The organism is Paenibacillus sp. ov031 (assembly GCF_900143165.1).
Classification (GTDB): domain Bacteria; phylum Bacillota; class Bacilli; order Paenibacillales; family Paenibacillaceae; genus Paenibacillus; species Paenibacillus marchantiae.
This window is the reverse complement of the sequence record NZ_FRDO01000009.1, coordinates 173,015-230,685: the sequence shown is the minus strand read 5'-3', so window position 1 is coordinate 230,685 and position 57,671 is coordinate 173,015. Positions and strand designations below refer to the sequence as shown.

The 57,671-nt window shown below is 46.4% G+C and carries 39 protein-coding genes (2 of these 39 running past the window's edge); 25 read left to right on the top strand and 14 right to left on the bottom strand.

All coding sequences use genetic code 11. The features are described from left to right. From BUA17_RS27875 to BUA17_RS31395, 15 genes are all read left to right on the top strand, one after another. Positions 1–662, top strand: partial view of an argininosuccinate lyase gene (locus BUA17_RS27875; protein ID WP_072735627.1) — the final stretch only. Its footprint begins 814 nt before the window's first position; only the last 662 of its 1,476 coding nucleotides appear in the window; its start codon lies beyond the left edge, outside the window; its stop codon occupies positions 660–662. Between the two features lie 16 nt (positions 663–678). Beyond that, positions 679–1,578: a GHMP family kinase ATP-binding protein gene (locus BUA17_RS27870; RefSeq protein WP_072735626.1), complete on the top strand. Its 900-nt coding sequence runs from the start codon at positions 679–681 to the stop codon at positions 1,576–1,578. 40 nt (positions 1,579–1,618) lie between these two features. Continuing rightward, positions 1,619–8,146 carry a non-ribosomal peptide synthetase gene (locus BUA17_RS27865; RefSeq protein ID WP_072735625.1) on the top strand — a complete coding sequence of 2,176 codons (6,528 nt, stop codon included), beginning with the start codon at positions 1,619–1,621 and terminating at the stop codon, positions 8,144–8,146. 33 nt (positions 8,147–8,179) lie between these two features. Beyond that, entirely contained in the window at positions 8,180–15,334 is a 7,155-nt protein-coding gene (locus tag BUA17_RS27860) for an amino acid adenylation domain-containing protein (protein WP_072735624.1), read from the top strand. Beyond that, positions 15,334–17,397: an amino acid adenylation domain-containing protein gene (locus BUA17_RS27850; RefSeq protein WP_083584891.1), complete on the top strand. Its 2,064-nt coding sequence runs from the start codon at positions 15,334–15,336 to the stop codon at positions 17,395–17,397. Before BUA17_RS27860 ends, BUA17_RS27850 begins: the two co-directional genes overlap by 1 nt. An 18-nt stretch (positions 17,398–17,415) precedes the next feature. Continuing rightward, the gene (locus tag BUA17_RS27845; protein WP_072735623.1) at positions 17,416–18,657 is read left to right on the top strand and encodes a cytochrome P450; all 1,242 of its coding nucleotides are present in this window, start codon (positions 17,416–17,418) and stop codon (positions 18,655–18,657) included. A gap of 13 nt (positions 18,658–18,670) precedes the next feature. Continuing rightward, a complete protein-coding gene (locus BUA17_RS27840) occupies positions 18,671–19,423 on the top strand; it encodes a thioesterase II family protein (protein ID WP_244552240.1) in 753 nt (250 codons plus the stop codon). A 43-nt stretch (positions 19,424–19,466) separates the two neighbouring features. Beyond that, on the top strand, positions 19,467–20,516 hold the full coding sequence (ltaE, locus tag BUA17_RS27835) for a low-specificity L-threonine aldolase (protein ID WP_072735621.1): 1,050 nt from the start codon (positions 19,467–19,469) through the stop codon (positions 20,514–20,516). Positions 20,517–20,538: 22 nt separating this feature from the next. After that, positions 20,539–25,584 carry a non-ribosomal peptide synthetase gene (locus tag BUA17_RS27830; RefSeq protein ID WP_072735620.1) on the top strand — a complete coding sequence of 1,682 codons (5,046 nt, stop codon included), beginning with the start codon at positions 20,539–20,541 and terminating at the stop codon, positions 25,582–25,584. A gap of 59 nt (positions 25,585–25,643) precedes the next feature. Then, positions 25,644–26,663: a PLP-dependent cysteine synthase family protein gene (locus tag BUA17_RS27825; protein ID WP_072735619.1), complete on the top strand. Its 1,020-nt coding sequence runs from the start codon at positions 25,644–25,646 to the stop codon at positions 26,661–26,663. Next, complete coding sequence (locus BUA17_RS27820) at positions 26,656–27,879, top strand: ATP-grasp domain-containing protein (RefSeq protein WP_083584890.1); 1,224 nt, start codon at positions 26,656–26,658, stop codon at positions 27,877–27,879. Before BUA17_RS27825 ends, BUA17_RS27820 begins: the two co-directional genes overlap by 8 nt. Positions 27,880–27,900: 21 nt before the next feature. After that, positions 27,901–29,172 carry an MFS transporter gene (locus tag BUA17_RS27815; RefSeq protein ID WP_072735618.1) on the top strand — a complete coding sequence of 424 codons (1,272 nt, stop codon included), beginning with the start codon at positions 27,901–27,903 and terminating at the stop codon, positions 29,170–29,172. Between the two features lie 94 nt (positions 29,173–29,266). Then, complete coding sequence (gene blsG, locus BUA17_RS27810) at positions 29,267–30,379, top strand: arginine 2,3-aminomutase (RefSeq protein WP_072735617.1); 1,113 nt, start codon at positions 29,267–29,269, stop codon at positions 30,377–30,379. A gap of 104 nt (positions 30,380–30,483) precedes the next feature. Next, on the top strand, positions 30,484–31,323 hold the full coding sequence (locus BUA17_RS27805; protein ID WP_072735616.1) for a phytanoyl-CoA dioxygenase family protein: 840 nt from the start codon (positions 30,484–30,486) through the stop codon (positions 31,321–31,323). Between the two features lie 135 nt (positions 31,324–31,458). Further along, entirely contained in the window at positions 31,459–31,611 is a 153-nt protein-coding gene (locus tag BUA17_RS31395; protein WP_170867959.1) for a hypothetical protein, read from the top strand. Positions 31,612–31,629: 18 nt separating this feature from the next. Here the strand turns inward: BUA17_RS31395 and BUA17_RS27800 are convergent, their stop codons facing one another. Next, the gene (locus BUA17_RS27800; protein ID WP_072735615.1) at positions 31,630–31,983 is read right to left on the bottom strand and encodes a winged helix-turn-helix transcriptional regulator; all 354 of its coding nucleotides are present in this window, start codon (positions 31,981–31,983) and stop codon (positions 31,630–31,632) included. A 286-nt stretch (positions 31,984–32,269) separates the two neighbouring features. Between BUA17_RS27800 and BUA17_RS27795 the strand changes: the two genes are divergently transcribed. Further along, the gene (locus tag BUA17_RS27795; protein ID WP_072735641.1) at positions 32,270–33,187 is read left to right on the top strand and encodes a DsbA family oxidoreductase; all 918 of its coding nucleotides are present in this window, start codon (positions 32,270–32,272) and stop codon (positions 33,185–33,187) included. Positions 33,188–33,205: 18 nt separating this feature from the next. Beyond that, on the top strand, positions 33,206–33,508 hold the full coding sequence (locus tag BUA17_RS27790) for a monooxygenase (RefSeq protein ID WP_072735614.1): 303 nt from the start codon (positions 33,206–33,208) through the stop codon (positions 33,506–33,508). 119 nt (positions 33,509–33,627) lie between these two features. On the opposite strand, the gene BUA17_RS27785 is transcribed toward BUA17_RS27790, so the two are convergent. Next, positions 33,628–34,302, bottom strand: coding sequence for a VOC family protein (locus tag BUA17_RS27785; protein ID WP_072735613.1), 675 nt, complete (start codon positions 34,300–34,302; stop codon positions 33,628–33,630). A gap of 22 nt (positions 34,303–34,324) precedes the next feature. After that, positions 34,325–35,206 (bottom strand): LysR family transcriptional regulator, encoded by an 882-nt coding sequence (locus tag BUA17_RS27780; RefSeq protein WP_083584888.1) that lies wholly within the window; start codon positions 35,204–35,206, stop codon positions 34,325–34,327. 160 nt (positions 35,207–35,366) lie between these two features. On the opposite strand from BUA17_RS27780, the gene BUA17_RS27775 reads away from it, so the two are divergent. After that, on the top strand, positions 35,367–36,560 hold the full coding sequence (locus tag BUA17_RS27775; RefSeq protein WP_072735611.1) for an MFS transporter: 1,194 nt from the start codon (positions 35,367–35,369) through the stop codon (positions 36,558–36,560). A 64-nt stretch (positions 36,561–36,624) separates the two neighbouring features. Here BUA17_RS27775 and BUA17_RS27770 read toward each other — a convergent pair whose 3' ends face one another. After that, on the bottom strand, positions 36,625–37,629 hold the full coding sequence (locus BUA17_RS27770; RefSeq protein ID WP_072735610.1) for a helix-turn-helix transcriptional regulator: 1,005 nt from the start codon (positions 37,627–37,629) through the stop codon (positions 36,625–36,627). 88 nt (positions 37,630–37,717) lie between these two features. Between BUA17_RS27770 and BUA17_RS27765 the strand changes: the two genes are divergently transcribed. Beyond that, entirely contained in the window at positions 37,718–38,161 is a 444-nt protein-coding gene (locus tag BUA17_RS27765) for a VOC family protein (RefSeq protein ID WP_063567055.1), read from the top strand. Positions 38,162–38,250: 89 nt separating this feature from the next. On the opposite strand, the gene BUA17_RS27760 is transcribed toward BUA17_RS27765, so the two are convergent. The 4 genes from BUA17_RS27760 to BUA17_RS27745 form a co-directional block, all read right to left on the bottom strand. Next, positions 38,251–39,030, bottom strand: a complete 780-nt coding sequence (locus BUA17_RS27760; protein WP_072735609.1) for a PHP domain-containing protein — start codon at positions 39,028–39,030, stop codon at positions 38,251–38,253. Between the two features lie 64 nt (positions 39,031–39,094). Next, positions 39,095–39,922 carry an energy-coupling factor transporter transmembrane component T family protein gene (locus BUA17_RS27755; RefSeq protein WP_072735608.1) on the bottom strand — a complete coding sequence of 276 codons (828 nt, stop codon included), beginning with the start codon at positions 39,920–39,922 and terminating at the stop codon, positions 39,095–39,097. After that, complete coding sequence (locus BUA17_RS27750; RefSeq protein ID WP_083584887.1) at positions 39,897–41,783, bottom strand: ABC transporter ATP-binding protein; 1,887 nt, start codon at positions 41,781–41,783, stop codon at positions 39,897–39,899. The genes BUA17_RS27755 and BUA17_RS27750 overlap by 26 nt, the downstream gene beginning before the upstream one ends. Then, on the bottom strand, positions 41,776–42,663 hold the full coding sequence (locus BUA17_RS27745) for a DUF8171 family membrane protein (protein ID WP_072735607.1): 888 nt from the start codon (positions 42,661–42,663) through the stop codon (positions 41,776–41,778). The genes BUA17_RS27750 and BUA17_RS27745 overlap by 8 nt, the downstream gene beginning before the upstream one ends. Positions 42,664–42,867: 204 nt before the next feature. Between BUA17_RS27745 and BUA17_RS27740 the strand changes: the two genes are divergently transcribed. The 5 genes from BUA17_RS27740 to BUA17_RS27720 all read left to right on the top strand — a co-directional run bounded on the left by BUA17_RS27740 (position 42,868) and on the right by BUA17_RS27720 (position 49,183). Further along, positions 42,868–43,701: a MurR/RpiR family transcriptional regulator gene (locus BUA17_RS27740; protein WP_064640668.1), complete on the top strand. Its 834-nt coding sequence runs from the start codon at positions 42,868–42,870 to the stop codon at positions 43,699–43,701. Positions 43,702–44,005: 304 nt separating this feature from the next. After that, on the top strand, positions 44,006–44,956 hold the full coding sequence (locus tag BUA17_RS27735) for a methyl-accepting chemotaxis protein (RefSeq protein WP_063567060.1): 951 nt from the start codon (positions 44,006–44,008) through the stop codon (positions 44,954–44,956). A gap of 158 nt (positions 44,957–45,114) precedes the next feature. After that, a complete protein-coding gene (locus tag BUA17_RS27730; RefSeq protein WP_072735606.1) occupies positions 45,115–46,833 on the top strand; it encodes a spore germination protein in 1,719 nt (572 codons plus the stop codon). Between the two features lie 53 nt (positions 46,834–46,886). Then, positions 46,887–47,987 carry a GerAB/ArcD/ProY family transporter gene (locus BUA17_RS27725; protein WP_072735605.1) on the top strand — a complete coding sequence of 367 codons (1,101 nt, stop codon included), beginning with the start codon at positions 46,887–46,889 and terminating at the stop codon, positions 47,985–47,987. Continuing rightward, positions 47,984–49,183 (top strand): Ger(x)C family spore germination protein, encoded by a 1,200-nt coding sequence (locus BUA17_RS27720; protein ID WP_072735604.1) that lies wholly within the window; start codon positions 47,984–47,986, stop codon positions 49,181–49,183. Before BUA17_RS27725 ends, BUA17_RS27720 begins: the two co-directional genes overlap by 4 nt. Before the next feature lie 270 nt (positions 49,184–49,453). Here BUA17_RS27720 and BUA17_RS27715 read toward each other — a convergent pair whose 3' ends face one another. The 6 genes from BUA17_RS27715 to BUA17_RS27690 form a co-directional block, all read right to left on the bottom strand. After that, the gene (locus tag BUA17_RS27715; RefSeq protein WP_072735603.1) at positions 49,454–50,311 is read right to left on the bottom strand and encodes a DUF4097 family beta strand repeat-containing protein; all 858 of its coding nucleotides are present in this window, start codon (positions 50,309–50,311) and stop codon (positions 49,454–49,456) included. A 35-nt stretch (positions 50,312–50,346) separates the two neighbouring features. Continuing rightward, entirely contained in the window at positions 50,347–52,749 is a 2,403-nt protein-coding gene (locus BUA17_RS27710; RefSeq protein ID WP_072735602.1) for an ABC transporter permease, read from the bottom strand. A gap of 3 nt (positions 52,750–52,752) precedes the next feature. After that, positions 52,753–53,511: an ABC transporter ATP-binding protein gene (locus BUA17_RS27705; RefSeq protein WP_072735601.1), complete on the bottom strand. Its 759-nt coding sequence runs from the start codon at positions 53,509–53,511 to the stop codon at positions 52,753–52,755. A gap of 121 nt (positions 53,512–53,632) precedes the next feature. Further along, positions 53,633–55,075, bottom strand: a complete 1,443-nt coding sequence (locus BUA17_RS27700; protein ID WP_072735600.1) for a sensor histidine kinase — start codon at positions 55,073–55,075, stop codon at positions 53,633–53,635. A 21-nt stretch (positions 55,076–55,096) separates the two neighbouring features. Then, entirely contained in the window at positions 55,097–55,801 is a 705-nt protein-coding gene (locus tag BUA17_RS27695; RefSeq protein ID WP_072735599.1) for a response regulator transcription factor, read from the bottom strand. Positions 55,802–56,000: 199 nt separating this feature from the next. Continuing rightward, on the bottom strand, positions 56,001–56,819 hold the full coding sequence (locus tag BUA17_RS27690; protein WP_072735598.1) for a helix-turn-helix domain-containing protein: 819 nt from the start codon (positions 56,817–56,819) through the stop codon (positions 56,001–56,003). A gap of 144 nt (positions 56,820–56,963) precedes the next feature. Here BUA17_RS27690 and BUA17_RS27685 point away from each other — a divergent pair, with 144 nt between their 5' ends. Continuing rightward, on the top strand, positions 56,964–57,671 hold the 5' portion of the coding sequence (locus tag BUA17_RS27685) for a sugar phosphate isomerase/epimerase family protein (RefSeq protein ID WP_063567070.1). Its footprint extends 69 nt past the window's final position; the window shows 708 of its 777 coding nt (coding positions 1–708); it begins with the start codon at positions 56,964–56,966; its stop codon lies off the right edge, out of view.

The following is a 57,671-nucleotide window of genomic DNA, read 5'->3' as shown; positions in this document are numbered from 1 at the left end:
TTTTGCAATTGCCCGATCATTTGTGCGGCATTTCTTCAGCGATGCCTCAAAAGAAAAATTTTACTATTTTAGAACGAATTAGAGGGAAATTGGCTCATATTCCTGCATATTATCTCGATCTTGTGATGGGGCAACAACGAACTCCATATACCAATTTGGTTGAGACAGCAAAAGAGGGAGGTAGCCATTTTTTAACCATGCTTGAGACTATGAATAGCGCGATTCAATTGCTTACTCATGTCATTACGCATGTGAGCTTTGATCAAGAGCAGATGGAGCGGGTCTGCAACGAGCAGTTTTTTGGCGGATTTTCCTTAGCAAATCAACTAACCTTGCAGTGTGATGTACCCTATCGAAATGCTCAGATCATAGCAGGAAAGTACATTACAGCGATGATTAAACAGAGGCGTGGGCCATTGGATGTTGATTCAGAGTTACTCCGAACGATATGTGGTGAGATGGGTTATGTTAGTAAACTTCATGATGAGATTTTGATCCAATGTTTTTCCGCTGAATCTGGTTTGTCTGCAAAGCAGTCCTCCGGATCTACTCATCCGGATCAGGTGGCGGAGCTTTTATCCATTCAAGAACGGGAACGAGCGTTGACTTGGGAATACGTCCAGAATGCGAAGGAGAGAAGTGGAACTTATTTACTTTACTGACCTAGGGGGTTACCAGATGAGTTCATATTTGGAGAGGAAAAATTTAACAAAGTCGATTGGAGTTGGAAAATCATTCGGGACATTTGGTGAACTTCTTCAAGGGGTGGGAACCGATGCACAGAATTTCCTGATTACGCTGCCGATCAACCGATATTCAAATGTAACATTTCAGTCACAGCCGAGCCTCCCCCACCTGATTGTATCTCCCAGCTATAGATCGAAGTCAAGGAAAATAGCGCTTAGAATTCTTCAATTATATGACCTTCCGCTGGGAGGATTTATTGAGATTAATAGCAACATTCCGGTTGGAAAAGGTTTGGCCAGTTCCTCAGCTGATATTGTTGCAACCGCCCGAGCGATTGATCATTGTTTTGGTTTGAATCTGACAGCAGAACAATTGGAGGCATTAATCCAGGAAATTGAACCAACGGACGGTGTCATGTATGACGGTATCGTATCTTATTACCATCGGGCTGTGAGGTTACGTGAAAGTCTTGGCCCGGTTCCCAATCTGTCTATTGTAAGTATCGATGAAGGTGGCGAAGTTGATACAACAGAGTTTAATAAAATTTCCAGATCCTTTAGTGCAGTGGAGAAGCTGGAGTACGACCACATGCTTGCAAGCATTTCTGCTGCAATAAAAAGAAATGATTTAAAAGCTGTGGGAAAAATCTCCACTCAAAGTGCAATTATGAATCAGCGCCTGTTGGAGAAAAAACAGATGGAGCGGGTTCTGGATATATGCAATGAGGTGGACGGGCTGGGAATTGTCATCACGCATAGTGGTACCTGCACTGGAATTTTGCTGGACCAGACTGACGTTGAGTATTGCTGGCAACTACATAAGGCCTATGAACTAATGAGTTTACTGCATGGCGAGGTTACGATTTTTCATACCAATATGGAAGTCGTCTGAAACACAGTTGTTCATTCTGATCTACGGAAGGAGAATTTGAATGGAAACAGGTCATCGCAAGTCTTCAATTCCTGCATCCAAGCAAGAAATGCTCCAAAGATTGCTGCAACAAAGAGTGGGAAACACAGCCGTTTATACAACCATTCAGCCTGTATCGCGGACGGAGTCTTCTCCGGTATCTTCTGCTCAAAAGCGCCTTTGGTTTTTGGATCAGTTATATCCACAAAACGCATTTTACAATATCCCTTTTCTATTTCGCCTCAAAGGAGAGTTGGATACGAGTGCTTTAACCAAAAGCCTTGAGCAGATGGTCAGCAGACATGAGTCGTTGCGAACCACCTTTGCAGTTGAAGAAGGGGAACCCGTTCAAATTATCCATGATCAGTCTGAATATAACTGGAAAATGAACGATGTAACCGATCTGCCTGAAGAACAGCGGGAACTCGTCGCTATGGAGCTGTTCCAACGGGAAGCACAGACACCGTTTGATTTATCGGTAGGGCCATTGTTGCGTTCAGGGTTGATTCGCGTTCAGCCGGATGATCACTTTTTCATGATTAACATCCATCATATTGTTTTTGATGGTTGGTCAACAGGTGTTCTGTGCCAGGAATTGGAACTGCTTTATCGTGCGAACCGGAATGGTGAGGGTTTGCCCCTACTGCCCCTTGAGATACAATATGCAGATTATGCACACTGGCAGAACGAGCATCTGAAAGGAAACGAAGTTCAGCAGCAATTGTCTTATTGGGAGGATAAGCTCAGTGGTAGTTTACCGGTATTACAGCTTCCATATGATTTTCCAAGTCCTTCTCGCCAAACGTTCAAAGGTGCATTTACTACCTTCACGATTCCATCCGAAGTTAATGCTGCATTGAAGCAAATAAGCCGAACGTATGGAGCAACTCCTTTTATGGTATATTTGACCGTTTATAAAATTCTCTTATATCGATATACACGACAAGCAGACCTGATCGTAGGAACGCCAATTGCCAATCGTAATATCAATGAATTGGAAGATTTAATCGGTTTTTTTGTAAATACCTTAGTGATTCGTACATCGATATCCAGCGACATGTCCTTTTTGGACCTGCTGGAGCGGGTACAGCAAGTAACACTGGATGCTTATGCAAATCAGGATGTGCCATTCGATACCATTGTTGAGGCTATTCAACCTGAGAGGAATCTGGGTGGAACCCCGTTATTTCAGGTGATGTTTAACCTGATTGACGATGTTCGGCTGAATCTGGATGGGCTTCATGTTACCTCTATGGAAGTTGATAATCAAACGTCGAAGTTTGAGATGGAGCTTACCCTGATTGAGCACGCTGAAGGGATGTCTGGTGGATTTGAATATAGTACGAACCGGTTCAAGGAAGAGACCATTGCCGGCTTCATCCAGCACTATCTTCTGCTGCTGGAGTCCGTCGTTCAGCATCCGGATGTACCTATTACGCAGCTTCAAATTTTATTGAAACAGGAATGTCAGCTTCTGGAGCAGTGGAATCAGACGACCGTGCCTTATCCGGATGACATCTGCATGCACCAGTATTTCGAACGACAGGTCAAACAGACACCTGATAAGAGTGCTATCGTCTTTAAGGATGCTCGTTTGAGTTACAAGGAGTTAGACCGTTTGTCAAACGGACTTGCTTTCAAGCTTAGGGAGCATGGGGTGGGCCCAGATGTTTGCGTTGGAATCTGTATGGAACGGTCATTGGAAATGGTCGTTGCGGTGCTTGGTGTTCTAAAAGCTGGAGGAGCTTACGTTCCGCTTGATCCGCATTATCCTCAGGATCGCTTAATTTATATTTTGGAGGATACGAATGTTCCGGTTGTAATTACTCAATCCTCACTGTTGTCGCTTATTGAGGGGGCTGGTACAAATCTGTTCATTCTCGATCATATTGAAGAGCTTGAACCTGTGGAAGAAGTACCGGAGTCTGGTGTTGGTCCAGATCATATTTTATACATATTGTATACTTCGGGTTCAACGGGCAAGCCAAAGGGCATCGTGATGGATCATCGCCCTATCGTAAATCTAATGGCTTGGCAAATGAAAAACCTAAAGTCGCCGCAACAGGCGACCGTGCTTCAGTTTTCGACCCTGAATTTCGACATGTCATGCCATGAGATGTTCTCAGCTTTTGGCAGCGGAGGCACGATAATTCTGGTCGATGAGCAAACTCGCAAAAATCCGGAGAGTCTGCTTGAACTCATCATTGAGCATAAAGTTCAGCGTTTACATTTGCCCTACATCAGCTTCCAGCAGCTGGCTGAGGTCGCCGAAAAGATCGAAGGCATCGAATATGGGATTACAGATATTACTGTTTCAGGAGAGCAGCTTCGCGTTACACCACAGATCAGAAACTGGCACAAAAAGCTTGGGAATTGCACGGTCCAGAATCACTATGGCCCAACGGAGACCCATGTCGTTACCGCATTTATGATTGAAGATATGGATGAAGTTAATCCGCTGCCACCCATAGGCAGAGCCATTGATAACTGTGAAATATATATTCTCGATAAGGAACTTCAACCTGTCCCTGTTGGCGTATACGGCGAACTGTATATTGGTGGAATATGTCTCGCGAGAGGATACTTGAATCGGGAGGAACTGACCGCAGACAGATTTATCCCTAATCCGTTTGTAGGTGAGCCTGGTCAGCGTATGTATAAATCGGGGGATCTGGCGCGTTTTCTGCCAAGCGGTGATGTTGAATTTTTAGGGAGAATGGATGAGCAAGTCAAAATTCGTGGCTTCCGCGTGGAACCAGGTGAGGTAGAATCGGTCATTAGCACTTATCCGGGTATTCGGGAGACGGTGGTCGTGGCATATCAGGAGCAGCAAGCCCCACATGAACTGGTTGCTTATGTTGTAGTGGATAAGGATATTGCAGAGCCTGAATTAAGGGAGCACTTAAAAAAGAAATTGCCAGATTACATGCTTCCTACCATTTTCATGAAGATTGAGGAGATGCCGTTGACACCGAGTGGCAAGGTCAGTCGATCTGCTCTTCCACAGCCCAAACGCAACATGGGAGGAAAAAACAAGACAGCTCCTGTTACTGCAGCGGAAAAGGCTGTTGCTGCCATTTGGGTAGATATTCTCGAATGTGAAGAAGTTGGACTGGAGGACCAGTTTTTTGAACTGGGTGGTCATTCATTGCTGGCGATCAAGGTGATCTCCCGTATCCGAAGTGCGTTCCAGACCGATCTGCCGATCTATACCATTTTTGAGTTTCCGCAGCTTAGTGACTTTGCGGCACATTTAGTTCACTATTTGGCACAGCATGAACGTCTTTCATCGGAAAGTGAAAGTATTGTTCCAGTACCTCGCGAGCCTTATATGCCACTTTCTTATGCTCAGGAGCGAATTTGGTTTTTTGAGCAATGGCAGCAAGACTCATCCATGTATAACATCTCCAAGGCCTTACGTGTTATGGGAGAGTTGGACGAAGCAGCTCTGGAACAGAGCTATCAGCAATTAATTGAGCGTCATGAGAGCTTGCGGACCAACTTTGTGGATGAAGCTGGACTGCCGAAGCAAATGATCCATCCCTTCAGGTCCCTTCCGATTAGACAGGTAGATTTGCGTAATGACGTGGGTGAGCACCAGTATGTCCGTCTCCAAGCTTTGATTGCTGAGGAGGAGCAACGGCCATTTGATTTGGCCAACGATCCGTTAATTCGAACTAGTCTGTATCGTTTGGACGATGAAGAGTGGGTTCTACTGCTGGTGGTACACCATATTATTTTTGACGGTTGGTCCATGTCGTTGCTTGAACAGGAATGGTGGGAAAATTATGATCGCTGCAAGCAAGACCCTGCTTTTCAAAGGGTTGCCCTTCCTCTACAATACGTGGATTATGCGATTTGGCAACGAAATATGCTTCAAGGCGTCCGTTGGGAAGAACAAATGGCCTATTGGAAAAACCAATTGCAAGGTAAGCTTCCCATTCTGCAATTACCTACCGATCGTCTTAGGCCTGCTCAGCAATCGTATAAAGGGGCGCATTTTGACTTTACTATAGATCGACGACTCGCCGAGAAAGCGAGGCAATTCAGTAAGCAGGAAAACGTATCATTATATATGACCATGCTTACAACGTTCAAGGCGCTGTTATATCGATACACAGGCGAACATGATCTTTTGGTTGGTTCACCCATGACCAATCGCAATCGGACGGAATGGGAGCAGTTGATCGGTTTTTTCGTGAATACGCTGGTGCTCCGAACTAGTGTGTCTTCTGAGATGACATGGAAGGAACTGTTGGGCAGGGTGAAAAGGGTCACGATGGAGGCCTTTTCCCATCAGGAGATCCCTTTTGAAAAGCTGGTACAAGAGCTACAACCGGAACGTTCCCAGGGATTTTCGCCTGTATTCCAGGTGATGTTTTCTCTGCAAAATACACAGCATTTAAATGATAGAGAGGCATTAAAGTTCAGCCCTTATAATCTGGAAAGCATCAACTCGTTGTTTGATATCAGCATGTTCATTGAAGAGGACCAGGAGCTTCAAGTCACGATTGAATATGGGGCTGCTCTGTTTGAACGAGGAACCATCGAGCGGTTTGCCCAGCACTATTCGCAGTTACTGGAGAGCATGTTACAGCAGCCGGAAACATCGATTGCACAAGCCTCCCTGTTGACCGAACGGGAGCGGAGGCAACTACTCGTCGACTGGAATGATACAGCAAGGTCCGGGTTAAATCATAGAGCCCAGGAGAAGGACATCTATCAGCAATTCTTACAAGCTGTCCTTCGTCATCCACACGCTGTCGCCATTGAGGATGGAGAACGAACAGTCACGTATGAAGAGCTTCTGACCCAAGCTCAGACTATTGCATGCATGTTACGGGATGCACAAACTGAGGCGGGTACAGTCATTGGCGTGTACATGGAGCGTTCGATTGAACTGGTGGCGTCCATGCTCGGGACGTTGAAGGCAGGCGCCTGCTTTGTGCCGATAGACCCTGAATACCCAACAGAGCGTATTCGCTGGATGGTGGAGAACAGCCGGATGCCAATTGTCTTAACGCACTCCGATTTAATGGCTAATTTGCCTATTGATCACGACTGTGTGGTAGCCGTGGACAAGCTGCAAGAAATACAAGTAGAACGTGTCTCGCAAGAGAAAGTTGGGCTACCTGCGAATTGCATATCCATGGAAAATACAGCTTATGTAATTTATACCTCGGGGTCTACGGGTAAGCCCAAGGGGGTCATGATTTCGCAGCGTTCGCTTGTTGATCATGTTCAGACTGTTATAGAGGGGAACCGTCTGAACGATAACGACCGAATCGTGCAATTTTCAGCAATCAGCTTCGACTTCTCCATCCATGAGATCTTTCCAGCGCTTCTCGCAGGTGCAACGCTTGTGCTACGTCCGAAATCGGTATTAGATACGCATGAGTTTGTGCGATGGTTAAACGTGAAAGAAATCAGTGTACTTTACTTGCCTACAGCTTACTGGCATTTACTCGTCAGCGAGTGGGATGAAACAGATGCTTTTCCAGTGTCTATGAAGCTGGTATCCGTTGGAGGAGAAAAAGCCTCCATAGCCATATACGAAAAATGGAAGCAGATTACGCAGGGACGTATTCGCTGGAGCAATGCTTATGGGCCGACAGAGGCAACTGTAGCGGCGACCACTTTTTATGATGATATGGATAAGCTGCACGTAGAGCATGAGGACCTTCCGATTGGCAGACCCTTGCCGAATACACAGCTTTACATTCTGGATCATTTGCTTCAGCCCGTACCCATTGGTGTTACGGGGGAATTATTTATAGGCGGAGTAAGATTGGCCCAAGGATATCTGCATCAACCGGAGGTAACCGACAAGGTGTTTATTCCTCATCCGTTCCAACAGGGCGAGCGTTTGTATCAAACCGGGGATTACGTTCGTTATCGTGAGGACGGACAGATCGAATACATTGGAAGGAAAGATTCGCAAGTCAAAATTAGAGGGTATCGAGTGGAACTTGGAGAGATTGAAGCTTGTCTGGAACAGCTACCACAGGTTGAACAGGCTTTAGTGACGGTAAGAGATGACTTGGATTCCTCCAATCAACAACTCGTCGCCTACGTCAAATGCAAAAATGGAGAGGCTGTTCTGGATACAATCCGCCATGATGCCAAACAGCTACTACCATCTTATATGCAGCCATCCTTCTACGTGACATTGAAGAATTTCCCGTTTACGGCGGGTGGAAAGATTAATCGCGCGCTTCTTCCGAAACCGGATGTATGTTCAGCGGAAGGTTCAGGTTCAGTAGAGCCCGCGAATGAAATAGAGGAACGCTTGTCTCGGATATGGTGTCAACTCCTTCATCGAAAGAGAGTTGGGACGAAGGAAAACTTCTTTGAGATAGGTGGTCATTCTCTGCTTGCAACCCAGATGAACTCTCTGATCCGCAAGGAGTTCTCCAAGAACGTACCCATTAAGGCGTTCTTTGATTCACCAACGATTATGGAATTGGCTCAGATTATCAGCAGTATTGACGCGGAAAACAAAGTAGAAATTCCAAAAATTTCAAGAATGCCGAGGGGCACGAAAGCGTGAAGCCACCATCTAAGGAAAAAGGGGACTGACCAATTGAGTACAACGATTAGCAGTAACCATTATTTGTTTCCAGCGTCCTTTGCTCAAAGACGAATATGGTTTGTTCAGGAGACCATAACTGATCCTTCTGTCTATCATGTGCCACTGCTGTATAAGCTTGACGGACCTGTTGATCTCGAAATACTTCAGCGCTCTATTAACAAACTGATGGAGCGTCACGAATCCTTGCGAACATATTTCACAGTGGAGAACAATGACATCATGCAAGTCATCATTCCCGAACTGGACTATGTCATCAGTCATATTCAATTACCGAATGAAGCTGTCAAGCGAACTAATGACCGGATAATGCAGGACATACGCACTCCGTTTTCATTGGAACAGGCCCCCCTTTTCCGGATGGTTCTTTACTCCATTAGTGAACAGGAACATTATTTTTTAATCAATATGCACCATATTATTACAGACGGTTGGTCCTACTCCGTCTTCATGCGGGAGCTGAGTTTGCTGTATTCCGCTGAACTACAAGGAAAAGAGGCTGAGTTAGCAGAGCTCCCGATTCAGGTAGCCGACTTTTCACAATGGCAAAGAGACAGCCTGCAAGGTGAAGAGCTTGAGAAACAAATGCGTTTCTGGGAGAAGCATCTGGAAGGAGAACTATCTGTTCTGGACTTGCCTGTTGATCCAGCAAAACCGCTTGTGGTCGATAATACAGGAGCTTCTCTTGAATTTCACATTCCTCTGCAACTATCTGAGCGTTTTGCGCAATTATGCAGTAGCAGCGGCACATCGTTGTATATTGGGCTCTTGGCCGTATACCAATTGCTTCTAGCCCGTTACTCGGGTCAAGACAATATTATTATTGGAACGCCTATTGCCAATCGGCATCACATTGAGCTTGAGAACGTCATTGGAATGTTTGTTAATACAATGACCTTGCGTGCTCGTCTGCATGATAATCCTTCCTTTCGGGAAATGCTGATGCAGCTACGTAAGACTGCATTAGAAGCTTACGAGCATCAGGAGGTACCCTTTGATCTGCTCGTTGAAAGGCTAGCGCCGGAGCGTAGCCTAGGACAAACCCCCATTTTTCAGGCGATGTTCTCGTTCCAGAATCATCCGAAGCTGGAGCTTAATTTTCCACATATTGATATTAAGCCGGTTGAGTTAGATCTAGGTACAGCCAAGTTCGAATTGTATCTAGACATTGCGGAATCGCCAGAGGGATTACATGGCATATTTGAATACCAAAAGAATCTATATGATGAAGTCTTGATTAAACAGCTATCTGTCCATTATGTGCAACTCGTAGAAAGCATTCTGGAGGATACGGAGCAGCAAATATGGCATATTCCTTTTATGCATGAGCAAGAGAAGCGGTCTATAAGCGAACAACTGTATCAGCAAAAGGATACGAAGATCCAGGTACAGAGTTCGACATGTGGTCTTCATTCGTTTGAACACTGGGCTGCCTTACAAGCGGATACCATTGCCATTCGTTATCAAGGTGAAGCAATGACCTACGCTGAACTCAATCAGAGAGCCAATCAGGTTGCGTGGTATATGCGTGAGAACGGGGTTGTTCCCGGCACGGTCGTAGGACTGTGGCTTGAGCCATCCATTGACTTCATCGTGGGTATGTTGGGTGTATGGAAAGCAGGGTGCTGCTGCGTTGCGTTGAATTCCGAACATCCTGTAGCAAGGAACATCCTGTTGCTGCAACATGCAGCTGTATCACGCATTGTTACAAACGAAAACAACGTCCACAAAGTTCCGCAAGCAGGACAGGATATCTTTTGTTTGGAGCGGATTCCTGCCATCCCTGCGTATGCAGCCAATCCTGAGGTACAGATGGCTGCGAGTGATGGAGCGTATCTGTTCTGGAATACCGGGGCATCTGGGGCTTCACAAACTGTTGCTGTGCCTTATTTCAGACTTGTGCAGCTATGCAAATCGGCAGCCTGTACGTTTGATCTGGATCGAAATGACGTATGGGCCATGCTGCATGCAGTGGACAGTGAACTGGCGTTATGGGAAATATGCGGAGCGTTGTTCAATGGAGGAACATTGGTTATCGTGCCTGGATGGATTGCCGATCAACCTAAATATATGAATGAACTGCTGATTCAGGAAAAAATAACGCGCCTTACACTGACTCGGGCTTCATTTCTCACCTGGATCAGACTGGATGAAACCAATGCAAAAGGGAAGCTGGAACTTCGTACGATTTTTATTAAAGGAAAGAACGTAACCATACCTTTCATGAATGGGTGGTTAGGTCGTCATACCCGTCATCAGCCGGAACTCATTCAAATAAACAGCTTGAGCGAACTGGGGGGCGTAATCAGTAGTCGTATCATTCCAGCCAGTGGAAACTCATATGAACGGTCAGATCGAGGCATTGGTGCGCCATTAACCGGTCAGGTGCTTTATATTCTTGATGCCTGTGGTGAGGTTGTGCCTATGGGTGCAGCGGGTACTCTGCATGCGAGCGAGCTGGATTCGGATCACGCAAGAGCATTTCATGCCTGTCACCCCGATGAGCGATGGAGCTATCGTTCAGTAAACGGCGAGCCCGGTGTATGGTTATACCGGATGGACGATATGTGTCGCTATTTACCGAATGGAGAGATCGAATGTTTGCGCCATTTGGGTTACCAAGTGGAGCTAGGTGAATATATCGTACAGCTTGATGAGATACGATTGGCGTGCCTTCATCACCCGGTTGTTGAGGAAGCAGCAATCCAAGTACGAAGAGACGAATACGGTATTGAGTATGTGATGGCTTACCTGGTTGCTGTCGATGGGCAGACTGTTCCCGCACAACAGGTCCAGCATGATCTGCGGGACAAGCTTCCTGAATACATGATTCCGAGGACGCTGCTTTGGGTGACGCAACTGCCTCGATTGACCAGCGGTGAGATAGACTATGATCTTCTTCAGAGTAACACGGAACATAAGTCGAGGCGGTCCGCTTACGTGCCCCCAGCCAATCCAATTGAGGAGAGACTGGTAAACATATGGGAAACTGTGCTTGAAGTTCCAAGGATCGGCGTCGAGGACAATTATTTCGTATGCGGAGGAGATTCGATCCGAATGCTGTCGATTATTGCTCTTGCCAAAGATGCCAATCTCTATTTCGGTATCCGGGACTTGTTATCTAATCAATCAATCCGGGAGCTTGCCCCGCATGTATTGATGAATCAGGACATCGTCAAACTTACAGACAACAGGTTTGATCTGGTGCCTGAAGAGGATCTTGCCAAACTACCTGAAGATATAGAGGATGCGTACCCTCTTACACAACTGCAACGAGGCATGCTGTTTCAAAGTGAGCTGCATTCCGGGTCCAGGCTGTATCATGATCTCATTCAATTTTCCATAAAGGGTTCCTTCCATACGAAAGTATGGGACGAAGCCTTCCAGATGTTAATCAACCGTCATCCGATCTTACGTACGACGTTTGATTTATCGAGTTACAGTCTTCCTCTGCAATTGGTGCATACGAGAGGCAAGCTGCGCATCAAGTATGTAGATGTAAGCGATACGGACCCTGACACACAACAGGAAATGCTTCAGAAATGGGTGGAGCATGAAATGGATACATCCTTTGATTGGAGTCAGTCGCTCCTGCGAGTCGTTATGCTGCAGCGAGCGAAGGACTGGGTTCAACTGATCGTATCTATGCATCATTCCGTACTGGATGGCTGGAGCGTGGCCCATTTTACAGCTGAGTTGTTTGGAAAGGTGGATCACCTTTTGCAAGATCAGGTACTGGAGCCTGCTCCACGATTACAAACGACATTCAAGCAATATGTGAGGGAAGAATTGAACGCATTACAATCGCCTGAGCATAAGGAGTACTGGGAGCGAAGATTGGACGGCTTCTCTCGAATTAGGATTCCTCAGTGGGAATCGGCAGATACATCTCCTCCCGTCATGATGCTCAAGGAGGTAGACATATCGCCATCTCTTTCACATGACGTGCAGGAACTCGCACAGCGGACGCTGATTCCAATCAAGAGCTGGCTGCTGGCCATTCACATACACATTTTAAAAACATTAACGAATCAGGGAGACATCACAACGGGAGTGCTGTTCCACGGTCGTCTTGAGCAGAAGGATGGTGACCGCGCCCTGGGCTTATTTCTTAATACACTGCCATTTCGCATGCAACTGGATGGAGGAACCTGGGCCGCCATTGCGGAAAAAGCGTGGGAAACCGAAAAGGATATGCTGCAATATCGCAGATATCCTATGGCCCAGATCCAACAGGATACCGGAAAAGGCAAGTTATTTGAGACATTCTTTAATTTCACTCATTTCTATGTATCCGAGCAGAAGCTGGGTTCTTATGAGAAACTGCACATTATTGAGGAGCCGGGATACGCAGATAACAGTTTTCCATTCGGAGCTGAATTTTCGCTGGATGGCGAAAGCGGTGAATTAAGACTGGCGCTCCGTTGGGATCAGGTGCTGTTCAGCGAAGAGCAAATGAGCCGAGTCGCCGGATACTATCAGAAGGCGCTGCGTGCAATCGTTCATCATACCTATGAAGTCGCGGATCACGACACCTTACTGTCTGTTGATGAACTTCAGGAAATAGATGACTGGAATCAGACGGAAAACCATTTTCCTCAAGTCCATCTGCTACACAAGTTATTCGAGCAGCAAGTGGAGAGCACACCTGAGCAGCTTGCTCTTGTTTATCAAGGTCAACGCTTAAGCTACCGTGAGTGTAACGAACAAGCGAATCGGCTAGCTCATTACTTGCATAAACATGGAGTTGGGCCAGATGTGAAAACAGGTATATGTTTGGAACGATCCACTCAACTGGTTACCAGTCTGATGGCTATTCTGAAGGCAGGCGGCGCCTACGTACCGATTCATCCGCATCATCCGGCAGTTTTCGTTCAGGAACTTATTCAGGATGCTGATCTTGGACTTGTCGTGACAAGCGAAAAGTGGGCTTCATTATTTGAAGGATACGCTGGAACGGTTCTGTATATGGAACGGATTCATGAGGAATTAGTCACCGAGTCTGCCTTGAATCCCAATGTCCCGTGCCTTCCTGAGCAGCTTGCATACATGATTTATACCTCCGGCTCTACGGGGAAACCCAAGGGGGTGTTGATCGAGCATAAAGCGATTGCTAACCGTCTTCTCTGGATGCAGAAAGAATATCGATTAACCGGGATGGATCGGGTGCTTCAGAAAACGCCGTTTACATTCGACGTCTCAGTATGGGAGTTTTTCTGGCCGTTGATCACGGGAGCGGGACTAGTCATTGCTGAGCCTGAAGGGCACAAGGACCCGGAATATCTGATTAAGCTCATTCAGGAAGAAGAGATTACAACGATTCATTTCGTGCCCTCCATGCTGCATGCTTTTTTGGCTCAACGAGGAGTAGAGCAATGCACCACACTGAAAAGGGTCATTTGCAGCGGGGAAGTACTTTCGCGTATGTTAAAGCAACTATTTTTTGAAAAGCTGTCGTGTGAACTGCACAACCTGTATGGACCTACAGAGGCCGCTGTTGATGTAACCAGTTGGTCATGCAAGCCGGAAGACATAAACGTTCCAATCGGTTATCCAATTGCTAATGTCTATCTGCGGGTACTCAATGAACGGATGTTGCCTGTGCCTGTCGGTGTGCCTGGTGAGCTGTATATCGGCGGTGCCTGCCTGGCACGCGGGTACCATCACCGAACGGAATTGGATGCGGAGAGATTTATACTCGATCCGCTCCGAACTGAGCCGAACGCACGCCTGTACAAAACAGGAGATGAAGCCAGGTATCTTCCGAACGGAGCTATTGAATATATGGGTCGTCTGGACCACCAGGTCAAAATACGTGGTCATCGTATTGAAATGGGGGAAATTGAGGCCAGATTGGTCGAACATCCGGGTATTGCGGAATGCGTGGTGTATACAACCAGTGACAATCGGCAGCATGTGCAGCTGGTTGCTTGCATCGTGCAAAGAAACCCGAATGTTCCGCTGGACCGCAAGGACTTGTACAGCTTCTCAAAAAACTGCATGCCTGAGTATATGATCCCTGGTCACTGGATGTTCATTGATAAAATGCCATTAACGACTAGCGGAAAAATAGACCGGAAGGCGCTCCCACAGCCAGATACGAGCCCTGTGGCAGATCTGAATGATGCATTCCAGCCACCAAGGAATTCCTATCAGCACCAATTATCAGATATTTGGAAACAGGTACTTCAAGTTGCTGCTCTAGGCATCAGGGACTCATTTTTCCACCTGGGCGGTAACTCATTGCTTGCGATTCAGCTCATGGCCAGAGTAGAGCAGGCGTTTGACCGCAAGCTGCCATTATCAACGATTCTGGAGCATGACACGATCGAGCGGTTAGCTATGCTGCTGAGTCAGGCTCCGGCAGGAGAGTCAAAACGATCATCTCTTGTTGCCTTAAATGCTTCAGGTTCCCGAACACCCCTTTACTGCATTCATCCTGTAGGTGGAAGCATCGTTTGTTATAACGCTTTTCCACAGGCGTTGGGAGCGGAATGGCCTGTTTACGCCATTCAGGATGAGCATTTGAACGGAACCATGAACTACGACATGCTAGGGCCTTCTTTTTCTTCAATTAAGGATAAGGCTCATCAGTATATTGCACAAATCAGGGCTGTACAGCCAACAGGACCCTATGCCTTGTTGGGTTGGTCATTCGGCGGTATTGTGGCGCATGAAATGGCCTGCCAGCTTGAACAGGCAGGAGAAGAGATTGAGATGCTGATGCTGCTTGATGCAAGGCTAAGGTCTCATGACGAAGCAGCGGTTGAGCTTTCGGAGAACGAATGGAAGGAACATTTCCTACAGGACCTCACAGGCGTACAAATGATAGGGGATCGTTCTGATGAGCTGAAAAAAGACTGGAGTCCCGATGAGGAGCATCTAAATCATTTCTATACTCTTTTCAAATCCAATTACAGGGCGATGCACGAGCATGTTCCCCAATGGTTTGGTGGTACGTTAACCTGGTTCAAGGCCCAAGAGGAGGAACGTGCTCTGTCTATGGAGGGTGACTGGAGCAACTATGCCAAGCAGGTAGATCGCATTATGCTGGACGGGGATCACTATTCCATGATGAATCCCTTGAATGTTGCACGGATTGCAGCGTATCTGAAATCCTATACTCATGAAGCGAAGGAGTCGGTCTGATGTCAGCCCAAATGCGATATATAACGCTTAGAAATAGCGACGGACAATATTCTATCTGGCCTGTGGAGAGAGAGCTTGCATATGGCTGGGAATACGCGGGCTTTGAAGGAACGGTCGAGGAATGTCTGAAGCAGATCGAAGGCGTTTGGACAGATATGCGGCCAGCAAGCCTGCAGCCAAATACCTCATTTCTCAGCGATATAACGAAAGAGGCATGTATTCAGGAAAGTTCGGAAAGGGAGCCAGCCCCTTTTGGGAGAGGGAACGTCATCCCCTTGAATCCTTCTTCCTGCATCCATCACTTGTTCGAACGCCATGCGCAAGCGAATCCTGATGGCGTTGCACTGACCTATGAATCCAAACATATGACATACCGAGAACTGGATGAAGCTGCCGAAGCCCTCGCAAACAGGCTGGCACAGTTTCAAGTTGGCCCTGACAGCATCGTTACGGTTCTTGCCAATCGTTCTTTTGACCTCGTGATTTCGCTATTAGCCATCCTGAAGGCAGGGGGATGTTACTTGTCGCTTGAGACAGGTGTTCCGCAGGCAAGGCTGAATTTTATTCTTGAAGATGCTTCGCCCTGCCTGGTTATTACTCAAAGCTGCTTCAGTGAACGGTTCGAAGAACATTCGATACCTGTACTGCTGCTGGATCATGACAAACAGACTTTTGCTTCGGCCCCTAGGCGGGAGAGGGTAGAAGTGACACCAGAGCACTTGGCGTATATCAGCTATACATCAGGCTCGACAGGCACGCCGAAGGGTGTATGTGTACCGCATCGGGCGGTTTCTCGTTTAGTCGATAATGCCAAGGATTTCTCCTTTACACCTAATGATGTATTTTTGCTTGTTTCACCGGTCGCTTTCGACGCTTCCACGTTTGAACTTTGGTCTCCTCTCACCAATGGTGGGCGGCTGGTTATCTACGATTGCGGAATGATACGTCCAGACCTGCTGTCTGAAACGATCCGAACGGAGGGAGTAACGACTGTATGGCTAACAGCGGGATTGTTTCAGGTAATGGTGAATTCCTATCTGGATATGTTTAAGGGGCTTAAGCATGTGTTGGCAGGTGGGGATGTGATCTCGTCTGCACACCTTGAGCTGCTTCTGGCCACCCATCCGCATCTGACGTTCACCAACGGATACGGTCCAACGGAAAATACGACATTCTCGACCTGCTGGACCACTACGACGATGACCACCCACCCTACTGTCCCGATTGGTTCACCGATCAACGGAACGTGGGCAATTGTCTGCGATGAAAATCTGAATCCGATGCCCCCGGGGCAGGAGGGTGAATTATACGTTGGCGGGGCAGGTTTAGCGAGAGGATATCTGAATAATCCGGCAGAGACGGCGAGCAGATTCGTGCCGAATCCATGGAGCAGAACGGCCGGAGCCCGAATGTTGAGAACAGGGGACCGCGCTCGGTGGTTTGAAGATGGAAGCTTGGAGTTTATCGGTCGTGCAGATCGACAGGTTAAAATTCAGGGATACCGGGTAGAGCCGGATGAAGTCGAAATGGTCATCACCAAACATGGAGATGTTCAGGCTGCCGTGGTTACAACACAAGAGGATGGATTGGGCAACAAGCGTTTGCTTGCATATGTTGTGACCAACGCTTCTCCAGATGAGGAATCCAAGAAGCTGACCGGGTTGAATGAATACCTGTGTCATCAATTGCCTCCTTACATGGTTCCATGGGCCATCATGCCGCTGGCGGAAATGCCATTAACGCCGAACGGGAAGGTAGACAGGGGACAATTAGCTGCTGCTGTGCGCTCTCCCCGCAGATTGGGCACACCTTATACTTCGCCGAGAAATGCCATGGAATCGGTACTTGTCAGACTATGGGGAGAGAACTTGTTGGTGGAGCCTGTGGGCATTCACGACAACTTCTTCTCACTTGGTGGCGACTCGCTGATCCTGTCTGAACTAATCGTTAATATGGAGAACTTGCTGGGAACGGTCATACCTGCCCGCTTCCTTTATCTGAAGCCAACGGTTGCGGAGCTCGCTGTCATGATTGAGGATAGCAAACCGGTCACACAAGGCTAACTCAAGGAGGATGGATACATGCCAACAACCAATGCCCCGAATACATCACAAGTGAATTTAGCCGAAGTCGATTTGCTCGACCCTCAGTTGTATAGCCATGGGGAGCCTTACGCTGTATGGGACGTTATGCGCCGGAAGGCGCCTGTTCATTGGCAGCAGGTTAATGAGGAATTGGGATTTTGGTCCATTACGAAGCATAGAGATGCCATTCAAGTATTGAAGGACTATGACACTTTCACATCAGAGCAGGGCAGCTTGGTGAATCTGCTTGGAACAAAGGACCCTGCCGGTAGGAAACAAATGGCGGTCACAGACCCGCCGCGTCATACCCAGATTCGTCGCCCGCTCCAGCGCGGGTTCAATCACAATTCAATTGACAAACATGAGGAACAGATTCGCAAGACCATCCGCAGATTGTTATCTCCTTGCTTGGAACCGGACGGAGTAGACTTTGCCCGTGCCATGTTCGAGATGTCCATTGCCGTGAGTGGATGCATGTTGGATCTGCCTGAAGAAGATTGGCCAATGCTGACGCAGCTTACGACGATGGCCATTGCTCCTGATGATGAAGAATACATGTTGGCAGAGGGGAGTACCGCCACCCTTCAACGTGCGCATCGCGAGTTGTTCGGTTACTTTCTGGACATCGTTAGCGAGCGTCGGCGGTCTCCAGGTGAAGACTTGATCAGCATTCTGATGAATGTGGAGATGGACGGAGCCAAGATAGATACGGGGACCGTGATTTCAAACTGTTACAGTATTTTGCTCGGAGCGACGGTCACTACACCCCATGCTGCTAGCATCTCTTTTTTGGAACTGGTCAAAAAGGATTTGTATAGTGAGTTTGCCTCCCACCCGGAATACATGGACAGTGGACTCGAAGAAGTATTTCGCTGGTCTTCTCCAGCAAGTCATTTTATGAGATACGCGACACGTGATGTTGAAATTAGGGGAACTCAAATTAAAGAAGGCGATGCTGTTGTTGTATGGCTAGGCTCGGCTAACCGCGATGAGGATATCTTCGCCGACCCCTATACCTTTGACATTCGGCGAACCCCTAATCCGCACATTGCCTTTGGCAGCGGTCCCCACCACTGTATCGGTCACAAAACTGCGAAGCAGACGATGACCATGCTGTATGAGGAACTATTCGCAAAGTACGAACGCTTTGATATCATGGGCCCCGTCGAATATTTAGGCTCCAACTTTATTAGCGGCATCAAACATATGACTGTTCGAGGGTATGCACGAAAATCGTAAGGAGTGGATAAGCGTGGAATACGTTATTGAAGAAGCGGTTCAAAACAATCCATGGCTCCTCAGAGAGCCGTCCCCATTTGCTAAAGCACGTTTATTCTGTATACCATACTCCGGCTGCGGTGCAAGCATGTATCGCCACTGGCCTGAATTCATTGGCAAAATCGAAATATGTCCGATCCAGCTTCCTGGTCGCGAGAACAGATTTCATGAACCTACTTATTCATCTTATGAGCAACTTGCAGAGAATTTTAATGAAGCGTTACGCCCTTATATGGATCGTCCCTTTGCGTTCTTTGGCCACTGTGGTTCGGCGTTACCCAGCTATGAAGCCTCCGTTCAATTGATGAAGAATAGCAGGCCATTGCCCTCACACTTGTTTGTATCATCTCAAGTCGCACCCCATGAAGGCCCTTATGGCAGGTTTCTGGAACTGAGTGATCAGGAGCTTGCAGTGGAGATCGAGTTGCTCATTCATAAAATGGGGGGGAAGGCTTTGCCTGACATTGTCGAGCTGAACACCGGAATCATGCGTTCTGATCTGGAAGCAAATCGCAGTTATATCCAAAGTTGCCCTGAGATTCTTCCTTTTCCGATCACGGCTATCGGCTGGAACAGAGACAAAGAGGTGCACCCATCCCTATTAGGCGGCTGGAAAGAATACGGACAAGCTTCCTTCAAAGTGCTGGATGGAGATCATCATGAATTCCTCCAAGCCCCGATGGAGTTGCTAAATACTATTGCAGAAGCGATGAGGCGTTATATTTAATCGCATGAAATGAACATCATGCTTTTAGTCTGGAGGAGACGGTATGTCTTATTTTTCCAAGATTGAACTTCGCAGCGATACCTTTACTCTGCCTACTCGTGAAATGCTGGAAGCCATGGCTCAGGCTGAGCTTGGGGACGATGTGTATGGTGAAGACCTTACTGTAAAAAAGCTGGAATTGAAGGCAGCGGAAATGCTAGGAAAGGAAGCGGCCATTTTTATGCCCAGCGGCACGATGGCTAACCTTGCTTCTATCATGGCACATTGCCCACGTGGATCAAAGGTACTCGTGGGTGATGAGTCGGACATTTATATTTATGAAGCAGCGGGGGCTAGTGTTTGCGGAGGGATTATGTACGAACCAATCAGGACCCAAGCTGATGGGCGTCTTGATCTCGATGATCTGCAAAAGGCAATCCCCCGTGACCCGGAAGACCCGCAATTTGCTTTGCCGGGATTGCTCTGTCTGGAGAATCCCCATAATCGCATGGGTGGACGAATATTACCAATATCTTATCTGGAGGACATTCGGGCATTTGCCAATGAACATCAAATCCCCGTGCATCTGGACGGTGCCCGCATCTGGAATGCCTCTGTAGCAATGGGGATACCAGCAGCCGCGATTGCCGATTACGCGGAATCTCTTCAGTTTTGTCTCTCCAAGGGCTTATCTGCTCCCATTGGCTCAATGGTTGTTGGCAGCGAGGTGTTCATTCGAAAGGTGCACCGAATTCGCAAAATGCTTGGCGGAGGCATGCGACAGGCTGGAATAGTTGCAGCGGCAGGATTAATTTCCTTAAACAAAATGGTATCGCGGCTGGCGGAAGATCATTCGAATGCCAAACGGCTTGCAGAAGGATTATCGTCCATTCCGGGTATTGCATGTGAGCCTCAAAGTGTAGAGACCAATATTGTTTTTTTTCGCGTAACTGACCCTCGATTTACGTGGGAGAGCTTTGTACAGAAATTACATCAAAAAGGAGTACACGTCGATGAGCTCGGACATGGCCGTATTCGGGCAGTGACTCATGTAGGAGTCAACTCGCAGCAGATTGAGGAGGCCTTGTATCATATAAGGGATACATTGGCATGAACAATTAAGGGAGGGGAATGGCTTGGAATTTCCGATTGCTTGCCTTCATGAGCTTTTCCAACAGCAGGTCGAGCGGACTCCGCAGCATATTGCGGTCCTCATGAACGATTCATGCCTTACATATGAGGAATTAGAAAGACAGTCCAATCGGCTTGGACATTATTTAATCCAAAAAGGGGTAGGCCCAGATGTACCAGTAGGCGTCTGCATGGATCGCTCGCCAGAGCTGATTGTAGTATTACTCGGAATATTAAAAGCTGGCGGTGCTTACGTTCCGCTCGACCCGGAAGCTCCATATTCCCGCAAGCAACAAATATTGATCGATGCAGGAGCTCGCTGTTGTATCACCGATCAAGTCGGGCAGCCTGATACTTCTTACATTGCAGAGCAGATGCTTGTTTTCGCGGCCTTCTTCGAGGAACTCAAGAATCAGCCTGACAGCTCGCCGCGTAGCGGGGTTCGTCCTGATCATCTCGTCTCCGTTTATTATACTTCAGGTTCTACTGGCAAGCCGAAAGGTGTCGCCAACATGCATCAAGGCTGGGTGACGGCATTGTTGTCCATGCAGCAGGTCTTGCAGCTACAGCCTGGAGAGACCGTTTTGCAGAAAACAACACTGACCTTTGACGATGCGGCGCTGGAAATCTTTTGGCCGCTGCTTGTTGGGGGCAGAATCGCACTTCTTGAGCCAGGATTGCATCGGGACCCTGAGGCGATCGTAGAGGCTGTCATACGATACGACGTCGCTTTCCTTGTTCTAGTCTCAAGTATGCTTGGCCGAGTGCTGGATGTGGTTACGTCGCAACAGGTCCAAAGTATGACACACTTGAGAGGGTGCTTTGGAGGTGGAGAGGCACTTCCAGCACAGCTGGGGCGCCGATATATGCAGCTTAATATGCCCGGAGACTTATACAATCTTTGGGGGGCAACGGAATTATCTATTGGTTCCACATTGCATCGCTGCACGATAAAGGACTTCTCGGCAGAGGGCCAAATCTCCATTGGAACACCTTTGAGTAACAGCAGGGTCTATATACTGGACCAGAGTTTACAAAAGGTAGCGACCGGCATGACTGGTGACCTTTATGTCGCGGGTCAAGGCTTGTCAAAGGGATATATCAATGATCCCGAACGCACGAACTTGGTGTTCATCAAAGATCCGTTTGTTCCAGATGAACGAATGTATCGAACGGGCGATCAGGCATATTTTCACGAGGATGGAAGCATTGGTTTTGTGGGACGGTCCGATCATCAGGTCAAAATTCGAGGCATTCGTGTTGAACTTGGTGAGATTGAATCCGCGTTGATCGCCGAATCCCACGTTAAAGAAGCGGCGGTGCTGCTCCGCGAGGACATTCCCAATATCCAGCGCCTGACGGCATATGTCGTATTGTATTCTGACCAGTCAGCAACGGCGGAACAGATCAAGGAGGCCTTAAAGGAAAAGTTGCCTGCTTATATGATCCCGCATTTCATTATGCTGCTGGATGAGCTGCCGCTGAACAGCAATAGCAAGCTCAATCGTCTCGCCTTGCCCATCCCGTCGGTTGCTGTTGGCGACTCTGCGACAGAGAAAGAACCAAAAACAAAGATGGAAGCGTTTCTCGCTGAAACGTTTGCGGACGTCCTGCGTCTTGAGCGAGTCGGACGGGTGGATGACTTTTTTGAAGTTGGAGGAGATTCCATATCTGCTTCAAAGGTTATGAGTCTGCTTCGTTCCTGTACGGACCCGAACCTGCCGTTGACACTGATTTTTGCCGAAAGAAACGTACAGGATTTAGCCAAATATCTTGAAGATCACGGATACCAGGGCGAGAATTTGACTACACAGACATTATTTATTTCCAATAAATTGGCTAATCAAAAGCTGGAGATGTCTTATGCCCAGGAACGTCTCTGGTTTGTCCAGCAAATGGAACCGCTCGATCCGGTGTATAACGAGCCTTTGGCTTACCGATTGGAAGGGGAAGTGGATACCCGGGCGCTGCATAAGGCGTTGCTTGAATTAATGCGTCGGCATGAGGCGTTGAGAACAACCTTTACCATTGTAAATGACCAACCCGTACCGATTATTGCTGAAGAACTGGAGCTACAGTTCCCGATCATTCCATTGGACACGGGTGCAGAGGATCATCTGGAAACGCTCATTCAGCAGAGACTAAGCGAGGAAGCACGCAAGCCTTTTGACCTGGAGCAGGGACCTTTGATCCGAACGGTTCTGTTCAAGCTTGGAGAGGAGAGCCATATTCTCTTCATCAATATGCATCATATGATAACCGATGCCTGGTCGAACGTGATTTTCCTGGATGAACTGAACATTCTGTACAAAGCTTACCTTGATCACAGACCAAGTCCGCTATTTGAGTTGCCCCTGCAATACTCCGATTATGCTGTATGGCAAAAGGAGTGGATTCGGAAGAATGGCCTTCTGAAGCAGCTTGATTTCTGGAAAAGCGAACTATCTGGAGAGCTGCCCATTTTGCAGATACCAACCGATGAGCCTAGACCGCCCGTTCAAACCTTTGAAGGGGATAAACTCCATTTCACCCTTCCGGAGCAATGGATGTCGCGTATTCAGGCGCTTGGCCGGCAGACGGAAGCATCTGCATATATGGTTTTGCAGGCCGCTTTTAGCCTCATGCTTCATCGTTACTCCGGTCAAAAGGACATCATTGTCGGATCACCTATAGCAAACAGGAGTCAGCATGGACTGGAGCAAATGATGGGTTTCTTCGTGAATACAGTAGCTATTCGCAGCCAATTCAAGGGAGAAGACAGCTTCCGTGTCTATTTACAAAAGGTCAAAGAACGTTGTCTAAACGTCTACGAGCATCAGGACATACCGTTCGAATTGCTGGTAAGGGAGCTGCAACCGGAACGGAATCATGCATATTCTCCGATTGTTCAGGTCATGTTCGCTTATCAAAACCAGTTAGAGGAGTTGCTGGAGCTGGGTGATCTGACTGTGCATCCAATCGAAGTGAACAGCAGGGTTTCGCGATTTGATCTGACCCTTTTTGTGAAGGAAGCAGCTTCCGGACAGTTGTCATGTACGTTCGAATATAATACTCGACTATTCAGAAGAGCAACAATAGATCGAATGATTAAGAGCTTTACATCCCTGATGAAAGCGATTTTGAGTGATCCAGATCAGAGCATAGCCAGGTTGCCTCTGTTATCAGTAGATGAGCAGCAGCGCATCTTGTATACGTGGAATGATACCTTTGCAGCGTTTCCTTCTGAGGTATGCCTGCATGAATTATTTGAACGTCAGGCAGGTGAAACTCCCCAGCATATAGCGGCAATCTATCAGAACAATGTGTTAACTTACGATGAACTGGAGCAACGTTCCAATATGCTTGCGAATTATCTGTTGCTGCACCATCTGGGCGAACGAAGTGTTGTAGGGGTATGTGTAGAGCGATCTTTGGAGCTGGTAGTCAGTCTGATGGCAATTTTAAAAGCAGGTGCTGCTTTTCTTCCCATCGACATGGAACTGCCTTCAAGCCGAATCCAGCACATTTTGCAAGATGCGGATGTGAAGGTATGTCTCGTCCAGGAACATGCAAGAAAGAAGCTTGCCATGGAAGGAGTTTCACTCATATGCCCGGATTCGGAGTGGGATCTCATCAAGCAGCAGCCAACAAGCAGACCTATTCGCAACGTAACAGCGGATTCGCCTGTGTCGGTGTATTATACTTCCGGTTCTACCGGCAAGCCGAAGGGACTCATCAATGTTCACCGGGGCTGGGTAAATCGAATGTGTTGGATGCAGAAACACTTTAAGTTGCAAGCAGGGGAAACCGTTCTTCAGAAAACAACGCTGACTTTTGACGATGCCGCAGTAGAGTTTTTCTGGCCTTTGATCACTGGCGGACGTGTGGCGTTGCTGGAGCCTGGGTTGCACCGTGATCCACGTTCAATTATTGAAGCGTGTATTCAATATGAAGCTGTTCACGTTCAGTTTGTGCCAAGTATGCTGAATCTGGTACTGGATGAAATCACGTCTGATGATGAGCGGCGGCTCCGTAAGCTCCGCAGTACGATCTCGTCTGGGGAAGCGCTAACAGCAAACACAGTTAAACGCTTTTTCGCCAAGCTGCCGGGTACGCTTAATAACACTTGGGGTGCTACGGAGGTATCGATCGACTCCACGCTTCATGTAGCAACGAGCGAGGATATGGAAGCCGAAGGGGCTGTGTGTATCGGCAAACCGATTGATAACAACCGATGTTACGTGCTGGATGATTATTTACAACCGGTTCCACCCGGAGTTAAAGGTAAACTGTATCTCGCTGGTGTAGGCCTTGCCCAGGGTTACCTGAATATGCCGGACCGAACCGCTCAGGCATTTATTCCAGATCCATTCGTTCCTGGAGAACGGATGTATCATACAGGGGACCTCGGCTTTTATCGACCTGATGGTTCTCTCCAGTTTATAGGGCGTGCTGATAATCAAGTGAAAATACGCGGCATGCGGGTGGAACTGGGGGAGATTGAAGCGGTGCTGCTGCTTCATGAAAACGTTAAAGAAGTCGTTGTGCTTGTGGATGAAGACTCATCTGGCATCAAGCGTTTGGTAGCTTATGTTGTGACTTTGGATACCACCACAGATATAAGCGAGGAACTTCGCCAAATGGCAAAGGATGTGCTGCCTGATTATATGGTTCCTTCCTTTATCCTGCTGCTTGACCGGATGCCCCTGAATGCGAACGGAAAGATAGACCGAAGCCAGCTTGCCAAGCCTGAACGACTCAGCCACTATGCTGCTGCCAGCTTTGTGGAGCCTCAAACTCAGATGGAGGAGTACCTCGTCGGGATCTGGCGTGAGCTGTTAAATATGGAGCATGTCGGTGTAGAGGATAATTTCTTTGACTTGGGTGGACATTCCTTGCTTGCTACGCAAATTGTCTCCAGAGTTCGCCGCCAATTGAAACTGGAGGTTCCATTACGTGAAGTGCTGCTTCATCCAACCATTAGGCAGTTTGCATCCAGAGTCGAGGAGTTTCTCTACGAGCAGATTCAGCAGATGAGTGACGATGAAGTAGAAGCTATGATGAAACCCTGACCAGTTGTGCAAGAAAAGAATATTAAAGCTTGGGGGGAAGTTGTTTGATTTGCTCAAACATGATCGAGACGATAGGCAATACACCTTTGGTGCAATTAAACCATGATCGGATCATCGGCGGTAATGTCTATGCCAAGCTGGAATTGATGAATCCCTTTGGGATGAAAGATCGTGTAGCCAAGCAAATTATTTTGGAAGCGAAGTATAGTGGGCAATTGCAGGATGGAGCTCCCATTATTGAAAGTTCCTCCGGAACAATGGCTTGCGGTGTTGCAATGGTTGGGACCTGCCTGGGACATGAAGTTCATATTGTTACCGATCCGCGAATGGACCAGATTACTTTCGCCAAGTTAACAGCATTAGGCTGCAAGATTGATATTGTGGAACAGATGGGCACAAACGGATGGCAGAGCGCACGATTGCAGCGACTAAACGAATTGATGAAGGAGCTTCCAGGGGCCTACTGGCCCAGACAATATGAAAATATCAACAATCCGGCTGCATATCGTGAGCTTGCTCATGAGGTCATGAATTCTTTAGGACGTGTAGATTACCTGGTTGCTTCTGTTGGAAGCGGAGGCTCTATGACAGGAACAGCTCGTGCGCTCAAAAGGTACAATCCAGATCTTAAGGTGGTGGCAGTCGATTGTATTGGCAGCGTTATTTTTGGACAGCCTGATTGGCCCCAACGTTTGCAAGGCGGGCTGGGTAATTCCCTAATTGCACCAAACGTGGACCATTCGATCGTTGACGAAGTGCATTGGCTAAACGACGAAGAAGCATTTGCTGCAACGCTCGCTCTGGCAAGAGAACAGCAAATCTTTGCTGGGAATTCCTCTGGTTCGGTCTACGCGGTAGGCAAATGGCTGCAGTCCAATGTTCCTCAAGATACTAATATATTGGCCATTTTTCCGGACCGGGGAGACCGTTACGCCAGTACCATCTATAACAGGGACTACAGAAAAGAAAAGCAAATTGATACTTTGCGCTTGCCTGAGGGACCGCAATTGGTTCCTTATCAGACTGTCGTCCATTCGTGGTCCTACGCTAGGCTCTCGGGAGTGATGCACCGTGTCTAGACTGGTGTTTATTGAAGCAAACACGACAGGTACAGGTATGCTCGTCCTGACTCGTGCAGCAAGTTGGGGGCTTGACCCCGTATTTTATACCAATAATCCAGATCGGTATGTCGGATTGAATGAAACAGGATGTCAGGTTCATGTGTGTGATACGAATGATTTGAATCAGTTGCGCAAACACCTTGCAGAGACAATCGATCCTTCGGGAATACAGGGGATAACGACAACTAGCGAGTTTTACTTGGAGCAGGTGGCTGCGCTGAGCGAAGAGTATGATCTTCCAGGGAACCCCCTTGAAGTTATTCGCAGGGTGCGAAACAAAGCAGAGACGCGCAGGATACTTGCACAGGCAGGTATGATTCAGCCCCCCTTCAAGGTGATTGGCCATGAATCAGAACTGGCTAACGCAATAAACAGTATTGGTCTTCCCTGTGTAATCAAGCCAACAGAGGATAGCGGCTCAAATGCAGTTCGTCTCTGCATGAACCTTGAAGTGGCTGAACAGCACGTGTCTAACATCCTTTCACATCAATTTAATGTTCGCGGTCAATTAACACCGAAGGAAGTTCTGATTGAGGGATATATCGAGGCTCCTGAGTATAGTGTCGAGACAATTAGCTGGCAGGGCAAAACGGAAATTATCGGTATTACTCAAAAGTCGCTTGCAGGCCTTCCTTTTTTCGTAGAAGCAGGACATCTATTTCCGGCAAAATTAAGTTCAGTGCAATCCGACACGATCATTCAGACTGTGCTGCAGGCTCTTGAGATCATCGGATTTCGTAATGGAGCTGCACATACCGAAATCAAATGGACAGAGAATGGCTGCTCCATTATTGAGATTAACGGTCGTTTGGCAGGAGGCATGATTCCGGAACTGATTCGTCTCACTACAGGGGTCGATATGTTGGAGCAGCAAATATTATGTGCATTTCGCGGCCCTACCATTCAACAGGTGAAGTGCGAGGGTACAGCCGGCATCCGGTTTCTAATGTCAGATACGGAAGGGCAGGTTGATCAAATTATCGGCAAAGATCAGGCAGTACGGATAAGTCATGTGAAGGAAGTTAAAGTTAACGTTCTTCCCGGGGATCGTGTAACTCCTCCACAAAATGCTTATCACCGTCTAGGTCATGTTATTGCTGAAGGGAGCACATTCGAGGAAACGATTGGGACCCTCGATCAAGCCATGAAACTTATTCAGATCATAGTAAAGTAATTAAGCTTGTAGGAGGACTCCATGAGTAAAATTTCGTTCGGTTTATTGAAGCAGAATGATTTTAGGAATTTCTGGCTGGGACACACGGTTTCGTCATTTGGTGTACAGATAACGACCGTGGCCATTCCACTGATTGCAGCACTAACCATGCATGCATCACCGCTTGAAATGGGATTTTTGACTGCAGTTGAATTTTTACCTTTTTTGTTAATCAGCTTGTTTGTTGGTGTGTGGGTGGACCGCAAGCCTAAACGTCCAATGATGATTGCAGCTGACATTGTTCGTGCTGTTGCACTCATTGCTATTCCTGTTGGAATCTTCATAGACATATTAACGATGCCCTTGCTCTATATCATCGCAGCAATCGTCGGTATAAATACGGTTATTTTTGAGATTGCTCACGTTTCGTATCTGCCTACAGTTGTCAAGAAAGATGAGTTGGTAGAGGGGAACAGCAAACTGGAGTTTAGCAGTTCTAGTGCCACAGTTGTAGGGCAAAGTATCGGCGGGGCACTGATTCAGATATTTTCAGCTCCCTTCTCTATCCTTTTTAATATCGGCACATATCTGGTATCAGCCGTATATCTTGCTCGTATTAAAAAGCAGGAGGATGCGGTCGAGGTACCAGAGGGAACCAAACAGAACATGGGAGCGGAAATTCGTGAAGGAGCAAAATTTGTTTTTCATAATAATATTCTACGCGCTATTTTGATTGGAACAGTCATTTTTAATCTATTTACCTATGTAATAGAACCTATTTTTATTTTGTATATTTCACGGACCTTGGCACTTGCCCCCGTCTATATTGGCTTGATCTTTTCGATGTCCGGTGTAGGAGCCTTGCTAGGAGCTTTTATTGCTGGTCCCATGGTGAAAAAACTAGGTATTGGCAAAACCATGGTGACTTCGTTATTTCTGGCAGGTCTTGTCTCTCTGGTAATTCCTGTAGCCACATTATTACCTACCTTACCAGCCGTCATCCTCATTATGGTGATGTACATGATTGATGCTGCAATGGTCATTGTGTATAACATCAATCAGCGCAGCTTGAGACAGGGCATCACCCCGCAAAATTTACAGGGAAGAATGAATGCCTGTATGCGGATGTTTGGCATGGGTGTAGTTCCGATTGGCGCGGTGCTCGGAGGCTGGCTTGGAGGAATTATTGGTACTACTCCAACCTTGATTGTCGGGGCGATTGGACTGATGGGTTCATCTATTTTTATCGTCTTTTCATCGGTACGAACCATTACACAGCCTGCAGGTCCGGATGTTACTTCACATGGGGGGTGATGCTGAATTATTTGCAAGCAAACAGAAGTAGAAGAGTACAACAATTTTTCGATTTTGAAAATCAACTAAATACATGCTCTGAGGAGGAATTAGTATGCGTGGAGATTGGGATTGGAATAACTGGAAGGCACAATTTCGCAATCGGATTCAAACGGTTGAGGCGCTAAAAGAAATTATCCAATTAAGTCCTGAAGAAGAAAAAGCGATTAAAAAAAGTGAAGGACTGTACCGTTGGGCCGTCACTCCGTATTATGCTTCGTTGATGGACCCTACAGATTCCAATTGCCCAATTCGCTTACAAGCTCTGCCAACTGTTGACGAGTTGATGCCTAATATGTATTCCGATGTTGATCCCGTTGGAGATATGAAATATCGTAAAACGAACCGTATTGTTCATAAATATACGGACCGAATTGTCATGCTAGTTACAGAGCAATGCTCCGTATATTGCAGACATTGCACGCGCAAGTATCATACGACGGATGTAAACGGGACTTATTTTGAGAAGCAGGAAGCAGAATCCTTTGAAGAGGATTTCAAATACATTGAAGATCATCCGGAAATTCGTGACGTACTGTTAACCGGGGGAGATCCGCTGACCTATTCCGATGACAGGCTTGAGTATATCATTTCACACCTCAGAAGTATTCCACACGTCGAAATTATTAGAATTGGGACAAGGTATCCCGTTCTCCTTCCTCAGCGTATTACGAAAGAGTTTTGCGAAATGCTGGAGAAATATCATCCAGTTTGGCTGAACACCCACTTTAACCATCCGAAAGAAATTACGGAGGAATCAGCGAAAGCCTGCAATTTGTTGTTGAAGCATGGTGTTCCAGTACAGAATCAGTCCGTTCTGCTTAAAGGCATTAATGATGATCTGGAAACGATGAAAGCATTGCTTCATGGCCTGTTGAAGATCCGTGTGAGGCCATATTATCTCTATCATTGCGATAATGTGACGGGGGTTTCTCACTTTATGACTCCGCTGGAAAAAGGGATAGAAATATTGCGTGGACTTGTCGGACATACGACCGGATTTGCAGTCCCAACGTATGTTGTGACAACCATCAACGGTAAAATCCCGATTTCGCTTGACACCATTGTCGAATACTCAGAAAAAGGATTAACTTTGTTGAGCTATGAAGGAAAAGAGACGTTCATTCCATACCTTCGACCGCAGGAGGCAGTTAGTTCCAAAACATAATAGCTACTTGAAAACCGCTCAAATCCATTTAGGGTTTGGGCGGTAGTTATCATTGAAATTAACGGTTAGCGGAGGAAAGAAATATCAATGTGGGAGGGTTCGATATGTTACTAACACCCGAGCAAGTTGAGAGCTATAACAAGCAGGGGTATTTGTTTCTGGAGTCAGCAATTCCTAAAAATATCTTAAATAAGTTGAATGCAGAAATTCCAGCTGTATTTGCCGAAGATTCCCCAAGGAGAGTTTTTGAAAAAGATAATCGAACGATTCGCTCTATTTATGCCCCTCACTTCACGAACAAAGCCTTTGATCAACTGAAATCCTACGCCAGGCTATTAAATCCGGTGATGCAGCTCTTGAATAACGAAGTATATCTACATCAATACAAAATTAATGTAAAAGCGGGCTTGGCAGGTGAAATGTGGAACTGGCATCAGGATTACGTATATTGGGAAAAGGAGGACGGGATTGCTGCGCCTGAGTTAATTAATGTAAGCGTTTATCTGGATGAAGTGACGGAGTTTAATGGTCCGCTGGCTATCATCCCAGGCTCCCACAGATTGGAGAACATGGACACGGTGATCAGTGGTTCTGAAGCTGAGTCAGATGAAGCGTGGCAGAATCATTTGAGTGTTGATTTAAAGTATACTTTGGATAAGCTTTTACTACGCAAACTGGTGAATGCTTATGATATCGTTGCACCTAAGGGGCCAGCAGGCTCCGTACTGATTTTTAACCCATTAGTGGCTCATGCATCGGCGCCTAACATTTCTCCATTTGATCGCAAACTGTTAATTATGACGTATAACGCGGTGAATAATTTGCCTCAGATTGAATTAACACGTCCCGATTTTCTTGCTGGTCGTGATTTTAATGCACTAGAGGTTTTGGAACATGAAGAATGGAAAGAGGAGTTGCTTGAACAGCAAGGTTCCGTTTTCTAATACTATACCTACTTAATTCGGGATATAAGTTCAGAATGTGGAATGGAGCCGAGTTCATGTTCAGAAAGCAATATCAAGGAGTCCTGATGACTAAATGTCATCAGGACTTTTTTTAATTTGAGGAGGTATTCATTTGTGCACTACTGGCAAATGCACAAGAGTATGCAAGATACAATATTACAGCCAATGTATGTCACGAGGTATCGTGCAGACAGAGAGAACGCAAAATTATCGCTGCTTCAATCCCATTGGGCAGAATTGGAGAAACAATGGACATTGCAAAAGTAGCGTTATTATAAGCAGCCTTTAATAAGTGGAACTCGTGTTGTTCAAGCTGGACATCATGTTATCTTGACCCCAAACCACAATTGATTCAATTAAAGGAACTAATTTCATTCCCGAAGGGGTAAGCGAATACTCCACTCTTGGTGGGACTTCATTAAATTGCTGCCTGTGAACAATCCCATAATCTATTAATTCCTTTAAACAATTGGTGAGCATGGTACTCGTAATTCCATGAAGTCTTCTCTTCAGTTCATTATATCTGATCGTTTCATTTTCACTTAGGATTGCCAGGATTGGCAAGTTCCATTTCCCTCCGATTACATGGAAAGCGTAGGTTGCGGGGCACATTTTTTTTAAATCAAAGTCGTATTTCATCAGGTTTCCTCCATTAGTATACTTTTTAATGCTTAGTATGAAAAACAATTGTACTTGTTGAAGTTATTCTAAGTATTATAATCATACTATACAAAGGTAATTCACCAAAGACCCCTTTTGATAAAATCATAAAAAGACAATTGACCAAATGCTTGATCAAGTAGGTGTATGGTCTGGTGCATTGAAACTTCGAGATAACAAACAAAACAAGGATGTACTTGGTGATTAGGGATGAGAGTTCATCGCTGATCTTAGATCAGAGAAATTCAGAAGGGCGGTAATGAATATGAGTGATCCAAATAATATGGTATGTGATCTTGAAACGGGTGTATGTGGTGTCGCTGAGGATGAACCAATGGAAGTAATTGATTTCAATCACAAAGAGAAAACAGTAACGATGTATTATGTTACAGACCCCATCTGTTCACACTGCTGGGCTCTTGAGCCGGTATTGAATCGATTTGTTGAGGAATACGATCATTATTTTAAAACGGAAACATTAATGGGCGGATTACTTCCAAGTTGGCATGGGTTCTCGGATGGTGGAAATGGGATACAGAAACCATCTGATGTTGCAGAGCACTGGAAGGAAGTTGGGGAGCATTCTCGGATGCCAATCGATGGATCGCTTTGGTACTCTGATCCTATTCTTTCATCCTATCCTCCATCCAGAGTATTTAAAGTCATCCAGCAAAACCATGCAGGTAAAGAAATAGATTTTCTTCGGAATGCTCGGGAAGCTGTTTTTGCCTTCAATCGAAATATTGGACAAGACGATGTATTGATTGAAATTGTTAATAAAACAGGACTTCACGGAAAGGATATTGTAGAAAAGGCGAGTGAGCAATCGGCTCAAGATTTATTAGAAGAAGATTTTGATATGGTGGCAAAACTCGGTGTAAGAGGTTTTCCTACAATTATTTTGATGAACGAAGAGAACAAGGGAGTTAAGATTGTTGGTGCAAGATCTATAGAAATATATGAGGCTGCTCTAAAACAAGTCCTTAACGAAGAACCTATACCTAAAAAGAAAGCAAGCTTATCACGGTTGCTTAAACCAGGACATATCCTCTTTTCCAGAGAGATTGAGGTCATGTACGATATTCAACAAAGTAAAGTTACAGAATTTGTTCAGGAAGAACTGGCTGAAGACACATATCAACTTAACGAAATGATGAATGAAGTATATATTAAACGAAACTAAGAAAGAGGTGAAAAAAATATGTCTTATGTTTTGCAAATAGATTTCAAATTTAAAGGTCCTTTTGGAGAAGCCATGTCAATGGAATTTGAGAAGTTGGCTGAGAGCATCAATTTAGAAAAAGGATTGATTAAGAAAGTATGGACTGAAAGTGAAGCAAGAACAGAAGCTGGTGGGCATTATCACTTTGAAACCGAGGAAGATGCTGAAAACTATCTGAAAATGCATTTAGAAAGACTCCGCGGGTTCGGGATCGAGGAGTCGAACGTGAAAATATTCAAGGTCAATGAGAAATTGTCTTTAATTAATAAGGGATGGAGTTAACCAAGCAAAATAAATCGACTTGTGTCGATTTATTTTGCTTAGTTTGCACATGGGATGTACGTAATCGTACAAAGAGAAAGAAAAATCTATATACAAGATAGGACTACATACTTCCATGCTCAGAACGAATCAATAGAGTACAAACCATTCTGCAACGAAATGCTCCCAGTCTGCCCCGTTGCAACCTTCACCTCAGTGGCAAAAACCCCGGGCATACGCCCGTCTGGGAACCAGGGCATCTCTTTGTCGATTACAATAAACATGCCTTCTGCGTCACCGATGGGGGCAAATTGCTTTCCGTCTCCGGCAAAGGGTTCAAGGTGATACTGTCCATTCATTTTGCTTATGGTACCGGGTACATCTTCGACAGGCAGGCCAATCTCGCTAATGCATAGCAGCTGCCTAGAATCAAAGGTTTCTTCGACTGCATTATCCAACGAATGGTGAGCGATGAACTCCATCAAATTACCACTCGGGTCATAGAAATAGAAAGCAGTAGCATCCCAGTAGGGGAAATAGAATTCATCTTTATCATCTTTAGAAAGCAAAGAGATGTTTCGATCTTGAACCCACTTCTTGGCTTCAGCGAGTTGGTTTGTCGGAATCGTAAATGCGACATGATAGAAGGGCTTTTCCTGGCCAGAAGCTTGCTGAAATGAAAGGATCGAATTTCCTGTGCGAAGCGATAGGGACGATGTACTCTCCTCCAGTAGCTCCAACTCCAATAACGTACCGTAAAACTGCTTCATGGCCTCCATTTGATGGGTGAACAAGTTAACCTCTTTTATTTGCATGCAAGTCACGCTCCCTCTGAACTTATCCTTGATTAAAATAATCAATGGTTTTCTCTATAAATGCTTTGGCAGATTGGGTCAGGTAACGGTCGGACCGATGAATGATCTCAAAGTGACGGTATGGGGCATCGTCCGTGATTCGGATAATGCGTAGTGTGGATTCATTCATTGCCTTGATCAGTGGATAGGGCAGTATCGTACCGCCAACATTAGCTTTGACCAGACTAATAATGGAGGTTGCCGAACTTGTCTCCATAATTGTATTCAAGGTGAAACCATATTTCCGGCAATAGCCATCAACCAGTTCTCTGCCTGTGAATCCTTCTGGGAACATTACGGTCTGAATATCGCGCAGTTCCTTAATTCCAATCTCATTTCGTTCAGCCCAAGCGTGGTTTTCCGAAACGACGAGTACGTATTCTTCGCTGCACAAAGGAATGCGGACAAGACGGTCATCTGAAATGGAAGTAAGCTCAATGCCGATGTCTACTTCGTTATCCAACACTTGATTCAATACATAAATCGAAGAAACAACCTTTAATTTCACCTTGGGAAAATGGGCATGAAAATTAACGAGCAATGGAGTAAGACGGTAGTCCAAATCGGACGGTAGGACTCCAATCACCAGCTTGCCTCGCTGATCATTGCGGAATTCAGCTAATGCATCTTGGGTATTCTGTAAATGCCGAACCATTTGTACACAGTGCTCTAAAAATAGCGTTCCCGCCTGCGTCATCACAATCTTTTTGCCTACCCGGTCGAACAAGGGAACACCTAACTCATCCTCCAACGCTCGAATCTGTTGGCTCAAGGTAGGTTGAGAAATACCGATTTTATCTGCAGCACGTGTGAAATGGAGTTCCTCACAAACGACGATAAAGTTCTCCATTTGACGTATTTCCATATGCTTCCCCTCCAATCATTGGTTTTTATAATCATTTTAATAGAAACTATTGTATTGTTCAATCATTATAATACTTCTATACTAGTCTTGCACCACAAAAGATCTACAGCCTGGATCATTAGTGAATGCAGCTATATAACAATACATGAGGTGATCCTTAGTGAAACTGTTTTATATCGTTCTGGCGCTTATTCTGGCTTCATTGAATCTGCGACCACCCATTACATCCATTTCTCCCTTAATGAGTACCATACAAAGTGATCTGGGTATTAGCGGAATTGCAGCAAGTCTGTTAACTACGCTTCCCGTATTATGTATGGGTATATTCGCTCCATTTTCCGTAAAGCTAAGCAGGAGGTGGGGGAATGAGGGCGCGATCGTTTTGGCATTAATCCTCATTGGAGTAGGTACGGCATTGCGGTTGTTCGTGGGTGCAGCACCTCTGATGATGTTTACTTCATTTCTATCCGGTGTAGGTATTGCATTGGCTGGTCCGCTCTTGTCCAGCTTTATCAAACAGTACTTCCCTACGCGAGTTGCTGCCATGGTGGGGGTCTACTCTACAGCAATGGTCGTGGGGGCCAGCATTAGTGTTGGACTATCGGTTCCCCTTCAAAATCTCCTGGGGGGTTCGTGGAAGGGATCGTTAGCGATGTGGGCATTGCTCGCCATCATTGCTTTGCCGATTTGGATGAAATTAGCCTTGTCAGCACGAAAGGATCGACAAACGGGGCAGATTTCTACTGTGAACGTTGAAGCTCTTCCAGTGAAAAATAGTCGAGCATGGGTACTGACATTGTTCTTCGGCCTGATGGCAGCGATCTTCTATTCATTGACTGCATGGCTTGCGCCTGCGATCCAGAGCCAAGGATATACGAAAGAGACAGCCGGCAGCATCCAAACGTTATTTACGTTAATTTCATTGCCGTCTACGTTATTCATTCCAATGCTCGTTCACCGTTACCAAAAACGTGTATTCTGGCTTGTTGGATGTGCGTTAATGGAGTTGATCGGAGTCTTAATGCTGAACCTGTCCGTCAGTCCTTGGCTGGCCGCAATCCCACTCGGCATTGGTGCCGGGGGACTGTTTCCAATCGCTCTGATGCTGCCCATTGATGAGACGAATAATGCTCAGGAAGCCAGCGCCTGGTCAGCCATGACTCAATCGGGCGGTTACATTCTGGGCGCGCTTGGTCCACTGGCGATTGGCTGGCTCCATGATACCACGGGCAGCTTTATCCAAGCATTCTATGGTCTGGCTATAATCATCGTGCTGCAAATCATAGTTCAGTTGGCGATAGGCAATAAAAAAAGCTCTCCAGCGGTTCATGATAAATCAGAGTCCAGAGTTTGACGAAAAAAGATGGATATCGATTTGCGATGAGGTGTAAACATCAAGTGGTTATTGGTGGCGGAAGTTAAATGTGGTCGAGTAAATCCAGATAGTGTTGTTTTAAGGATTCTTTTAAGGTATCAGGCTCCATGATCTTGATAGACTTGCCAAAGCTTGCGAGATAGCGAATGATGAACTCAAGCTCATGGGCTTCATACGACCCGAGTAAATAGGCGTATCCAGATTGTCCAGTATCAGTTCCAGAGTCGTTAATAATCCGCATGGATGGAAACTGTTCTTGCTGGAACAGCTCAACGCCGGCTTCATTAATCAGACATATGAATGGGATAGCGTTCTCTGATGGTTTCCATAACGAGTGGGCATCCTGTAGATTGAGTTCATTAATATGTGATATAGGTTCGATGTCTGTCGCCTCGCATGAGGTGATTCGGTCACATCGGAACACACGGTACGCCTGTTTACCCAGATCATACGCCTCGCAATACCAGTAGCCTTTCATGGCATAGAGGGCGATGGGCTGAATGGTGCGTATGCCGGGCTTGGGTTTGTCGGGATTGGAATTGTTGTCTGGGTTACTGCTATTTCTGCGAATATGTCGATACGTAATCTGTATCACTATATTCTGAACAGCGGCCATCAATAGAAACTCCAGATGCTCACTATCCCGGATTTGCTCGGTGTGTCGGAAAGAGACCCGATGCTGGATTTGTTCAATATCCTGTCTCTGGTTTTCGGATAGGGCACTTAGAAACTTCTCGTGAATGGAACGAAAAGAGATCTGAAAGGGCAGGTTGGTAAAGCTGCGCAATGCCTGCATGGCAAAGTAGAGGGCATGAAGCTCACTTGTATTAAATGAAATGGGTGGCAGCTGCATTTGCTGAAGCAAACGATATCCCCCATAACGTCCATACTCGGCATAAATGGGAGCACCGATTTCCTCCAATGACGCGATGTCTCGTAATGCGGTTCTCTTGGATATCTGAAACTCCTGCATGAGATCTTGCAGGGTGAAGTGTTGTTTTTGATTGATAAAGCGCAGCATCTGGTTCATGCGTTCTGATTTTTTCATAAAAAAACCTCTCAATGGTGCCATGGATTGGCACCTTTTGTCGTTATAGTAAACAGTGTAATCCAATCACACGAAGGAGGCAATACAGATGAATTTTGAAGTGATCCCGTTTCTGTCGATGAATGGAGACGCTGCGGCAGCCATTGCTTTTTATGAGAAGTACCTGGGGGCCAATGTGTTGTTCAAGAAAAATTATAAAGAGATGAAGGAAATGAATCCGGGGTTTGAGTATCCTGAAGGGCAGGATGAATATATAACACATTCGGTACTCCAGATCGGGGTAAATAAATTGATGATTGCTGAGGAAGAAATGGATACGGGTCGACCGTGGCAGCAGGGAAACAGCACGTCATTATGCATTCAATCGAAAGATAAAAGTACGATGACGGAGCTGTATAATTCGCTGGTACAACATGAGCAGGTTAGGGTGTTGGTGCCTTATGAGCAAAACGAGTTTAGTCCGGGGTATGGAATCGTCCGTGATCCGTTCGGAATCGTGATTCAGCTTTGTGTGACGGTGCATGATTTTTAATTAGGTGAAAGTGAATCCGTAATGAGCCTGGAGGATGTATATCCTTTGGGCTCATTTTGAATTCTTTAGAAGTTGTGGTCTTCTTTTCCCTATACTTTTTGCAAACGGGTAGCTTCTAGCTTGGCAAGACGTTTCATCACTTTCTTCAGCATAACGGAGGCTTTGACACGGAGAGGAAGATCGTTGGATATTTCGATGCTGTACGTACCAGCGAGAATTTGCTCTTTGAGCTCGGCAACCGATGCACATGGACGATCCAGCACATTGAACACACTACCGTATTGCAGGCACTGGTGGGTATCGCTTCCGGCAGTGACGGGTTTACCGAGGGACTGGGCGAATGGTTCAACCTGACCGCGGCACGTCTCGATGCCGTATTGATACATATCCTTGGCGTTCAGATCAAAAGCGTCCAGACGTCCCAATAAATCACGATCGAGTTGATACAGCGGGGTGGACTCGCGGAAAGGGTGTGCGCCAATTTTGAGCAAAGGCCATGCTTCGGCCATATCCAACAGATTGGCAAAAGGAATGAATGAACCTTTGGCTGTATATTGCTCCAGGCCGCTGCGGACGGCAAGAATATGTTCTTTTTGACCCACCAGCAAAATATGTCCTGTCTCCTGAATATCCACTTCCATGCCGGGAAAAATGCGCAGTCCATCTGCATCGTAGTACTCCCCGTTGTATGGATAAAGACGATCCAGCGTCTCATAGACCTCGTAGAAGTTGCGGGTGTTAAAATGTTCGGTAAGCGCAAGGGCTTCGAGCCCGCTGGCTATGGCTTCGTTGACCATTTCGGTGAAGTAATCGACCGAGAAATCAGAGTTTTTGGATAATTTGCCGTGTGTATGAAGATCAATGCGCATAGAAGACACTCCTTTATTCCATGAATGATTAATGGTATGAATAGTTACAGCATTTTATTTTGAATTACAGAATCTCGTAATGCCCGCCGAGCCAGAACAGCAGTGCAACATAGATTGCCGATCCGGCGAGAAATCCGAGGTCACGTGAGGTGATTTTCAGATGGGCGAGCTTCAGGCGTTTGGACTCAGGATGCTTCATGCCGTACGAGAAACCGCGTGTCTCCAGTGCTTCCACCGTTGTGCGGGAACGTTTGGCGGTAGCCAGCATTAGCGGGAAGAAAGACACAATGAACAGCTTCATATAGTAGACAACGAGTCGCCAGTAGAGCCATCCGTGCCGGGAGGGAACCTGACCCCGCAGTCTGTAGGACAGCATGATGTTGCGGAATTCACCGAACAGCACCGGCAATATGCGATAAGCATAAGAGAGGCTGAAAGAGAACGTCGCAGGCATGCCGAGCGCAAGTAACCCATCGCCGATCCGTTCCGGGTCCATGCCCGAAAAGACGGTGATACTCGCCAGCGAGACGATGGACAGCTTCAAGGTGAGCAGCAGCAGGGGGAATGCAGATTCCAGATTGCCACCGAAGAACAGCGAGATGATAAACATCCAACCGACCTGGCCGATTAATCCTAAGCAGAGAATGATAATGATAAAAGGAGCGGCTCTGGACAATATGGTGGTAGTCACCATCAACAGAAACATGCCGAGCAGCACAGTCCCGTTATGAACAAACCAGGGAACGATGGCAAAAAAGAGATACCAGATCAGCATGGCACGGGGATCAATCCGCGACAGGCTGGCATGTCCGCTGCCATATACGGTATTCATCAGCTCAAGCTGAATGCGTTCAATGGATATTTTGTCAAACCAGTTGCGGACAAGCTGCATGATGCATATCCTCCTTGGTGAGTGATTGATTCAAGAGAGTATCAACAAAAGCCTCGGTTGTCGGTGAAAGTGTCGGTAGACCCATCCGGTGGGAGAGCTCCATGATCTGTGTAAGCGCAAGTCCGGAGCGGCGCAGAAGGGACTCATCCGCAAACACGTCGGCAGGTGTGCTGTCTGCTTCCACCTGACCATTGTGAAGCACGATAACGCGACTAGCCCACTGGGTAACCAGCTGCATATCATGCGTGGCAATGACGGTTGTTCGCACATGCTGATCCAGCTCATCCAGTACACCTATCAGTTCCTCGCGGGTGGCAAGGTCCAGATTGGCGGTGGGCTCATCCAGCAGCATAAGTGAAGGCTTCATGGCTGCACCGATGGCAAGTGTGACACGCCGCTGTTGTCCGCCACTGAGAAGCCGGGCATCCCGCTCTTGCAGCGGAGTAAGCCGAAAACGCTCCAGTACATGTGCAATTTGCTGGTCAGCTTCCGGGATGCGACGGTTCTTCAGGAAATACGCGACTTCTTTACGAACACTGTCTTCGATAAACATTTCGGAAGAGTTCTGAAAAATATAGGCGACCTTCCCCGCCAGCTGCTCCAAAGAGGAACGGTGCGTAACTTCACCCAGAACACTGACACTGCCTTCTTGAGGTAGGCTAATGCCAGCCATCATCTTCAGTAAGGAGGATTTACCCGCACCATTGTTGCCAATCAAGGCAATCCGTTCTCCTTCATGGAGTGAAATATTAACTCCACGAATGACTTCATGTTCTTTTTTGCCCAGTCCTCTGTAACGCAGCCGGGTTTGATGAAACTGTACAATAGGGATCAACGGTTCAGCAGCCGAGGCAGGCGTTGAACGCTTGGTATTTGCAATTTGGCTAGAAACGTCGCGTGCCAAGTTCGAATAGGATGAAGGTTCATTTTGCAAAGAAGCGGATGGAATGGATGGGTAATGCTCGGCAAAATAAACGTTTGCTTCTTCCACAGTAATCGGGAAGCGTTGTTCTGAACCTGAGAGGCCCGCATTTGCTCTTTCTCTCTGCGATAACTCTGCAGCCTGAATAGCTGCCCGTGTAACCTCAGGAGGTTGAATGCCCAGCCGTTCCAGATCCGCAATCCGATTCAAACCATCCTTAACAGGAAGGTTCCACAAGACCCGGCCTTTGTCCATCAATACCACATCTGCGCAGAAGTCGGCGATAAATTCAGTATGGTGTTCGATGACGATAATCGTCTTGCCATATTCCGTATTCAATCTCGAAAGACACTCATAGATGAGTCTTGCATGCTGCGGGTCAAGCTGTGAGACAGGTTCATCCACGATCAGGATATCGGGGTCGAGCGACAGAGCTCCGGCCAGAGCGAGCAGATGTTTCTGCCCACCACTCAATTCCCAGATGTATCGGTTATGAATGGTATCCAGACCACACATGGCAAGTGCACGTTCTCCGAGCTCCCGATAGTTGGGCAGTCCGTAGTTGAGTGGTGCAAAGCAAGCCTCGTCCAAGACGGTGGGACGCACGAGCTGGTTATCGAAATCCTGATAGACGTAACCGATCTTTCTGGACAGATCTGCAACACTTCGCCCTTCGGCAGGCATGCCAAGTACATGAACTTCACCGGAGAAGTCTCCTGTGTAGAATTGAGGAATAAGGCCATTGAACAACTTGCACAGGGTGGATTTGCCGCAGCCGTTGCCCCCGATAATGGCTGTAAAACTGCCTCGTGGGAGTTCGAGTGAAGCTCCGTTCAGGACGGGCTCTTCGGAGCCAGGATACGTAAAGATGACATTTTGAATGGAAATGGCAGAATCCGATGCGGAAACAGAAGCTGATGTGGACATTTCATTATGCATAAGGGCGATTCTCCGTACCGGGTACCGTTTTGTTTTTGCTTCGTTTAGCGCGCATGATCAGTAATGTCACCACAGCAACCAATGAGGCAGCTCCGATACTAATCCATATTGAAGCCGAACCATATTGATCTGCATAGTCCGTCTCCCAAACAGCGAAGTTGATATCCATTTCGGATAGGGATTCCGCACCAAAGGCCAGCCCAAGCAGCAGCACACCGATCAGGATCAGTTTCGGACGGAAGAAGCCGATTCCTTCATACTTCATCCCTGGATTACGAGGTTTGATGCCGAGCAGTGGTTCAATTTTGCCATAGAGTAGGGGTACGAGATACAGCGTAGGCAGCAGAGCGAACAGGATGCCTGAGAACAGTACGTCATTCAGAAAGCCAACCCCTTCAATCAGCACAACACTTTCCGCAAGTCCAGGGACGGCTTCCAGCTGCTCCACACCAATCCACACTTTACCGATATCCACCAGTGAACTAAGGAACTGATGAATGATGACGCCTGTCATAGCTGCGATTCCGACCTGTCTGCGATTGCGAGGATCACTGACCATACGTCCTGCGACATACATGGCAAAGGAAAAGGTAAGGAATTTCTCCAGCTCGCCCAGTCCGCCAAATTGCCCCAGCATCAGCTCACCGAAGATCACTTCGCCAAGAGCCGCACCAAGGGCAGCAATCATGGGGTGGAACAAAATGCAAAGTGTCAGCGGAATGAAGGCAAAGTACTCAACAGACAATTCAATCGGTCCAAGCTGGAGCTTGGGAATAAGCTCTGTGAACATGTTGGACAAGCCGTACAGTGACATGGAAAGCACAAACACCATCATTTTCTGTGAAGACGTCAGCGTATAACGCTCAGTCATCTTCTTCATCGTTACATACCTCCCTGAAAGTTGGTGATCATCATAGCCACAGTCTAGGGGCAGAGTATTAACGGGAAAGAAGACATTTGTAAATCGGATGTAATTTTTATTACACATTATAAAAATAATGAAAAAAATATTACATACATTACCCACTTCTCTTCCTTTCAACTGATATACTGAGTGCAGAGCGAGAAAAGGAGTGCATACGGAATGAATTTGTTTACTCATAAAGAACAGCTGTCGCCAGGTCATCTGAAAATTGCTGATTTTGTAGAACGCAATCCGGAAGAGATTCTGTTCATGACGGAACAGGAGATTGCCGACAGGCTGGGGGTCAGTATTGCGACCGTATCCCGTTTCTGGCGGGCGGTAGGATATGACAATGCCAAAGCATTCAAAATCCGGCTTCGTACATCCGAAGACACTACACCTGCCCTTAAATTAAATAAAACCATATCCCGCATGGATACGGACAGCCTTCCCGTTCAGTTACTGGAGGCCTCTGTCAGCCATTTGCAGGAGACGTTATCCCATATGAAGCAGGGGGATCTGGAGCATTCAGCAGCCATCCTTGCTGAAGCACGAAGAGTATATGTGTATGCTCCAGGGCCTTCCGCTGGTTTGGCGGAATTATTGTCCTTTCGGCTATCCCGATTCGGATTGACGGTCATCCACCTCGCCGGAGGTGGCCATGAATTATTGGAATCACTGATGCATATGCAACGGGAGGATGTTGTGCTGCTGATGTGTTTTACAAGACTCTTGCCTGAAGCAGAGGTCATTCTGGATTATGCCAGAGATACAGGCAGTAAAGCCGTACTTGTAACAGATCGGGAAGACCTCTTATATGGATTGGGGACGGAGTTATCTTTTTACGTTAGTAGAGGGGAGCTTGGCGAATTTCATTCCATGGTTACTCCACTACTGTTAATGGAACAACTGGTGCTGGCGGTGGGATTGATGCAGAAGGACCATGCGCTGTCTAAGCTGGAGCGGCTCGCTGACTTGCGCAGTCGGTACGCAGATAAATTGCCGCGAGACTGATGGATGAAACAGGTAGCGTAATATACAGAGACGACTACTGATAACATCAAAGCTATGGAAGGTTATACCATAATTAGGGGCGGTTAATACGCTCCTTTTTGTGTTAGAATTTGCTCATGAAAAATAATGTTTAGACAGTTAGTTTATTGGGTATAAAAAGTCAAGCCGTAACGAATTGTTAGAAATTGATTTGGGAGTGATCCAATTGACTGCAATTGGAGTATACAATAATAGAGTCGTCTCTATTCAGTTGAATACATAATTGCACTACAACAGGAACTGCCAGAATGAGAACGGTTTAATCATGGGAAGAAGTCAGGGAGTGGGGATCGCTTTGCCTATAGTAGATGTGGAAAAAAAAGATGTTGTTACCGATGCGCTGGTCATTAAGGCCATGGAGAAAAGTTTGGCTATCATTCGATTCGATATGGATCGACGGGTTACGTATGTAAATGAAGTTTTTGCCCAGACGATGGGCTATTCCGTAGCTGAGATGTATGGCATGCAGCATGAGCAATTTTGTTTCGACGAATTCGTGAAAAGCCCTGACTATAATGCGTTTTGGAGTAGTATTTTTAACGGTACTAGCTTCCAGGACAAGGTTGAACGCAAGGATGCAAAGGGAAATCCCGTATGGCTTGAAGCGACATATATGCCCGTCTATGATGAATTGAATCAGAATATATTGGGTGTGTCCAAAATAGCTACAAACATCACGACCCGTCAGAATAATATTTCAGCTGTAGTTAATGAACTGAAGACGATGTCACATGATCTGAACGAACATGCTGATATCGGCATTGAGCGAAGCCGTGAGCTGATGTCCAGTATCACGTATATATCTGAAGTTTCCGCCCACAACCGAGCGACACTGAATCATTTGCAAGAACAGGCACGTTCTATCCAGGGAGTTGTTAAAACGATTCGCGAAATTGCGTCGCAGACCCAGCTTCTGGCCCTGAACGCTGCGATTGAAGCGGCACATGCAGGCGAATATGGGCGCGGGTTCGATGTTGTAGCCAAGGAAGTACGCAAACTATCGGCCATGGTCGAAAATTCCATTAATGAGATTCGGGATAGTGTGAATGGGATAACCAAAGAGATTACGAACATTTCTGGCGGAACACAGAAGGTTGAAGGCTACGTGGAGCGAAGTCAGCAGCAGATCGAGGTGGCGTTGAATGATTTTACAACCATTGCGGCGTCTGCACATCTACTTGATGAGAAGGCGCAACACGTAACCAAAATCGTATAGATAAGGTAAACTCCAATAACCCCTAGGGAAGCGGGTGCCAATAGAGGCATCTGCTTTTTTGTTGTTCAAAAAAACGGGAATTATTGTGAGCAATCGGGGAAACAATACTCTGGAATACCTGCAAGTTCATAGCGCAGAGAAATGTTGGGGTGAGGGTGATGTGGTCAACGATTTGGTCGTACGTGCCGGAGTGGCCCATATGGTTACAGGCTTTTTTGTTATGTGTCATTCCGCTATCGATTCTGAAAATAACCCGTTGGATTCGTTCTTCCGTGGATCAGGGAAGCTTCGCAATTTCTACAGATCAAAACCAAGGCAATAACGACGAGCAATCTGTATCATCAGGATCTGATGAGAACCAGGGTTTAGAAACAGGGCGTTATGCCAATATCAAGCTTACCGGGAATTATGTTACCGATTTAATTAGCTCAAAGGAGACCTTTGCTCAGAATGCTGATGTACATATTCGAGAGTTTACAATACGAGGCACGAATACAAGGGCAGCGGTCATGTATATCGATGGTCTTGTGGACCAGCAATTGATTGATGAGCATCTGATTACACCTCTGATGATCAGGGGGGTACCAGAACTGCAACAGGGAAGCTTCCTTCATCCAGCCGATATACATCAGATTAAGAACTATCTAAGTAATCAACTTCTGCCTGTCAGCCAGATACAGGAGACCGAATCGTTACAGGAGCTGGCCTTGGGAGTACTTGGGGGTAAAAATGCACTCCTTGTGGATGGCATGCAAGGTGCACTGCTGATTGGCACACCCAAAGGAATAAGCCGCAACATTGAAGAGCCCTTGTCCGAAGCATTGCTTCGCGGGCCAAGAATCGGATTTACGGAGCATCTCAGTGACAATACAGGTATACTGCGACGCTTCGGAAGCAATCAGAGTTTGTTTATTCAGAAATTTGAAGTGGGTACCCGGATCAAGAAGGATCTTGCTATCGCGTATATAGAGGATATTGCCGATCCTGAGCTTGTGGCAGAGGTCCAGAGGCGCATAGAAGGATTGGATATGGATGTCATGCTGGAATCCGGTTATGTGGAGCAGCTAATTGAAGACGATGAGCTGAGTCCGTTTCAACAGATCCAAAACACGGAAAGGCCAGACCGCGTAATCAGCGGAATGTTAGAGGGACGTGTTGCCATACTGCTTGATGGTACACCGTTTGCCTTAATTGTGCCCGCAACCTTCAGCATGCTGCTGCAATCTCCTGAGGATTATTATGAGCGCTGGATACCAGGCACATTTCTGCGCATGCTTCGTTTTCTGGCAGCCATGATTGCGCTATTTGCTCCTGCCTTGTACATCTCCTTTATTTCATTTCATCCTGGTCTGATTCCCACGAAGTTGGCATTGACCATTATTGAGACGCGAAATGGTGTACCGTTTCCTTCCATTATTGAAGCACTCATTATGGAGACAGCCATTGAAATATTGCGTGAGGCTGGTATCCGTCTGCCCAAACCGATCGGTCCGGCGATGGGCATCGTCGGTGGTCTCATTATCGGGGATGCAGCCGTACAGGCCGGTATTGTCAGTCCATTTCTCGTCATCGTAGTTGCGGTAACGGCGATCTCCTCATTTTCCATCCCTACCTATAGTGCTGGAATTACACTGCGAATTTTGCGTTTTACAGGCATGTTCAGTGCAGCGGCGCTTGGATTATTCGGGGTGATTATGTTCTTCCTGCTTATTTGCAGCCATCTCGTGCGCCTGAAAAGCTTTGGGGTTCCCTATGTCAGCCCAGTGGTTCCGTATAGCTTGAGCGAATGGAAGGACTTGCTGATCCGTGCACCATTAAAAATGATGAGGCGGCGTCCGCGCATGATGAACCCTACCGATCCGGATCGCAAGAAATAGATGAATAGCAAGATTAACATAAACATTTTAAACCAGAGCAAAGAGGTGATAACGTGAATCGTCCCACGGATAAGCTGACGACAACCCAGACCGGAGTCATGATTATCAATTACATGCTGGGCGCTGGGATTTTGACACTTCCGCGTACTACGGTTGAGGCTGTAGACACACCGGATGTCTGGATCTCCATCATCATATCCGGGCTAATCGCCACGTTTATCGGCATTATGCTCGTCATCCTGTGCCGACGATTTCCTGGCAAAACGGGTTTTCAGTTTGTTCAGGAAATAACAGGTTCATGGATTGCTTTTATACTGGGAGCGGTTGCGATTATCTATTTTCTTGTCATTTCGGCATTTGAAATTCGGGTCATGGCAGAAGTAACCGGACTTTATCTGCTGGAAGGAACACCGGTCTGGGCTATTGTTATGGTCTTCATGTGGGTGGGCATCTATTTGAACTCAGGTGGTCTTGGTGCAGTAGCACGTTTATTCGAGATTATTTTGCCCATCACACTTATCATTTTTGTCATTGCCATTTTGCTGAGCAGCAAACTGTTTGAAATTAATAACCTGAGGCCCGTATTGGGAGAAGGGATTATGCCGGTATTCAAGGGACTTAAGTCAACTTTGCTTGCGTATACAGGCTATGAAGTGATGTTTGTCATCATGGCTTATATGCAGCACCCGCAAAAAGGGATCAAAGCGGTAATGTGGGGTACGCTCGTTCCGACAGGCATCTACTTAATTACGGTAGTTATGGTAATCGGAAGTCTTTCCATTGAAGGCATGAAAACTCGAACGTGGCCTACCCTGGATCTGATGAGAAGCTTTGAGCTACAGGGATTGATCTTTGAGCGTTTTGAATCGCTGCTGCTCGTGATCTGGATCATGCAAATCTTCTCGACCTTTTCGATCACACACTATGCAGCTACCGTTGGCTGTGCCCAGTTGTTCAAAAGCAAGAAAATTTTACCTGCCATGTTTATCCTGCTACCTGTAATTTATATCATCGCCTTAATTCCCAAGGATGTGAACGAAACATTTCAACTGGGGGATGCAGTGGGTAATTTATCCATTTACCTATTTGGAATTCTGCCTACAGTCCTGCTGTTGATTAGCATCCTCCGCAAAAAAGGAGGGAAGTATGCATGAGTCGCAAGGTCAGATTAGCGCTATTGCTTCCTGGATTAATACTGCTGTTGTTTACCTCTGGATGCTGGAGCAGCAAAGAGATTGAGGATCTTAGTGTGTACGTGGGACTGGGTATTGATGTTGCCAAAGAGACAGAATTTGAGAAGAGTGTGAATGAACAGGGTGGACACTATCCGAAAAGGAATAATATCACAGCTACGGTTCAGATTGTTCCTAAGGGATCATCCAAGGAAGAGAGCCAGCAAGGATCACCTGGAGCAGGGAAGTCCTATTTTAACGAACAATTAACAGGCGATTCAGTTATACAGATATTTCGTCAGTTCTCTCTGAGAAGAGACCGGCCGCTGATTGGACATCATCTGAAAGTCATCGTGGTGTCCTCCGAGGTGGCCCGGAAATTCAGACTGGATCAACTGCTTGATTTTGTGTTGCGTGATAATGATATTCGGCCAAGCTGTCTGGTTGTTGTCAGTGATCGCAGGGCACTGGATGCATTGACGTCCAACGATCCCAGTGAGATTCCTTCATTCTACCTTACCGGACTTGTGGACAATGTGTATCGTACCAATAAAATTCTGCCACCAGTGTCACTCGCCAAATTGGATGCAACCATGCAATCGGGGTCGAGCTATTTGCTGCAAAATGTCATCTCCTATGAGGGGGAACACAAGTTTTCGGGAGCGGCCATTTTTAGCGGGAAAACGAACCGATGGATCGGAAGTCTGAATCAGACGGACATGGAGGGACTATCCTGGGTACAAGGAAAAGCGAAAGGTGGAGTCGTTAAGACGTATACACACAAAGACGGCAGCACTATAACCTACGAGATTAAACACATAAAATCGAAAATTATTCCCACAGTTAAGGGCGACGATATTTCATTTCATGTTCAAATTGAATCAGACGGCTGGTTTATGGAAAATTGGACAGCTCCGGAAGCGCATGGTTCTGAGCATTATCTGGATGGTCTGGAGAAGGACTTCGGTCATATGGCTGAACAACAGGTAGATCAATTGCTTCACAAAATGCAGGATGTCTACAAGGTGGATGCAGCAGGGTTTGGCGATAAGCTGCGAATCAAATATCCACGGGTATGGAAGAAAATTAAAAATAACTGGGACGAAACGTTTAGTGAAATTCCGATCACGTATGATATTAAAGTTAAAATCACAAATCAGGGATCATCGACGGAATAAGGGGACGTTCTTTTTGTTTTTCTGATCGCTGCAATTAGTTTGAATTGTGCCTACGGAAGTGGTGACGGAAGCGGTAGGTATCTGATCCGTGGGGACCCAAAGCTAATTTTTGAGAAGTGACTTATACAACATGTACAGAGAAGAGCCCTCTCTATCCGATAAAGGATTGTAGAGGACTCTTTTTGCGTGCTCTTTCGATGGACACAAGCCTAGAATCTCTTTACTTAATTGAGGATAAGCGGATTGCCACCAGCTAATGAGCTTAAACAATTATTTGTTCTCCACTGAAATGGAACCCAAGGAAGTCTGTATGGAGAGCAAAGGGCCGCCGCCATTAATGTCTGTTTTTCCCTTTGCCGCACCCGAGACTTTGCCCAAATCTGTCGCTGTTTTCAACGTGTATGCAAGGTTGGCTGGGAGAATGGCTGTGACCGTGCCTACTTCTGTTGAAGCTTTGAGCTGGCTTCCTTCGGCAAGGTTGTTCAGATCGAGACGAATAGTGCCTGCATCGGATGTAATCGATGATTTTCCGTCCACTTCAACTTCGGCAAGTTCAATCGATCCCGTATTGTTGGATATATCATAACTGCCTTTCAGACCGGTGAGTGAAATAGTGCCTACCTCGGTGGATATCTCATACTCCGCGACTTGGGCAGGAACTTCCACAACGTAGTTAACAGTAAAATGGGAGTTCCCCAGATTTTTGTTGGCCCAGGACCATATATCCGTTCCATCCTGTCCCTTGGCTTGAAGCTGGACGGACGTCCTCTTTCCTTTGGTTATCAAGGAGACTTCCGCATTCTGGCCGAGTTCTTCCAGCGTAGATTCACCAGAACGATTGTTTAATGCCTGAAGGGTTGTGCGGACATGAAGCCCGCTGTCTTCACTGCGACGTATCTCAATATTTCCAACGGAATTTTCAATAATCAGTGTATTGGAAACCTCCTGCAGGCTTGCTTCAGCAAGCTCCTTGTCTATGGCGTTGCTGCTAATCAACTTCATCCATCCGGACTCTGCACCTTGTGAAGTGCTGCCTTCGGATGGTGATGTGATGGGGTTATTCGTGCATGCAGCCAATAGACTGACTGAACTCAGGGCAACCAGAAGCTTTTTGTATACTCTTCGCATGTTCTTGTCTCCTTCATCCTTCATATGTTCATGTATTATTCAACGACCAGGATACGTGGGGATGCATCTCGGATAACTCTCGAGGATACCCAGGAGCCAAGAGCTGCGGCAAGAATACTTAGACAAGCAAAGATTATAATGCCTCCCCAGTTCAAAATGAGAGGAATCTGTACAATCCCGTATCCCGATAGGACTTTTTCAAGCAGACGCGGCAGCACATACACACCGACAACGACTCCAAGTACTGCGCCGATGGCGGATAGAGCTGCAACGCCCATGGCAACGGACAATCGAATTCTTCTAGAAGTCATGCCTATGGACTTGTAAATACCGTAGGTTTTGCTTTCTTTACGAATACTGATTCGGCAGGTACTAAAAATGATGATAAACGTAACGAGAATAAACAACAGACCGATGAGAGCCATGGGGTAAACGAAAATGCTTGCAGCTTCAGCATATACGGAATCAAGCAGGGTTTTCTGCGTGACGATGGAAGCAGAGTCTTTGAATTGTTCGTTTAACTGCTGCGCAATGGTCTCTGCCTGCGATGGATCATTGACATTGATAAAGGCTACATTGACATCCTCATAATTGGGGTTCACACTTCGCACAGCATCAACGGTAATACGCCCAGATACAGACAGGTTGGAGATAGCCTGGTAGACGCCTGTGATCATGAACGTACGCTGTTCACCCTCGATATAAAGGTCGATCAGGTCGCCCAAATCCTTGTTCAACATGCGTGCAACACCTACACCAATCGAAATTTCATTTTCACGTTCAGGATTGGTACCTCTCAATGTTTCGAACCCAAGCTCTTTGTAATTCCCATCAAGTACACTCAGGTAGAGACTGGTGGATTGGCCGGCCATTTTCGCTGATGACTCGGGACTGACGACCCCTGTGATGTTCCCTTGCCAGCCCACATTTTTGATGCGAGGGTCCTCTTCCAGCACCTGCTTTAACTCATCCTTGGGGAAGGTAGATTTGTTCACAACGACGGCGGCGATGTTAGCATTGTCGTAGCCCCACTTGGCAGCTGTCTGATAAATTCCGGTAATGCTGGTCAGTACAACATATCCAAGGACAAGCACAGAGGCAGCCATCGTGGTTAACAGCAGCATCAGAACAGAGCTCTTGGTATTCTTGATCAGATTTCGTATGCCAATGACGGCGGCTACTGGCAGCCGGGCAAATCCAACCCGGTTGGCTAGAGGCGAATTCATTCGTCGGGCCAAGCGGGTATTTTCAGTTTCCGACATACCGTAGCGGATGGCTTGCACAGGCTCGATGCTGCGCGCCTTTTTGGCGTATAACACAACGAATAATATTACCAGCGCAAACAGCAGTATGCCGACTAACATGGCTGCTCCGATGCCTTCCATCGGTACATCTCCATTGCCAGTTCGCAGAGAAGACACAGAAATGTTGATAATGAATTTGGATACAAACACGCTCAGCGCCAGTCCTGGAATAACGGCAATGATGGACAGCAAAGCATATTGAATAACATAGGTACCGATTGTTCTCCCGGAGGTCAATCCCAGTGATTTCAGAATCCCTATTGTTTTGTAGTTGGCCAGAATGGCATCCGAAATGGTAAATCCAATGGTGATGAGAGCGATAACCATCATGACAGCACCCAGGAAAATCATAATGAATCCAATAATCTGATTGATAATCAGATAGAAGGAAGAGATACTCTCAAACTCCATCTTGGTTTCCAAGAAAGGGGTATGGGTCTCACTGGTGTAACGATCCCAATAGCTGGAGTTGGTTCGATAATCATCAAAATGGATACCCATCATATAATTATCTTTTCCTGCGAGTGCCTGGAAGTCATTCTGGTAGTCTGTACTGTTCATCCAGATCCTTGCCGCATTGGTGAATGGTGCACCGTAAGGAACATCGACTACAATCGCGGATACCCGAAGATCAAGCGCGGAGGACCCTGTTTTGAAATTAACGGTATCTCCTACGGCTATATCATAGGCATTCGCCATTGAAGTGGGAATCCATACGCTCCCTTGTTCGGGAGCCGAACTCTGCGCACCACTCGAAAAGATCAGTTCATCGACGGCCCAGGGCGGCTGAGGGGTATTCATCATGTATAGATAAAGGTTGGGAATGTCCATGCCTTTGAAGGCGATTCCGGACAAGGTACGATACGTGAGCAAAGGTGAAACCTCAACTCCGTCCTGTTCAGCCCACCATTCATGGACGGCTTTAGGGTCATTCAGTCCTTTATCAAACGTCAATATTTGATGGGACCCGTTGGTCCGGGTGTGCATTTCGTTGAACAGATTGCCCGTGTTGGCCAGAATAATAACCGCAGTAGATACCAGTAGTGTAGATAGCAAAATGAGCAAGGTGATAAACAGATTCTGTGTCTTATTTTTGCTCAGGTAGGAAAGGCTCAGTTTCAACATAGCAGCCATAAATTACTCCTTTCCCGACACAAACGCGAAGACCATCGATTCCCGATTCTGGATCTGGTGTTCGTCATATTTGTCAAACTCGAGAATACCTCCAACCTTGCCATCCCGGATAAAGATCAGACGATCCGCCCGGCAGGCTGCCTTGATATCATGCGTAACCATCACAACAGACTGTCCCTTACGGTTGATATCGGTCAGGATATCCAGCACGGCTTTCCCGTGCTCATAGTTGAGGCTTCCCGTGGGTTCATCTGCAAAGATGATGTCCGGTGAATTGATCAGCGCACGTGCAATAGCTGCTCGTTGCTGCTGGCCACCCGAGGTTTGGGAGGGGAGACGGCTATTCTGTCCGTCGATATCCATTGCCTTCATGAGGTGGGTGGCACGTTCCTTGACCTCACTTGTTTTGCTTCCGGCAATGTAACCTGGCAAGGCGATGTTGTCCTGGATGGAAAGATCGGGCACCAGATTGATACTTTGGTAGATGTAGCCGATTCTACGGGTACGGAATTCGGATATTTCCCGCTCACTATAGGCGTCAATACGCTGATCCTGAAAATAAACCTCGCCGGCTGTTACTTGGTCTAGTCCGCTTAACAGATAGAGCAGCGTTGATTTGCCTGAGCCGGAATTACCCATGATGACCGTGAAGTCCCCTTCATAAATATCAAGATCGACGTTGCGAATGGCATGGTATTGTTCACTGCCTGTATTGTACGTCTTGCACAGATTCTGTGCACGAATGATGGTTTTTTTCGCCACGTATGATCACTCCCGATTGTAATATAGGGTTCATTCTAAAGGAGGGATATTGATGAAGCCTTATCAAATTATGAATAAAGTATTATAGGCACCATACGGCCAGACAGGGTCTCTTATTCGCTCAGCAGATCGGGAGATTAAACTGAAAGATTGTACCCTGTCCTTCTTTGCTTGAAAAGGAGATATGTCCCCCGTGCGCCTCAATAATGCTTTTGCAGATAGACAAACCTAGGCCTGTCCCTTCGTGAGCGTTTCTGTTTGACCAGGAAGTCTGGCCTTTAAAATAACGTTCAAAAACAAAAGGCATGTCCTGTGCACGTATTCCCTGACCTGAATCAGCGATTGTAACGTTGAGTTGGTCGGCTTCCAACTCTACATTTATACGAATGGCGTCTCCTGGAGAAGTATGCTTAAGAGCGTTCGAGACTAGATTGGAAATGACTTGTTCAATTCGAATAGGGTCCATTTGGATTAATACATTTGGAATGTTTTTGGGTGCTTCATAGATCATTCCACTCGTTAGAACAACATGTCCAATCGGTTTTAACATACGCTCAAAGGTGGGGCTGCTATATACTTCATAAGGCTCCACCGATATCTGGCCCAGCTCTTGCAATGCATGAACAAGCAGGTCCTCGACAAGACGGGCTGTTTTGTCCGTATTGGTCTGCATGACTTTCATATACTCCATCAGAGTTTCTTTATCGGAGCATATTCCTTCCAGAATAGCTTCTATGTAGGCTTTTACTGTTGTAATCGGTGTTTTGATATCATGAGAAATATTGGTAATTAGTTCTTTTTGCGCAGTTTCCTGCCGGATACGAAGTTCGCTTAAATGCATAATTTCTGTACGCATCAGATCAAACATGGCGTATAGTTCGCTCATCTCATCCATGCGTTTATACTGTACCGGTTCATTATATTGTCCTTTGAGAATGGATTCGGCATGTTTCTTCAACTGATGAATGGGGGAGAGCAGCTGTGTCTTAAATTTTCTCTTCATCAACACTAGATAAATGCCAAGAACCATAGAGGTGATCAAAAGCGTACCCAAAATAAAGAAAGGGAATATCACCGTTTCTTTCACCATAACCAATGCCTTAGGAATCGTGAAGAGGGCATTGCCGATCTGGCTTCCTTCGGGACCAGCCATAACAGGGAAAGCGATGTTAAGCGAATCGTTTCCGTTCGTGGCCTGTACGGCATGATTCAGATCATAATGCAGGGCTGATCGCAGATTGACTTGTTTTCCTTCGGAGGTGGGAGAAGAGGACAGCAATATAGTCCCATCCAATCCAACATAAGAAAGCTCTACCCCGTTTTCCTTGACGATAGAAAGAAGATTTTCTCGTACTCTTGTTTCCTGCAGGAGATGAATATTCTGTTCCAGGTTAAGCAGGATGGGGTTAACCCGGAGACGAACTTGCTGGATGGACACAGAAGACTCAGTCGAATTTCGGTTTTCTAGCAGATTAAGAAATAAAACCAGACTACATCCGATCAGAATAAACAGGAGGAAGAACGATGCTTTGAGCCATCGTGCCGACCAGGTGTTCAGTGACATGTTGTCTCCTCCAATCTTTGCCTATTCATGATTGAATTTGTATCCTACGCCCCAAACGGTCTTTAGAACAGACGGATGGGAGGGATATGCCTCGATTTTTTCTCTCAGCCTGCGAATATACACAGTTACCGTATTTTCATCCCCGTATGCAGCATATCCCCAGATTGCATCGAGCAACTGAGACTTGGAAAAGACCTGATTTTTATTGCTCGTGAGATAATGCAGCAGCTCAAATTCCTTGGCGGAAAGAGAAACCTCGTTACCGTCTAAAGTGACCTTATAGGCTTTCTTATCAATTTCCAGGTTAGCCAAACGTAGTAGATTTGTTCCGTCTCGTTCGGTCACTAAAGCTAAACTGTCATATCGTCTGAAATGAGCATTGATGCGGGCGAGTAACTCGCTTAGGGAGAAGGGTTTGGTCATATAGTCATCCGCCCCGAATCCCAGGCCGAGCACCTTGTCGGTATCACTGCCTCGTGCACTCAATATGAGAATTGGAATGTTGTTTCTCCGCCGAATTTCCCGGCATACATCGATCCCGTCCATATCCGGAAGCATGATATCTAGAATAATGTAATCCGGCTGGAGCATATCCATCATCTGCAACCCGTCTTGTCCATTGCTGGCCACTGCGGCTTCATACTGATTTTTGGTCAAATAATCTCGCAAAATGCGCGAAATATCATGTTCGTCTTCGATAATTAAAATTTTACGTTTGGTTTCCATTGAAATCTCTCCAAATAGTAGAGTGGTAGTGTATAAGACTAATCCTATGTATGAATCTGTAAGAATACTATATTTTAACTATACAGGTTTGTTTTCGTGAAGTCATGGGAACTACAAGAGGTTTTTTTGAAAGAAAGCAGCCGATTGAAATCAGCTGCTTTCATTATAAAGAAGGAAGAGGATCGAGCCACAACTACACTTATAAATGCTCCAGATCAATGGATTGATGGGCCTGGGATTTGAGATATTCAGCCGGGGACATTCCAAAGTGGGATCGGAATACCCGGTGAAAATAGGAATAGCTTGCAAAGCCGCATGTTTCGGCAATATGCTCTAGGGTCATATCGCTGTACTTCATACGCTCCAAGGCAGCGTTCAGCCGAATCTCAATCGCATACTGGATCATCGTTTGGCCGTAGTGCTCCTTGAACAATCGCACCGCACGAGACAGGCTTAGTCCTGCGTAGCGGGCGGCTTCTTCGAGTTTGAAGGTCACAGTGGCATGTTCTTCAATGAATCGTTTCAGCTTCAGTGTCGAAGAAACAGAACGATCCGTCTGGATATTCTCCTTGATGGCCCGATCGATATACAGACACAAACCACGCAGCAGTACGTCATTCAGTTCTATATTTTCCTCCAGCGGTCCACGGCGTTTCTCCAGGAGCATACTGCGCCAGAGACTGACCAATTTATCATCCAGCCCGATGTGGCTCACCGTGGATCGATGATGACGCTTCCACCAGCTATCAATCCATTCCCCTTCACAGAACAAATAATAGTCTCCGCTGGACAACCTGCCCTCCTTATGAGGTTCTTCTACCACGAGATAGTAATCGTCTCCGGGTTTAAGCAGTAGTAAATCGCCGCCAGTCATCTTAAATTCTTCATCCTGCACATATACCTTGCAAGAGCCTTCGGTTTGCAGACGGAACAGATAAGTCTGCAACTCGCCCTTCATATTATGGTTAAACGCCTTATAGTGATAGGAATAGTCACAGATCAGTACTGAGGTTTCCAAAAGATGTAATCCTCCAAATTTAAAAATTTGATCAGATAGTTCATGTTCTGACGATATTGTATATGTTCATTCTAGCCTGTTTTGCGTTAGGATGATACCAGATAGAGCAATGAAAGCAAATTTGAGAGCAGAGGTGCATCTATTATGAAAAAACTTAATATTGGTTTGCAATTGTTTACACTCCGTGATGAAACTGCAGCAGATTTCCGTGGAACTTTGCGCAAGGTAGCAGAGCTTGGTTATGAAGGTGTCGAATTCGCCGGATATGGTGACATTCCTGCCGAAGAAATGAAAGCGCTATTGGATGAGCTTGGACTGAAAGGTTTTAGCAGCCACGTTTCATTACATGCTATGCGTGAAGATCTGCAACAACAAATCGACTACCTCAAAACTATTGGGGCTCAATATATGATCTGCCCTTACCTGATGCCCGAAGATCGTCCAGAGAATGCAGAAGGCTGGACCAAACTGTTCAACGAATTGCAACAATATGGTGCAGAAGCGACTAAACAAGGTCTGATCTTCGGTTATCATAACCATGATTTTGAATTCCACGGTCAGGTTGGCGACGAAAATGCCTTTGATGCAATGTTTGTTCAAACGACACCTGAAGCGGTTCAAGTGGAAATGGACGTATGTTGGGTGCAATTTGCTGGACAAAATCCGATTGAGTATATCAACAAATATGCAGGCCGTCTGCCGTTGCTTCACTTGAAAGACTTCAGCAAAGACGAACAGGGCCAGATGAAGACACTGGAACTGGGACAAGGTTCAGTTAATCTGCCAGCTGTTATTGAAGCGGCTACAAGTGCAGGTGTAGAATGGCTGATCGTGGAACAGGACGTTTGCCAG

What these genes read in the sequence shown, in the direction of transcription:
- BUA17_RS27870 (WP_072735626.1), top strand. Translation starts at nt 679, where the DNA reads ATGAGTTCATATTTGGAGAGGAAAAATTTAACAAAGTCGATTGGAGTT.
- BUA17_RS27865 (WP_072735625.1), top strand. Translation starts at nt 1,619, where the DNA reads ATGGAAACAGGTCATCGCAAGTCTTCAATTCCTGCATCCAAGCAAGAA.
- BUA17_RS27850 (WP_083584891.1), top strand. Translation starts at nt 15,334, where the DNA reads ATGTCAGCCCAAATGCGATATATAACGCTTAGAAATAGCGACGGACAA.
- BUA17_RS27845 (WP_072735623.1), top strand. Translation starts at nt 17,416, where the DNA reads ATGCCAACAACCAATGCCCCGAATACATCACAAGTGAATTTAGCCGAA.
- ltaE (WP_072735621.1), top strand. Translation starts at nt 19,467, where the DNA reads ATGTCTTATTTTTCCAAGATTGAACTTCGCAGCGATACCTTTACTCTG.
- BUA17_RS27825 (WP_072735619.1), top strand. Translation starts at nt 25,644, where the DNA reads ATGATCGAGACGATAGGCAATACACCTTTGGTGCAATTAAACCATGAT.
- BUA17_RS27815 (WP_072735618.1), top strand. Translation starts at nt 27,901, where the DNA reads ATGAGTAAAATTTCGTTCGGTTTATTGAAGCAGAATGATTTTAGGAAT.
- blsG (WP_072735617.1), top strand. Translation starts at nt 29,267, where the DNA reads ATGCGTGGAGATTGGGATTGGAATAACTGGAAGGCACAATTTCGCAAT.
- BUA17_RS27805 (WP_072735616.1), top strand. Translation starts at nt 30,484, where the DNA reads ATGTTACTAACACCCGAGCAAGTTGAGAGCTATAACAAGCAGGGGTAT.
- BUA17_RS27800 (WP_072735615.1), bottom strand. Translation starts at nt 31,983, where the DNA reads ATGAAATACGACTTTGATTTAAAAAAAATGTGCCCCGCAACCTACGCT.
- BUA17_RS27795 (WP_072735641.1), top strand. Translation starts at nt 32,270, where the DNA reads ATGAGTGATCCAAATAATATGGTATGTGATCTTGAAACGGGTGTATGT.
- BUA17_RS27790 (WP_072735614.1), top strand. Translation starts at nt 33,206, where the DNA reads ATGTCTTATGTTTTGCAAATAGATTTCAAATTTAAAGGTCCTTTTGGA.
- BUA17_RS27785 (WP_072735613.1), bottom strand. Translation starts at nt 34,302, where the DNA reads ATGCAAATAAAAGAGGTTAACTTGTTCACCCATCAAATGGAGGCCATG.
- BUA17_RS27780 (WP_083584888.1), bottom strand. Translation starts at nt 35,206, where the DNA reads ATGGAAATACGTCAAATGGAGAACTTTATCGTCGTTTGTGAGGAACTC.
- BUA17_RS27770 (WP_072735610.1), bottom strand. Translation starts at nt 37,629, where the DNA reads ATGAAAAAATCAGAACGCATGAACCAGATGCTGCGCTTTATCAATCAA.
- BUA17_RS27765 (WP_063567055.1), top strand. Translation starts at nt 37,718, where the DNA reads ATGAATTTTGAAGTGATCCCGTTTCTGTCGATGAATGGAGACGCTGCG.
- BUA17_RS27760 (WP_072735609.1), bottom strand. Translation starts at nt 39,030, where the DNA reads ATGCGCATTGATCTTCATACACACGGCAAATTATCCAAAAACTCTGAT.
- BUA17_RS27755 (WP_072735608.1), bottom strand. Translation starts at nt 39,922, where the DNA reads ATGCAGCTTGTCCGCAACTGGTTTGACAAAATATCCATTGAACGCATT.
- BUA17_RS27750 (WP_083584887.1), bottom strand. Translation starts at nt 41,783, where the DNA reads ATGCATAATGAAATGTCCACATCAGCTTCTGTTTCCGCATCGGATTCT.
- BUA17_RS27745 (WP_072735607.1), bottom strand. Translation starts at nt 42,663, where the DNA reads ATGAAGAAGATGACTGAGCGTTATACGCTGACGTCTTCACAGAAAATG.
- BUA17_RS27740 (WP_064640668.1), top strand. Translation starts at nt 42,868, where the DNA reads ATGAATTTGTTTACTCATAAAGAACAGCTGTCGCCAGGTCATCTGAAA.
- BUA17_RS27735 (WP_063567060.1), top strand. Translation starts at nt 44,006, where the DNA reads ATGGGAAGAAGTCAGGGAGTGGGGATCGCTTTGCCTATAGTAGATGTG.
- BUA17_RS27730 (WP_072735606.1), top strand. Translation starts at nt 45,115, where the DNA reads ATGTGGTCAACGATTTGGTCGTACGTGCCGGAGTGGCCCATATGGTTA.
- BUA17_RS27720 (WP_072735604.1), top strand. Translation starts at nt 47,984, where the DNA reads ATGAGTCGCAAGGTCAGATTAGCGCTATTGCTTCCTGGATTAATACTG.
- BUA17_RS27715 (WP_072735603.1), bottom strand. Translation starts at nt 50,311, where the DNA reads ATGCGAAGAGTATACAAAAAGCTTCTGGTTGCCCTGAGTTCAGTCAGT.
- BUA17_RS27710 (WP_072735602.1), bottom strand. Translation starts at nt 52,749, where the DNA reads ATGGCTGCTATGTTGAAACTGAGCCTTTCCTACCTGAGCAAAAATAAG.
- BUA17_RS27700 (WP_072735600.1), bottom strand. Translation starts at nt 55,075, where the DNA reads ATGTCACTGAACACCTGGTCGGCACGATGGCTCAAAGCATCGTTCTTC.
- BUA17_RS27695 (WP_072735599.1), bottom strand. Translation starts at nt 55,801, where the DNA reads ATGGAAACCAAACGTAAAATTTTAATTATCGAAGACGAACATGATATT.